The sequence below is a fragment of the Streptomyces sp. NPDC048417 genome (genome assembly GCF_040651615.1).
In the GTDB taxonomy this organism is placed as follows: domain Bacteria; phylum Actinomycetota; class Actinomycetes; order Streptomycetales; family Streptomycetaceae; genus Streptomyces.
The window spans coordinates 1-57,071 of the sequence record NZ_JBEZKI010000009.1; the positions used below are offsets into that span (position 1 = coordinate 1).

General features: G+C 67.6%; 44 protein-coding genes, 10 pseudogenes and 1 CRISPR repeat array (1 of these 55 running past the window's edge). Of the genes and pseudogenes, 25 read left to right on the forward strand and 29 right to left on the reverse strand.

Translation table 11 applies throughout. The features are described 5' to 3' along the window. Nucleotides 1–92: 92 nt before the first annotated feature. Entirely contained in the window at nucleotides 93–803 is a 711-nt protein-coding gene (locus AB0D59_RS15620) for a hypothetical protein (protein WP_362565093.1), read from the reverse strand. A gap of 320 nt (nucleotides 804–1,123) precedes the next feature. Here AB0D59_RS15620 and AB0D59_RS15625 point away from each other — a divergent pair, with 320 nt between their 5' ends. From AB0D59_RS15625 to AB0D59_RS15635, 3 genes are all read left to right on the forward strand, one after another. Continuing rightward, nucleotides 1,124–1,450 (forward strand): helix-turn-helix transcriptional regulator, encoded by a 327-nt coding sequence (locus tag AB0D59_RS15625; protein WP_362565095.1) that lies wholly within the window; start codon nucleotides 1,124–1,126, stop codon nucleotides 1,448–1,450. A gap of 1,107 nt (nucleotides 1,451–2,557) precedes the next feature. Further along, nucleotides 2,558–3,748, forward strand: a complete 1,191-nt coding sequence (locus AB0D59_RS15630) for a hypothetical protein (protein WP_362565097.1) — start codon at nucleotides 2,558–2,560, stop codon at nucleotides 3,746–3,748. A 40-nt stretch (nucleotides 3,749–3,788) separates the two neighbouring features. After that, nucleotides 3,789–4,334 (forward strand): AAA family ATPase, encoded by a 546-nt coding sequence (locus AB0D59_RS15635; RefSeq protein ID WP_362565099.1) that lies wholly within the window; start codon nucleotides 3,789–3,791, stop codon nucleotides 4,332–4,334. A 245-nt stretch (nucleotides 4,335–4,579) separates the two neighbouring features. Here AB0D59_RS15635 and AB0D59_RS15640 read toward each other — a convergent pair whose 3' ends face one another. Beyond that, a complete protein-coding gene (locus AB0D59_RS15640; protein WP_362565101.1) occupies nucleotides 4,580–5,476 on the reverse strand; it encodes an LD-carboxypeptidase in 897 nt (298 codons plus the stop codon). A gap of 505 nt (nucleotides 5,477–5,981) precedes the next feature. After that, nucleotides 5,982–6,917 carry a DUF5655 domain-containing protein gene (locus AB0D59_RS15645; RefSeq protein WP_362565103.1) on the reverse strand — a complete coding sequence of 312 codons (936 nt, stop codon included), beginning with the start codon at nucleotides 6,915–6,917 and terminating at the stop codon, nucleotides 5,982–5,984. Between the two features lie 197 nt (nucleotides 6,918–7,114). On the opposite strand from AB0D59_RS15645, the pseudogene AB0D59_RS15650 reads away from it, so the two are divergent. The 6 genes and pseudogenes from AB0D59_RS15650 to AB0D59_RS15675 all read left to right on the forward strand — a co-directional run. Next, nucleotides 7,115–7,300, forward strand: a pseudogene (locus tag AB0D59_RS15650) (IS5/IS1182 family transposase); the annotation flags it as partial. 900 nt (nucleotides 7,301–8,200) lie between these two features. Further along, nucleotides 8,201–10,977: a CRISPR direct-repeat array (repeat unit 29 nt; unit sequence GGGAACATCCCCGCGGGTGCGGGGAGCAG). A 234-nt stretch (nucleotides 10,978–11,211) separates the two neighbouring features. Continuing rightward, the gene (cas3, locus tag AB0D59_RS15655; protein WP_362565105.1) at nucleotides 11,212–14,139 is read left to right on the forward strand and encodes a CRISPR-associated helicase Cas3'; all 2,928 of its coding nucleotides are present in this window, start codon (nucleotides 11,212–11,214) and stop codon (nucleotides 14,137–14,139) included. Further along, nucleotides 14,120–14,716 (forward strand): annotated as a pseudogene (gene casA, locus AB0D59_RS15660) (type I-E CRISPR-associated protein Cse1/CasA); the annotation flags it as partial. The gene cas3 and the pseudogene casA, both read left to right, overlap by 20 nt. Continuing rightward, complete coding sequence (locus tag AB0D59_RS15665) at nucleotides 14,652–15,182, forward strand: RNA polymerase sigma factor (protein WP_362565528.1); 531 nt, start codon at nucleotides 14,652–14,654, stop codon at nucleotides 15,180–15,182. The pseudogene casA and the gene AB0D59_RS15665, both read left to right, overlap by 65 nt. After that, nucleotides 15,179–16,240: a CU044_5270 family protein gene (locus AB0D59_RS15670; RefSeq protein WP_362565530.1), complete on the forward strand. Its 1,062-nt coding sequence runs from the start codon at nucleotides 15,179–15,181 to the stop codon at nucleotides 16,238–16,240. Before AB0D59_RS15665 ends, AB0D59_RS15670 begins: the two co-directional genes overlap by 4 nt. Nucleotides 16,241–16,714: 474 nt before the next feature. After that, nucleotides 16,715–17,542 carry an alpha/beta hydrolase gene (locus AB0D59_RS15675; RefSeq protein WP_031026516.1) on the forward strand — a complete coding sequence of 276 codons (828 nt, stop codon included), beginning with the start codon at nucleotides 16,715–16,717 and terminating at the stop codon, nucleotides 17,540–17,542. 170 nt (nucleotides 17,543–17,712) lie between these two features. Here the strand turns inward: AB0D59_RS15675 and AB0D59_RS15680 are convergent, their stop codons facing one another. Beyond that, the gene (locus AB0D59_RS15680) at nucleotides 17,713–18,156 is read right to left on the reverse strand and encodes a VOC family protein (RefSeq protein WP_362565107.1); all 444 of its coding nucleotides are present in this window, start codon (nucleotides 18,154–18,156) and stop codon (nucleotides 17,713–17,715) included. Between the two features lie 603 nt (nucleotides 18,157–18,759). After that, nucleotides 18,760–19,347 (reverse strand): TetR/AcrR family transcriptional regulator, encoded by a 588-nt coding sequence (locus AB0D59_RS15685; RefSeq protein WP_362565109.1) that lies wholly within the window; start codon nucleotides 19,345–19,347, stop codon nucleotides 18,760–18,762. 120 nt (nucleotides 19,348–19,467) lie between these two features. Here AB0D59_RS15685 and AB0D59_RS15690 point away from each other — a divergent pair. Continuing rightward, nucleotides 19,468–19,813 (forward strand): annotated as a pseudogene (locus AB0D59_RS15690) (alpha/beta hydrolase); the annotation flags it as partial. Nucleotides 19,814–19,991: 178 nt separating this feature from the next. Here AB0D59_RS15690 and AB0D59_RS15695 read toward each other — a convergent pair. Then, nucleotides 19,992–20,492 (reverse strand): helix-turn-helix domain-containing protein, encoded by a 501-nt coding sequence (locus AB0D59_RS15695; RefSeq protein WP_362565111.1) that lies wholly within the window; start codon nucleotides 20,490–20,492, stop codon nucleotides 19,992–19,994. A 102-nt stretch (nucleotides 20,493–20,594) separates the two neighbouring features. Between AB0D59_RS15695 and AB0D59_RS15700 the strand changes: the two genes are divergently transcribed. The 3 genes and pseudogenes from AB0D59_RS15700 (at nucleotide 20,595) to AB0D59_RS15710 (ending at nucleotide 24,303) form a co-directional block, all read left to right on the forward strand. Next, nucleotides 20,595–21,692: a Glu/Leu/Phe/Val dehydrogenase dimerization domain-containing protein gene (locus tag AB0D59_RS15700; RefSeq protein ID WP_362565113.1), complete on the forward strand. Its 1,098-nt coding sequence runs from the start codon at nucleotides 20,595–20,597 to the stop codon at nucleotides 21,690–21,692. Nucleotides 21,693–22,324: 632 nt separating this feature from the next. After that, a pseudogene (locus tag AB0D59_RS15705) lies at nucleotides 22,325–22,657 on the forward strand (helix-turn-helix domain-containing protein); the annotation flags it as partial. A gap of 773 nt (nucleotides 22,658–23,430) precedes the next feature. Next, nucleotides 23,431–24,303 (forward strand): YceI family protein, encoded by an 873-nt coding sequence (locus AB0D59_RS15710; RefSeq protein ID WP_362565532.1) that lies wholly within the window; start codon nucleotides 23,431–23,433, stop codon nucleotides 24,301–24,303. 214 nt (nucleotides 24,304–24,517) lie between these two features. Here the strand turns inward: AB0D59_RS15710 and AB0D59_RS15715 are convergent. The 5 genes and pseudogenes from AB0D59_RS15715 to AB0D59_RS15735 all read right to left on the reverse strand — a co-directional run. Next, nucleotides 24,518–24,766: pseudogene (locus AB0D59_RS15715) on the reverse strand (transposase); the annotation flags it as partial. A gap of 222 nt (nucleotides 24,767–24,988) precedes the next feature. Beyond that, nucleotides 24,989–25,342, reverse strand: coding sequence for a DEAD/DEAH box helicase family protein (locus AB0D59_RS15720; protein ID WP_362565115.1), 354 nt, complete (start codon nucleotides 25,340–25,342; stop codon nucleotides 24,989–24,991). A 236-nt stretch (nucleotides 25,343–25,578) separates the two neighbouring features. Next, the gene (locus AB0D59_RS15725) at nucleotides 25,579–26,667 is read right to left on the reverse strand and encodes an alkene reductase (protein ID WP_362565117.1); all 1,089 of its coding nucleotides are present in this window, start codon (nucleotides 26,665–26,667) and stop codon (nucleotides 25,579–25,581) included. 63 nt (nucleotides 26,668–26,730) lie between these two features. Further along, nucleotides 26,731–27,336: pseudogene (locus AB0D59_RS15730) on the reverse strand (NAD(P)-binding domain-containing protein); the annotation flags it as partial. 17 nt (nucleotides 27,337–27,353) lie between these two features. Further along, on the reverse strand, nucleotides 27,354–28,364 hold the full coding sequence (locus AB0D59_RS15735) for a zinc-binding dehydrogenase (protein ID WP_362565119.1): 1,011 nt from the start codon (nucleotides 28,362–28,364) through the stop codon (nucleotides 27,354–27,356). 107 nt (nucleotides 28,365–28,471) lie between these two features. Here AB0D59_RS15735 and AB0D59_RS15740 point away from each other — a divergent pair, with 107 nt between their 5' ends. Then, a complete protein-coding gene (locus AB0D59_RS15740; RefSeq protein ID WP_362565121.1) occupies nucleotides 28,472–29,080 on the forward strand; it encodes a TetR/AcrR family transcriptional regulator in 609 nt (202 codons plus the stop codon). 139 nt (nucleotides 29,081–29,219) lie between these two features. Here AB0D59_RS15740 and AB0D59_RS15745 read toward each other — a convergent pair whose 3' ends face one another. The 5 genes and pseudogenes from AB0D59_RS15745 to AB0D59_RS15765 all read right to left on the reverse strand — a co-directional run bounded on the left by AB0D59_RS15745 (nucleotide 29,220) and on the right by AB0D59_RS15765 (nucleotide 30,802). Then, a complete protein-coding gene (locus AB0D59_RS15745; protein WP_362565123.1) occupies nucleotides 29,220–29,390 on the reverse strand; it encodes a hypothetical protein in 171 nt (56 codons plus the stop codon). A gap of 128 nt (nucleotides 29,391–29,518) precedes the next feature. Next, entirely contained in the window at nucleotides 29,519–29,860 is a 342-nt protein-coding gene (locus AB0D59_RS15750; protein WP_362565534.1) for a class I SAM-dependent methyltransferase, read from the reverse strand. Nucleotides 29,861–29,895: 35 nt separating this feature from the next. Then, nucleotides 29,896–30,105 (reverse strand): annotated as a pseudogene (locus AB0D59_RS15755) (IS256 family transposase); the annotation flags it as partial. A gap of 88 nt (nucleotides 30,106–30,193) precedes the next feature. Next, nucleotides 30,194–30,565: pseudogene (locus AB0D59_RS15760) on the reverse strand (transposase family protein); the annotation flags it as partial. A gap of 12 nt (nucleotides 30,566–30,577) precedes the next feature. Then, the gene (locus AB0D59_RS15765; RefSeq protein WP_362565124.1) at nucleotides 30,578–30,802 is read right to left on the reverse strand and encodes a hypothetical protein; all 225 of its coding nucleotides are present in this window, start codon (nucleotides 30,800–30,802) and stop codon (nucleotides 30,578–30,580) included. Nucleotides 30,803–31,323: 521 nt separating this feature from the next. Here AB0D59_RS15765 and AB0D59_RS15770 point away from each other — a divergent pair. Then, nucleotides 31,324–32,481, forward strand: coding sequence for an alpha/beta hydrolase (locus tag AB0D59_RS15770; RefSeq protein WP_362565126.1), 1,158 nt, complete (start codon nucleotides 31,324–31,326; stop codon nucleotides 32,479–32,481). Nucleotides 32,482–32,782: 301 nt separating this feature from the next. On the opposite strand, the gene AB0D59_RS15775 is transcribed toward AB0D59_RS15770, so the two are convergent. The 4 genes from AB0D59_RS15775 to AB0D59_RS15790 all read right to left on the reverse strand — a co-directional run bounded on the left by AB0D59_RS15775 (nucleotide 32,783) and on the right by AB0D59_RS15790 (nucleotide 37,590). Further along, nucleotides 32,783–34,174 carry an FAD-dependent oxidoreductase gene (locus tag AB0D59_RS15775; RefSeq protein ID WP_362565128.1) on the reverse strand — a complete coding sequence of 464 codons (1,392 nt, stop codon included), beginning with the start codon at nucleotides 34,172–34,174 and terminating at the stop codon, nucleotides 32,783–32,785. A gap of 216 nt (nucleotides 34,175–34,390) precedes the next feature. Continuing rightward, on the reverse strand, nucleotides 34,391–36,154 hold the full coding sequence (locus AB0D59_RS15780; protein ID WP_362565130.1) for an MOSC and FAD-binding oxidoreductase domain-containing protein: 1,764 nt from the start codon (nucleotides 36,152–36,154) through the stop codon (nucleotides 34,391–34,393). Nucleotides 36,155–36,276: 122 nt separating this feature from the next. Further along, nucleotides 36,277–36,567 carry a hypothetical protein gene (locus AB0D59_RS15785; protein WP_362565132.1) on the reverse strand — a complete coding sequence of 97 codons (291 nt, stop codon included), beginning with the start codon at nucleotides 36,565–36,567 and terminating at the stop codon, nucleotides 36,277–36,279. A 156-nt stretch (nucleotides 36,568–36,723) separates the two neighbouring features. Beyond that, nucleotides 36,724–37,590 carry an alpha/beta fold hydrolase gene (locus AB0D59_RS15790; RefSeq protein WP_362565134.1) on the reverse strand — a complete coding sequence of 289 codons (867 nt, stop codon included), beginning with the start codon at nucleotides 37,588–37,590 and terminating at the stop codon, nucleotides 36,724–36,726. 567 nt (nucleotides 37,591–38,157) lie between these two features. Between AB0D59_RS15790 and AB0D59_RS15795 the strand changes: the two genes are divergently transcribed. After that, the gene (locus AB0D59_RS15795; protein WP_362565136.1) at nucleotides 38,158–39,105 is read left to right on the forward strand and encodes a pyridoxamine 5'-phosphate oxidase family protein; all 948 of its coding nucleotides are present in this window, start codon (nucleotides 38,158–38,160) and stop codon (nucleotides 39,103–39,105) included. 369 nt (nucleotides 39,106–39,474) lie between these two features. Here the strand turns inward: AB0D59_RS15795 and AB0D59_RS15800 are convergent, their stop codons facing one another. The 4 genes from AB0D59_RS15800 to AB0D59_RS15815 form a co-directional block, all read right to left on the reverse strand. Continuing rightward, entirely contained in the window at nucleotides 39,475–39,672 is a 198-nt protein-coding gene (locus AB0D59_RS15800) for a helix-turn-helix domain-containing protein (RefSeq protein WP_362565138.1), read from the reverse strand. A gap of 99 nt (nucleotides 39,673–39,771) precedes the next feature. Beyond that, nucleotides 39,772–40,560 (reverse strand): aquaporin, encoded by a 789-nt coding sequence (locus tag AB0D59_RS15805; protein WP_362565139.1) that lies wholly within the window; start codon nucleotides 40,558–40,560, stop codon nucleotides 39,772–39,774. A gap of 204 nt (nucleotides 40,561–40,764) precedes the next feature. Then, nucleotides 40,765–41,238 (reverse strand): nuclear transport factor 2 family protein, encoded by a 474-nt coding sequence (locus AB0D59_RS15810; protein WP_362565141.1) that lies wholly within the window; start codon nucleotides 41,236–41,238, stop codon nucleotides 40,765–40,767. A gap of 77 nt (nucleotides 41,239–41,315) precedes the next feature. Then, nucleotides 41,316–41,474, reverse strand: coding sequence for a hypothetical protein (locus tag AB0D59_RS15815; protein WP_362565143.1), 159 nt, complete (start codon nucleotides 41,472–41,474; stop codon nucleotides 41,316–41,318). 512 nt (nucleotides 41,475–41,986) lie between these two features. On the opposite strand from AB0D59_RS15815, the gene AB0D59_RS15820 reads away from it, so the two are divergent. The 3 genes and pseudogenes from AB0D59_RS15820 to AB0D59_RS15830 form a co-directional block, all read left to right on the forward strand. Then, entirely contained in the window at nucleotides 41,987–42,757 is a 771-nt protein-coding gene (locus AB0D59_RS15820; RefSeq protein WP_362565536.1) for a GNAT family N-acetyltransferase, read from the forward strand. A gap of 396 nt (nucleotides 42,758–43,153) precedes the next feature. Further along, the gene (locus AB0D59_RS15825) at nucleotides 43,154–47,068 is read left to right on the forward strand and encodes a P-loop NTPase fold protein (protein WP_362565145.1); all 3,915 of its coding nucleotides are present in this window, start codon (nucleotides 43,154–43,156) and stop codon (nucleotides 47,066–47,068) included. 76 nt (nucleotides 47,069–47,144) lie between these two features. Then, nucleotides 47,145–47,422 (forward strand): annotated as a pseudogene (locus tag AB0D59_RS15830) (transposase); the annotation flags it as partial. A 163-nt stretch (nucleotides 47,423–47,585) separates the two neighbouring features. Here AB0D59_RS15830 and AB0D59_RS15835 read toward each other — a convergent pair. Next, the gene (locus tag AB0D59_RS15835; protein ID WP_362565147.1) at nucleotides 47,586–48,395 is read right to left on the reverse strand and encodes a DUF3152 domain-containing protein; all 810 of its coding nucleotides are present in this window, start codon (nucleotides 48,393–48,395) and stop codon (nucleotides 47,586–47,588) included. 295 nt (nucleotides 48,396–48,690) lie between these two features. Further along, the gene (locus AB0D59_RS15840) at nucleotides 48,691–49,038 is read right to left on the reverse strand and encodes a hypothetical protein (RefSeq protein WP_362565149.1); all 348 of its coding nucleotides are present in this window, start codon (nucleotides 49,036–49,038) and stop codon (nucleotides 48,691–48,693) included. 1,024 nt (nucleotides 49,039–50,062) lie between these two features. Between AB0D59_RS15840 and AB0D59_RS15845 the strand changes: the two genes are divergently transcribed. The 4 genes and pseudogenes from AB0D59_RS15845 to AB0D59_RS15860 all read left to right on the forward strand — a co-directional run bounded on the left by AB0D59_RS15845 (nucleotide 50,063) and on the right by AB0D59_RS15860 (nucleotide 51,718). Next, nucleotides 50,063–50,710, forward strand: coding sequence for a cysteine hydrolase (locus tag AB0D59_RS15845; RefSeq protein WP_362565151.1), 648 nt, complete (start codon nucleotides 50,063–50,065; stop codon nucleotides 50,708–50,710). A gap of 215 nt (nucleotides 50,711–50,925) precedes the next feature. Continuing rightward, the gene (locus tag AB0D59_RS15850; protein ID WP_362565152.1) at nucleotides 50,926–51,261 is read left to right on the forward strand and encodes a DUF1622 domain-containing protein; all 336 of its coding nucleotides are present in this window, start codon (nucleotides 50,926–50,928) and stop codon (nucleotides 51,259–51,261) included. 21 nt (nucleotides 51,262–51,282) lie between these two features. After that, nucleotides 51,283–51,420: pseudogene (locus AB0D59_RS15855) on the forward strand (SDR family oxidoreductase); the annotation flags it as partial. 130 nt (nucleotides 51,421–51,550) lie between these two features. Further along, a complete protein-coding gene (locus AB0D59_RS15860) occupies nucleotides 51,551–51,718 on the forward strand; it encodes a type I-E CRISPR-associated protein Cas6/Cse3/CasE (protein WP_362565154.1) in 168 nt (55 codons plus the stop codon). Between the two features lie 747 nt (nucleotides 51,719–52,465). On the opposite strand, the gene AB0D59_RS15865 is transcribed toward AB0D59_RS15860, so the two are convergent. Further along, entirely contained in the window at nucleotides 52,466–53,323 is an 858-nt protein-coding gene (locus tag AB0D59_RS15865; RefSeq protein ID WP_362565156.1) for a 3-hydroxybutyryl-CoA dehydrogenase, read from the reverse strand. 171 nt (nucleotides 53,324–53,494) lie between these two features. Between AB0D59_RS15865 and AB0D59_RS15870 the strand changes: the two genes are divergently transcribed. Beyond that, entirely contained in the window at nucleotides 53,495–54,721 is a 1,227-nt protein-coding gene (locus AB0D59_RS15870) for a family 10 glycosylhydrolase (RefSeq protein ID WP_362565158.1), read from the forward strand. 33 nt (nucleotides 54,722–54,754) lie between these two features. Here the strand turns inward: AB0D59_RS15870 and AB0D59_RS15875 are convergent, their stop codons facing one another. Both AB0D59_RS15875 and AB0D59_RS15880 read right to left on the reverse strand, forming a co-directional pair. Next, nucleotides 54,755–54,955, reverse strand: coding sequence for a DUF1918 domain-containing protein (locus AB0D59_RS15875; RefSeq protein ID WP_362565160.1), 201 nt, complete (start codon nucleotides 54,953–54,955; stop codon nucleotides 54,755–54,757). Nucleotides 54,956–54,968: 13 nt separating this feature from the next. Next, nucleotides 54,969–55,895, reverse strand: a complete 927-nt coding sequence (locus tag AB0D59_RS15880) for a DMT family transporter (RefSeq protein ID WP_362565162.1) — start codon at nucleotides 55,893–55,895, stop codon at nucleotides 54,969–54,971. Between AB0D59_RS15880 and AB0D59_RS15885 the strand changes: the two genes are divergently transcribed. Further along, nucleotides 55,894–57,071, forward strand: the 5' portion of a protein-coding gene (locus AB0D59_RS15885; RefSeq protein ID WP_362565164.1) for a PLP-dependent aminotransferase family protein. Its footprint extends 268 nt past the window's final position; only the first 1,178 of its 1,446 coding nucleotides appear in the window; the start codon lies at nucleotides 55,894–55,896; its stop codon lies beyond the right edge, outside the window. The two genes, AB0D59_RS15880 and AB0D59_RS15885, sit on opposite strands and share 2 nt — an antisense overlap.

Consider the following 57,071-nt stretch of genomic DNA (forward strand, 5'->3'; position numbering starts at 1 on the left):
AGCTCGTGCTCGTCCGCACCACGGCCTGCTGAATCATCCACCAGCCGAACCCCCAGGCCAGCACGCCCCAACATCAATCGCGGGGCAGCCCGTTACTGCTGATGGGCAGTTGGTTGCGCGAGAGTGAGTCCAGTCCACTGTTCCAGCGCCTCCGCGTGGCTGCCGACCGCCGTCGCCCGGGCAACCGCCGCAAGTTCCTCCGGCGTCGGCTCACCATTGCGGGAGAGCAAAGCCAGTGGCCAGGCAGGGGTTCCCGAATGCTCACCGTCGAACGGGTGCCAGTCCCAGGCCGCATCGAACCGCCAGACGCGCCCGTTCTGGTCGGCTACCTCATCGCCTGGTTCAAGGAAGGCGTACGGGCGGAAAAGCAGTTCGATGCGGATCGGTTCACCGCCGGCCGGATCGAGCGCGTAAGCCTGGTCCTCAAGCTCGGGGTCATACGTGTCACCCTGCCGCAGGAGGTCGAGATAGGCCTCGGGCCGCGGCAGCATGCCGGTGACCTGGGGCGGATCGAAGTGATAGACCGCCTGGACGTGCACCACGGTCGCGGGGATCCCTACGAGGCATGTGTCACCCGCCCTAACTACGGTCTCCGCCGGTTCCGTTCGGAAGATCTCCCACTCGCCGGCCTCAGGCGTTGGAAGCGCCCGCTGGCCGTTCCACCTGATGTTCTTGGCCTGCGGGTCCACCTCCAACCACGGCCACCGTACGGAAACGTAGTAGCGGGAGACTTCGGTGACCGTGGCCTCGGTGAACGGGCACTCCAGCATCAGCACATCACCGGCCCGGTAGTCGTCAATCATGGACGCATTCTGCATGCCCCGCTGGCACACGTATCAATGCGAGGCACAGGCAGCCGCGAGCGATCCCAGGTCAATAACGATCGGCCCGTGTTGAAAGGACTCCCGATGCCCTCATCCGCTGCGTCACGAACAACCACCACAACGCAAACACCCAGGTCAACAGCCCACCGAGCAAGCGAACTCAAGATAATCCAGGACCAGGTCGGTCACCAGCATGCGTCGACGACGGCGCTGTATACGGGGGTGTCGGACGAGTTCCGGACCAGGCTGCTGATGCGGGCCTTGGAAGCACACGGCGACGAGTTGGGGATGACACCGCAGTGATCAAGAAGATGGGCTACCAGTGGCACCTGCGCAAGCTGATGGCGGATGCGGGGATGTTCCAGACCTCGGAGCTGGGACCGCTGCTGGCCGAGCGGGGCATCCACCTCTCGCGCGAGCAGGTCTATCGGCTGGTCACACAGCCTCCGCAGCGGTTGTCCATGGACACCCTGGCCGCGCTCTGCGACATCCTCGCCTGCACGCCCAACGATTTGATCGAGGTCACCACGGTCGGCACGGAGGTCCGCAGGATCGCCGAATCCGGCGCGAGTGCCCCGCCACCGCCGGTCCGCCGTACCCGCATCCGTCGCCCGGAGGGACTGTGAGCCATGCCCGCCGCCTCGCTGGCGCAGACCCGGGCCCAGGTGGTCACCGCCCTAGTCGCGAGCGTGGCGGGGCTGGACGAAGAACGCGCGGCCGGCTTCTTGAAGCAGGCGAGGGCGCTGGAGGTCAGGCCCGTGAAGGAACTGGAGGGCTTCCTGCGCAGCCCAAAGGCCGCCACTGAGGCGGTGGGCGACTTCCCGCTGGCCTGGGTCCGCCTCGCGCACCTGCTACACGCTGCTGGCTATCCCGTCGTCCTCCCGCTCTGCGCAGGGTGCGGCACGCCGACGACCAACCTGCGGCCGGGCCAGAATGGCCGAGTCTGCCCGCGCTGCGCGCCCCGGCGGGAACCCAAGACCTGTGCGCGATGCGGCCGGACGGCACTGATCATGGCCCGCAGGGCAGAAGGAGGGATCTGCAACCGGTGCTATCGCCAGGACCCGGCCGTGCTCGCGTCGTGCGCCCAGTGCACGCGGCTGCGCCCGCCTGCCGGCCGCGACGACCAGGGCCGCCCCGTCTGCGCACAATGCTGGGGACGGCCACTGCGCACCTGCGCGGAGTGCGGCGCGCTGGCGCCCACCAAGGCGATCGGACCGGACGGACCGCTGTGCCAGCCGTGCTACCAGCGCACCCGTCAGCCCCGCCGGATCTGTTCCAGCTGTGGGGAGTTCACCCGGATCAGTCGCCGCGCCGGCAGCGCGAACGGCGGAGCCGGGGAGGTTTGTTACCGCTGCTATCGCCGCCCCACTACCGACGCCTCGTGCGTGGTCTGTGGGCGCCTGCGACCCTGCTACCGGCGGCGTGACGGCACGCTGACCTGCTGGGCTTGCAGAGCTCTGCCGCAGCGGACCTGTGCGCGCTGTCACCGTTCACGAGCCGTCGCCGCGAACTGGCCCATGGGTCCTGTCTGTTCGCCTTGCTACCGTCGCATCCGCGCCCGCCCCGAACTTTGCGCGCAGTGTGGCAACCGCCGCCCTCTCATCGGCACCGCCGGTCGCCCCAGCGGGGCCGGAATCTGCGGGCCCTGCGCCGGAGTCGGCCCCACTCTGCCCTGCACCACCTGTGGACACGAAGAAGGTTCCTATACCGCTGGCCGATGTCTTCGCTGCATCGTGCGTCATCGCGTCCGCGACCGCATCACCCGGTCCGACGGCACCCCGCACCCCCAACTCACGCCGCTCCTCGACGCCTTGAGCGAAACTGCGGAACCGGTCAGCACCCTGCACTGGCTGGCCGACAGCACCTCTGCCCAGCTGCTGATCCGCTTGGCCGCCGACCGACGGCCGATCAGTCACGACCTGCTGGACGAACTTCAACCCGGGCACGCCGAGCGATACCTGCGCCACCTGCTGATCGCCGCGGGCATCCTGCCGCCCCGCAACGACGACCTCGAACGCATCCCCGCCTGGCTCGACAGCCTGCTTGCCGACCGGCCCCCGCACCACGGCCGCATCGTACGCCCGTTCACCACCTGGGTACTGCTGCGACGAGCCCGCCGCCAAGCCGACGACCGCCTCCACACCACCCCGGCAGCCCAGCGCATCCGCCGCCGCGTCCGCCAGGCGTTGCACCTGCTGGACTGGCTCGACGCCCACCACCTCGAACTCGCCACGCTGGACCAGGACCGACTCGACACCTGGCTCAGCACCAACCGCTCGCACTACGAGGCCAAGCAGTTCCTCCACTGGGCTGCCCAGCGCGGCCTCACCGATCCCTTCACCATCGCCACCCCACCCACCGCGATGGCCGCCCCCGTCCTCGCCGAAGAAGACCGCTGGCACCAACTCCGCCGTTGCCTGACCGACACCGCGCTCCCACTCGAAGTACGCGTCGCCGGGGCCCTCGTCCTTCTTTACGGCATCCCCGGCGAACGTCTACGGCACCTGACCACCGACCAGATACACGGCACCTCAGATACGATGTTCCTCCAGCTCGGAAATGCACGGCTGTGGATTGCGCCCCGCCTGGCTGAACTCCTTCACCAACTCGCCAAGGCACCCCGGCAGCGCTCCCAACTCTCCCGCCGCCTGGCCAACCAGATTCCGTGGCTGTTCCCCGGCGCGCTGCCCGGTCATCCCCTCAGCCGCAAGGCATTCAACGACCAGCTGGTGCGCCACGGCATCCAGGCAAGGCTGGCTCGGACAGCAGCCCTCATCGCACTCGCTGCCGAACTGCCCCCGCCTGTGCTGGCCAAGCTGCTTGATCTCCACATCCACACCGCACTCAAGTGGGCCCACCACGCTCAGCGTGACTGGAGCGCCTACCTCACCGCCCGCATCACCGACCTGGATGGGGGCGGATGAACCCCCGTATCAGCCACCGGAAAAGACGCAAGGACTTGCCATGAAGCGGTTTATCCTCACCGGCGCACCCGGCGCAGGGAAGACATCCATCCTCCGGCAGCTGCAACAGCGAGGGTTCGACGTCGTCGATGAGGCAGCGACTGCGATCATCACGCGCGAGCAGGCTGAGGGCGATGCCGAGCCTTGGACCCAGGCGGCCTTCGTCGAGAAAGTGGCCGTCCTGCAGCGCCAGCGACAAATGCAGTCCGCATCCGGCGACGTGGCCCTCCAGATCTACGACAGGTCTCCGATCTGCACTCACGCCCTCAGCACCTACCTCGGACGCCCCGTCTCAGAGGAGCTGTCCGCCGAGATCGACAGGATCACCCGGGAGCGGGTTTACGAGCAGCAGGTCTTCTTCATCCGCAACATCGGGTACTGCGAGCCCACCGCTGCCCGACGGATCAGCTTTCGGGAGTCGCTGGCCTTCGAGCGGATCCACGAACGGAGCTATCGGCAGTTCGGCTACGAACTCGTCGACGTCCCGGCCGGTGCAGTGGCCCACCGGGCGGAGATGATCGCAGACACCATCTCGCAGCTCGCGTGATGCTCCCGGTCCCCGCGGACCATGTCCACAATCCCCAGAAAATCGGCTCCCGAGGCGGCCGGCCACCGACGTTCGACAAGACCGACCACAAGCAGAAAGACGCGGTCGCATGCGGCATCAACCGGAATTCCAGCGTCACCGGGCCGTGGCCACGAGATGCGATCTCGCCGTCCGCTACGAGGCGACCGTGGTGTTCGCAGTCCTCAACGATTGGCTGTGACCAGCGTTTTCGCAACAGACAGACCTCAGACGACCGCAGGCAGAACGGTCAGCGTTCCCGTGGCTGTGTCGATCGTCGCCTTGGTGCCCAGGGGGATCGTCGGGGGGTGGTTGCCGTGTCCGGCGGGGAGCCCGCCCAGGACTGGAACGCCGAGTGCGGCCAGTCGGTCGCGCAGGACGTCGCGGATGCCCCATCCGCCCAGCGTTGGATCGCCGGCATCGCGCTCGAAGCCGATGAACTGGCCGAGGGCGACGCCGCGGAGTCCGTGGAGCGCCCCGGAGCGGGTGAGCTGGGTCAGTGCGCGGTCGACCTCGCCCAGTCCGGTTCCTCTCTGATGTTCGAGGAAGAGGATCGCCCCCTGCAGGCTGGGCAGGCCGGCTCCGGTCTCCGTGCGGATCGCGTCGAGGTTGCCGCCCATCAGGACACCCGTCGCCGTGCCCTCCACGGTGACATCCGCGGTGGCCTCGGACGGGTCGCGGTGGAGGGTGACAGGGTCGGTGGTCATCAGCGCGCGGCGCAGGGCCTCGGCGGAGGCGGGCCCGGTGTAGGCGTCGTTGCATTTGGCGAAGGGGCCGTGGAGTGTGGCCAGGCGGCATCGTGACCACAGGGCGAGGTGGAGGTGGGTGATGTCGCTGAAGCCGACGACCGGTTTGGGGTCACGTCTGAGGGCGTCGGTGTCGAGGTCGTCGACGATGCGGTAGGTGCCTTTGCCGCCCATCGCGGCGATCACGGCGCGGACGCCCGGATCGCGGAACGCCGCGTTCAGGTCGAAGGCGCGGTCCTCGTCGCGGCCGGCCATGTAGCCCCACTGGTCGAAGACGTGTTCGCCCAGCTCGGCCTGAAGGCCCCAGGAGGTGAGCAGTTCGACGCCCCGGGCGACTTCTTCGCGACTCGGCGGACAGGCAGGAGCAACGACCCGCACCCGATCTCCGGGCCGTAAGCGCGGCGACCTCAACGACTGCGGATTCTGGTAGTCATCCATCCGACGATTCTGCGTGGGCTTGGCCCACAACCGTGTAACCGTTCCACCAAGGGATGACCGCGTCCACGCTGGCGGGCGGCCCGGCTCGATGCCTTGCCGCAACAACGGCCCCAGACGGGCCCATTGGCCGTTCGCCAGATCGCCGCGTCCCGCAGGGCGTGATCAGCCACGGCCAAGATTCACTTTCGGAACGGAGCTAGCCAACCGGGGGAGCCGCCCGTCAGGGCGAAGACGGCACAGACCTCAAGGGAATACTCCCCGCCCCGAAAAACTGCACTGCACCAGTTGAACAGCGGCTCCAGGCGGAGCTGACCCAGGACGACTTCGTCCTGGCCGGACCGGAGGAGTGATCATGAGAGCAGAGAGCCCAGGGCCAATGGACGACAGACGCCAAAGGCGGCTGGCGCATCGAGTAACCGATGCGCCAGCCGCCCTTTCGTTTGCGTCAGCCCGCCTCGAACGCTCGCCGGATCAGCGGTGCCGCTTTCTCCAAGTCAGGCGCCGAGGCGAGGCGTACCTCCAGGTCACCGGTCCCAAGATGCCCGATGCCGCGCATGTCCCGGGTGAAGCCTTCCTCCAACGTGACGGTCTCCGGGTCGAGTCTGAGGTAGACCAGGATCGACTCGTGCTTCGGGCGGAAGATCACCGACGCCACGTTCACCAGCCGCCGGTAGGCGATGTAGTGCCGAAGGGACGCCACCTCGACCTCGCCCCACGTCGTGAGAGCGTCGTCCAGCTCCGCGTACAAGTCCCGCAGGCAGTCCGGGACGAGGCTGGGCCCCGCCGACGCGGGAACCACCGGAGTGGCCGGCATGCTGTCGGCTGCTGCGTCCCGCTCCCGGTTCCGCCGAGGCGAAGCGGCGCTCGGCGAACCGGGCGAGGAGTCCACGAGCAGCAGGCTCAGCAGGTCGCCCTCGAAAACGCGATAGCGCACCAAGTCGATTCGCTCGGGGAGCCGCTGCACGGCCACGCGATCGTGATGGGAGAAGCTGGCCGCGATGCAGACCATCCGCGGACGACGCCAATCGATGGACTCAGCGGCCTCCGGGCCCAACACCTTCCGGACGAGCGCCTCGACCTCGTGGTGAGCCGACTCCAACCAGGACAGGTAGGAGACAGCCTGCGACAGCACCCCGTTGTCGGAGCCCTTCTTGTACTCGACCACCACGGGGGTGTTGTTCTCGTCGATCCCGAGCGTGTCGATTCGCCCCCGGTGCCACGGTCCCGTCGGGTACTCCGACGCCAGGAAGCGGATGCCGAGCATCGCCTCCATCCCTGCCTCGATCCGACGCTGCAGCTCCACCTCCAGCGCCACCGTCGAACCCCGCAGCTCGATGTCCTGGCCATTGGCATCCAGCCGGAACAGCTTCAGGTCGGTCACCAGTGTCCCCCTCCCACGATCACTACGGCAGGAGCAATCGAAAGCGACGTACGGGTATTCCGGGTCCCGGGCGGGAACGTAGGGAGAGTAAGGGGTAACGCCTCTACAGTCCCGGTTCAGCGGTGATCAGCCTCGGCCGTCGCACGCCTTGCAGCCGCCGCTGCCCTTGCGGCTGGAGCGCGTGAACATGTCCCCGCCTGGAACTTCATGTACTTGACTGCCCATCAGCGGTCGATCTGTCGGGCTCGAACCTTCGGGTTCTGTCTGGCCTGCTGGCCGCTCAGCACCGCGAGCGCGGGACACGGTGGCGCCGTCTTTCGGTCGGTCGGCAGACTCTGCTCGTGCTGGCGCATCATCCGCAGCGCGGGTACACCTACGCGGAGAGCGGACTCAATTATCTGCGTACTCGCTGAGTTGGGGCTCGGCTATTACCTGTGCAGATTGTTGCTCGCGTACGATCGGGGCGCGGGTAGTGCGCACGACCGGCGCAAAGACCCCGACCCCAGGCTGCTATCCCGAGGCCAGGGCCCTCACCCGCGCAGTAGATAGTGAGCCCGGGCGTCCAATTCGCGTCCGGGCTCACAAATAAGCCCTGGCGCTACACCCGGCGTCACGCTACCCCTAATCACGGGGAGTACTGCTGCACGATGAGGTTGACGAGGCTCGCCAATACGGGTGACCAGTCGAGCAGGAGTTGACCAATGAGCCGCCGCAGTCCTAAGGGCCGCTCTGAGGCTTCCTGATTACTGTCACTCGCAGCGGCAGTCCCTTCCTCCATCTGCACCTCCAAGGTGTGCGAAGTCGACCCAGTTACCTGGGCCTTCAGCCGGACGGACCGGTGAAGCGAGAGCGAACCCCTTGGCGGAACGCCCTAAGCATAGATCCCCGTGGCGAAGCGTCAGGCCCAATCGTCGAGCTTCGGGATGAACGAGGCGGGACAACGTGATCCTGATCCGCTGCCATGGCAGCCGATGCCAGGCAGGGCGGCAGAGCCAGCGCCGTTAGTCATGGGTGTGCGGTCCGCCTGATCCATCCCCGCGGAGGCGGGGAGCAACTGAACCGAAGGGTTAGCTCCATGCTCAGGGCGGGATCATCCCCAAATGTGTGAGGAGCACCGCAGTGGACCAGACGGAACCGATGGTCGGACGGCTGGGGTCGGTCCGTCGTCCGTAGGACGACGGTGATCGCGCCAGAAGCTGACCACGGAGGCCATCTTTGCATGCAAAGATCCATTACGGTCGATTCCTCATAGGCGTCTCCAGCCCGAGCACGTCAAGCAGTTCGGGACTATCCCCGCGGGTGCGGGGAGCAAAAGAAGCTCGGCCAGGACAGCGCCGACATCCTGGGAACATCCCCGCGGGTGCAGGGAGCAGGTGAAGCCGCCGACCGTCGCCGACGTGGGCGTGGGAACATTCCCGCGAGTGCGGGGAGTAGCCGGCCGTCGTCCACTTGCCGGACGCGCCGCCGGGAACATCCCCGCGGGTGCGGGGAGCAGGCTCACCACGAACTCAGCGGCAAGCACGAGGATGGAACATCCCCGCGCGTGCGGGGAGCAGAGGTACGGCGCCGCAGGCGCGGCCAGCATGTGGGGAACATCCCCGCGGGTGCGGGGAGCAGAGGACGTCCTGTACGTACTTGTAGACCGGCGGGGGAACATCCCAGCGGGTGCGGGGAGCAGGTCCGGCTGTTCGTTGTACATGATCACCTCACGGGAACATCCCCGCGGGTGCGGGGAGCAGGACAGGTCGACGTACTGGACGCCGTCCAGTTCGGGAACATCCCCGCGGGTGCGGGGAGCAGGCCGCTGGCACCTACCAGTCGGTCTCCGTGGAGGGAACATCCCCGCGGGTGCGGGGAGCAGACCGGCTACAGCGCCAAAACCTGGTGCCAGCTGGGAACATCCCCGCGGGTGCGGGGAGCAGAGCATCGGTATCGACCCGACGGCACCGACGACGGGAACATCCCCGCGGGTGCGGGGAGCAGGGCCGAGACCCTCGCGCGTGAGGCGGCGCGCCGGGAACATCCCCGCGGGTGCGGGGAGCAGATGGTCCATCCGGCATCGCGCCAGGTGCCAGCGGGAACATCCCCGCGGGTGCGGGGAGCAGAGCTTCGTGACGTTCCAGTACGGCGGTCCGTCGGGAACATCCCCGCGGCTGCGGGGAGCAGGGCGCGTTCGACGGAGCCGATCGATACGGACAGGGAACATCCCCGCGGGTGCGGGGAGCAGAGCAGGGCACAGGCCGCACTCAGCCACGCGACGGGAACATCCCCGCGGGTGCGGGGAGCAGATCAAATCCGCCAGCGAGTTCAACGCCTTCGTGGGAACATCCCCGCGGGTGCGGGGAGCAGACAAGGTGCCCGATCTCCTGGAACCTCGGCTCGGGAACATCCCCGCGGGTGCGGGGAGCAGGAGGTAGAGCACCGGTGCGTGCAGACCGAGGAGGGAACATCCCCGCGGGTGCGGGGAGCAGACCGAGTGGTCCGACGGCGAGTGCAACGCCCTGGGAACATCCCCGCGGGTGCGGGGAGCAGGCGCCGGCCGTCGTGTCGATGTAGTAATCCCCGGGAACATCCCCGCGGGTGCGGGGAGCAGTTGATGGCCCACCCCGAGGCGCCCGCCGAGTAGGGAACATCCCCGCGGGTGCGGGGAGCAGGGCTGACGTCATGAACGTTCAGATGACCTTCAAGGGAACATCCCCGCGGGTGCGGGGAGCAGGAAGGCGCCGCAGTCGGCGCGCATCGGCCAGTGGGAACATCCCCGCGGGTGCGGGGAGCAGGCGTCTGGCATCCGAGCGGCATGGTCGCCGACGGGAACATCCCCGCGGGTGCGGGGAGCAGGCCAGACGGTGGAAGCCCATTGCCCTCCTTGCGGGAACATCCCCGCGGGTGCGGGGAGCAGGGGCATGAGCGGCCCCCCTTTCACCAGATGTTGGGAACATCCCCGCGGGTGCGGGGAGCAGCAGCTGTTCTGGACGATCACCCCCACCGGCTGGGGAACATCCCCGCGGGTGCGGGGAGCAGGGCCTCCTCGCCGCGCAGTACGTGGACGGCTCGGGAACATCCCCGCGGGTGCGGGGAGCAGATCGTCGGGTTGGTGCGGTCGGTGCTGCCTCTGGGAACATCCCCGCGGGTGCGGGGAGCAGGGCGACGCCATGACAGAGATCATGGAGCGGTGGGGAACATCCCCGCGGGTGCGGGGAGCAGCGATCGTTCACGGTCGACAGCACGGCGAGTTGAGGAACATCCCCGCGGGTGCGGGGAGCAGGTCCGCTTGCCGGTAGAGCCGGACCACGATGTGGGAACACCCCCGCGGGTGCGGGGAGCAGGAGTTGGGACTCTGGCGCCTCCGCCTGGACACCGGAACATCCCCGCGGGTGCGGGGAGCAGCCAAGATGCTCCTGCGGCACAGGCCAACTGCGGGGAACATCCCCGCGGGTGCGGGGAGCAGCTCACCGAACGGCAGGCCGCCGCCGTGCGCAAGGGAACATCCCCGCGGGTGCGGGGAGCAGATCAGGGTCGGTGCCGCGACCCAGATCACGTCGGGAACATCCCCGCGGGTGCGGGGAGCAGACCATCGGCATCCGCCAGACCATCCCGGGCTCCGGAACATCCCCGCGGGTGCGGGGAGCAGTTGGCGACGGCCAGGGCGACTGCGTGCGTGCGGGGAACATCCCCGCGGGTGCGGGGAGCAGGCAACCCTGACTATCCGTTCAACGCCGTCGTCGGGAACATCCCCGCGGGTGCGGGGAGCAGTTGAAGATCTCGTAGGCGGTGTCCTGGTCGACGGGAACATCCCCGCGGGTGCGGGGAGCAGCCGGACGCGCTCCCGGGCGAGGCGGATGAACTGGGGAACATCCCCGCGGGTGCGGGGAGCAGTCGTGGACGTGGTCGGGGTCGCGGCTCTCGCAGGGAACATCCCCGCGGGTGCGGGGAGCAGCGGCCGTCAGGCCAGGTCAAGTTGGGTTCAGTGGGAACATCCCCGCGGGTGCGGGGAGCAGGACGTCAGCGCCCAGTACATCGCTGCCGTGATGGGGAACATCCCCGCGGGTGCGGGGAGCAGACTGTCTGACCTGCCGGTCTAGGGCTGGGAGGGCGCGGTTTCACGTACTTTCATCGATCTCGACAAAAGGGTGCATTTCGCGCCCTCCCCCTTCGGGGGTGGGTGCTTGTGGCGAATAGATCACCTTATGGCTTGCGTGTGCCTGTTGGGGGCTGGAAAGCTGCATCGGCTGCAGATCAAGTTTGTTTCCGTGATTTGGCCTGCTGGGTGTTGGTTTGCGTGTAGGCATCTTGCATGAGCAGTGGGGGTGTTTTCGGTTGTGGGCTGTTGCCGCGGCTTCAGGTGCCGGCGCGGTCGGTATGGGCGAAGCATGATCGTGATGGTGACGGATGGTTGCCCTTGTGGCGGCATATGGAGGACAGTGCCGCCGTCGCCGGCCTTCTGTGGGACGAGTGGTTGCCTTTCGGTGTGCGGCGGTTGATCGCTGAGGCGTTGCCCGATGGTGAGGGGGACGGGCGCAGGCTTGTTGTGTGGCTTGCAGGTGTGCATGACATTGGCAAGGCGACGCCGGCGTTCGCCTGTCAGGTCGATCAACTCGCCGATGTCATGCGGGAGAAGGGTCTGGAGATGCGGTCCCGTCAGGCGATGGGGCCGGATCGGCGGCTGGCGCCGCACGGGCTGGCCGGTCAGGTGTTGCTGGGTGAGTGGCTGGAGGAGCGTCACGGGTGGGCGGCCAAGCAGACAGGGCAGTTCACCGTGGCGGTGGGCGGGCATCATGGGGTGCCGCCGGAGAACGGTCAGATCAAGGCCCTCTACGACCATGAGGAGTTGCTGCGTACTCCTGGCCGTAGCAGTGGGGTGTGGCGGCAGGCGCAGAGGGAGCTGCTCGATGCGTGCGCGGAGTGCTTTGGCGTGGGGGAGCGGCTGCAGGCGTGGCGGGAGGTGAGACTGCCGCAGCCCGTACAGGTGTTGCTGACCGCGCTGGTCATCATCTCCGACTGGATCGCCAGCAATCCCGACCTCTTCCCGTACTTTCCGGATGCTGCGTCTTCTGGCAGTGAGGAGCGGCTGGCGGCGGCGTGGCGGGGGCTGGATCTCCCGGCGCCGTGGCGGGCGTCAGAGCCTGTCGGGGATGCGCAGGAGTTGTTCGTGTCTCGGTTCGGGCTTCCGCAGGGAGCGAAGGTCCGTCCGGTTCAGGAGGCGGCGCTGGCGTTGGCCCGGGAGATGGAGGCGCCCGGGCTGATGGTCATCGAAGCTCCGATGGGGGAGGGGAAGACGGAGGCGGCGCTTGCTGTGGCCGAGGTCTTCGCGGCGCGTTCGGGTGCGGGCGGTGTGTTCTTCGCGTTGCCGACGATGGCGACGGGCAACGCGATGTTCCCGCGGCTGTTGGAGTGGTTGAATCGGCTGCCGGACGACGGCAGCCGCCGTCACTCCGTCCACCTCGCACATTCGAAGGCGGCTCTCAACGAGGACTTCGCCGGGTTGCTGGCCCGTGGCGGGCAGGTGGCGGCGGTCGACGTGGATGCCGCCGTGCCTGCGTCCCGGCGGCTGGGGGAACCGGCGCGGTCCGCGGGCGCCGAGCTGGTGGCTCACACCTGGCTGCGGGGCCGTAAGAGGGCGATGCTGGCGTCGTTCGTGGCCGGTACCGTTGACCAGCTGCTGTTCGCCGGGCTGAAGAGCCGGCATCTGGCGCTGCGACATCTGGCGGTAGCGGGCAAGGCCATTGTGATCGACGAGGCGCACGCCTACGACACCTACATGAGCGTCTACCTGGACCGGGTGCTGGCCTGGCTGGGCGCCTACCGGGTTCCCGTGGTCGTGCTCTCTGCGACCCTGCCTGCTGCGCGTCGGCGTCAGCTGGTCGAGGCGTACTCCGGGATAGCCGGCACACAGGTCGACAGCGCTTCGGCAGACGGGGTGTATCCGCTGCTCACCGCTGTCGCGCCGGCCGGTATGCCCGTGGTACGCCATCCGGCTGCTTCGGCCCGGTGCACGGATGTCCGGGTGGAGCGGCTTGCGGACGGCCTGGATGTTCTGGCCAACCGGCTGGAGACGGAGCTGGTCGGCGGCGGATGTGTACTCGTCGTTCGCAATACGGTCAAGCGGGTGCTGGAGACAGCCCGGGTGCTGCGGGAGAGGTTCGGCGACGAGGCCGTCAGCGTGGCGCACTCGTGTTTCGTGGACATCGACCGGGCGGCCAAGGACCGTGACCTGCTGAGGCGGTTCGGTCCGCCTGGTAGGGCGACGGGGCGGCCTGAAGGCCGACATATCGTGGTGGCCAGCCAGGTGGCCGAGCAGTCCCTGGACGTGGACTTCGATCTCCTTATCAGCGACCTGTGCCCGGTGGACCTGCTGCTGCAGCGGATGGGCCGACTGCACCGTCACCAGCGTGGGGACGGCCAGAGCGAGCGGCCCGCGCGGTTGCGTGCGGCACGGTGCCTGCTGACCGGCGCCGACTGGGAGGCGGACGTTCCCGTCCCAGTGCGCGGATCGGTCGCGGTATACGGGGCGTATGCGCTGCTGCGGTCGGCCGCAGTGCTGCTGCCCCATCTCGACGGCGCGCCGCAGCGCCCCGTGCGGCTGCCCGCTGACATCAGCCCGCTCGTCCAGGGCGCGTACGGCGCGGCTCCGGCCGGTCCGGAGCATTGGGTGCCGGCGCTGGAGGAAGCAAGGACGCGGTTCGAGCGGCACCGGGCCGACCAGGCCGAGCGGGCGGCCGTGTTCCGCCTCGGTGAAGTCGGCCGTCCCGGCAGGGCGTTGTTCGGCTGGGTGGCGGCCGGGGTGGGCGATGCCGACGACACCCGCACTGGGCGGGCCCAGGTCCGCGACAGCCGGGAGAGCCTGGAAGTCGTCGTCATGCAGCGGCGTGCCGACGGCACCCTCGCCACCCTCCCGTGGCTGGAAGCAGACAAGCAGGGCCGCCGGCGCGGGGGACTTGAGCTGCCGCAGGACCAGGTGCCCACGTCGTTCGCTGCCCGGGCGGCGGCGAGTTGCGGGCTGCGGCTGCCCATCCAGTTCTCCTACGCCGAAACCCTCGACAAGGCCATCGCGGAACTGGAGCAGCTGTACCTGCCCGCCTGGCAGAGCAAGGACAGCCCGTGGCTGGCCGGCCAGCTGATTCTCGCGCTCGATGAGGATTGTCAGACCCTGCTGGCAGGCTATGCGCTCCACTACAGCCCTTCCGACGGCTTGGAGGTGACCCGTGACGGAACCGACCGGTGACAGCGCGGCCCATGCCCCTTCATTCGACCTGACCACCGAGCCGTGGATCGGGGTCCTGCAATGTGACGGCTCGCAGGAGGAGCTGTCGCTGCGTCAGATCTTCGCCCAGGCCGCCAAGGCGCGGCGCCTCGCGGGAGACCTGCCCACCCAGGAATTCGCGCTGCTGCGGCTGCTGCTGGCCGTCGCCCACGACGCCCTGGACGGCCCCCGCGACGTCGAGTCCTGGGCCGAACTGTGGGCGGACCCGCAGTGCTTCGCGCCGGTCGGTGCCTATCTGGAAACGCACCGCGAGCGCTTCGCCCTTTTCCACCCGGCCGCCCCGTTCTTCCAGACCGCTGGGCTGCGGACGGCGAAGGACGAGGTCTTCTCTCTCAACCGGATCGTGGCCGACGTGCCCAACGGGGAGCCCTTCTTCACCGCCCGGATGCCCACCGTCGAACGGCTCACCTTCCCCGAGGCGGCCCGCTGGGTCGTCCACGCCCACGCCTACGACACGTCCGGGATCAAGTCCGGTGCGGTGGGCGACGACCGGGTCAAGGGCGGCAAGGTGTATCCGCTGGGAACGGGGTGGGCGGGAGCGGCTGGAGCAGGGCGACGAGAGCCTCCGCCCCTGGGTCTACGGCATCGCCACCAACGTCCTGCGCAACCGCGGACGCGCAGCGCGCAAACACCAGCAGACCCTGACCCGCTTCCCCACACCCGAGACCGTCCCGGATATTGCCGACGAAGTCGCCGATCGCATCGACGACAGCGAAAGGCTCGCGGCCGCCAGAGCGGCGGTGGCCAGGCTGCGCCGCGGGGACCGCGATGTGTTCATGCTGTGCGTCTGGTCCGACCTCAGCTACGCCGCGGCGGCCCAGGCCCTGGGCATCCCGGTCGGCACTGTCCGCTCCCGCCTGTCACGCGCACGGGGGCGTCTGCTCAAACTGACCGAGCAGGAACTGAAGCGCGTGAAAAAAAGAGTGGAACCCCCTGCACTCGTCCGACAGATACAGGGCGACCGCACACCCGCGGTCCGGTCGATACAGGAGAAAGCCCGATGAACGCTCCGAAGCATGGTGACGAGGCCGAGCGCCAGGAGCTGTCGCACCTGCTGCCGCGCCCCGGCACACCAGGTCTCTCTCCCGCCCGGTCTCAACGTCTTGAGGAATATCTGATGCAGGAAGTCACCCAGACCGGCGCGCAGACGCAGCCGTCTCCCGCCGCGAAGCGCGGTATGCCGCGCTGGAGCCTGATAGCCGCGCCGGCCGCGGCCCTGGCTGTCGCCGCAGCCGTCGCCGTCAGCGTCACCGGCTCCGGCGCGACCCCCGCCGACGACAGTGTGGCCATGGCCTCGGTCATCACCGTGCAGCCTGCCTCCGCCCACGGCGCCACCGCCTTCCTCAGCCAGGTCGCGGACGCGGCCAGCAAGCAGAAGACCCCGACCGTCGGCGCCCACCAGTTCATCTACGTCAAGAGCAAGGTCGGCTTCACCCACCAGGTCAAGCAGCGCACCATCGGCGGCGCCGCCAAGCTCGACGCCGTCCACCAGCGCGAAGTGTGGCTGGCCGCCGACCCCTCCAAGGACGGCCTCATCCACGAGGGCGGCCAGAACATCACCATCCACAACAGCGGCAAGGGTGTGGTCAACCCCGGCGAAGCGTCGCAGCCCGCCAGGCCGGGCACCGTCCCGCAGATCGCGTCGCTGTCGACGAACCCCGACGCGCTGCTGACGCAGATCTACTCCGCCACCCGCGGCGAGGCCCCCGGCAAGGACGCGGCCGCGTTCAACTGGATCGGCGAGACCGTCTCCGAGTCGATCGTGCCCGGTGACGTGGCTTCCTCCATCTGGCGGGCCGCCGCGAAGATCCCCGGCGTCGTCCTCGTCAAGGACGCCACTGACGCGGCCGGCCGCCATGGCGAAGCCATCGCCCACGTCTCCAACGGCGAACGCACCGAGTACATCTTCGACCGCAACACCCACCTGTTCCTCGGCGAGCGCAGCTACCTCATCAAGGACACCTCGATGGGCAAGGCAGGCATGCTCACCGGCACCAGCGCGGTCCTCTCCCGCGCCGTCGTGAACAAGATGGGCGACCTGCCTGCAGGCGCCGGCGCCTGACCCGCACACCACCCAACCGCCGGGCTGCTGACCATCACTCAGCGGTCGGGCGGACCCATCTCCCCACCAGCATGGCACCCACACGGCCTGGCCTGAGCGGAGGCAACATCGTCTGACAGGGCGGCAAGGGTCGTCCGTCGACAGATGCTCGACCTCACCTTCAGCCGGATCAACATGCCTTCGGCCACGGGTGGTTCACCGTCGTGGTCGAGCCATGAGGAGCGGTGGGCGAGCCGGGCCCGGTGGTCATGCCCAAATTAGCGGTCTGATGGTTGGGCTTAAGCACCACCGTACGAGACGGGCCACTTCCCCGCCTGTCAGACATCGGTCCACCCACTCGCACCAGAGCGGTGACTGAAGACGCGCTGAATCGGCGCCCCGCAGTTATGTTGACCACATGCGGTGCCGCTTCCGCCACATCCCAGAGGGCGTGACGTGAGGGGCCCGCGAGCGGATTTCGAGAGGAGCGCAACCATGCCCTTCGCCACCGCCGAGGACGGCACGCAGATCTTCTACAAGGACTGGGGCTCGGGCCAACCCGTCGTCTTCTCCCATGGCTGGCCGCTCACCGCGGACGCCTGGGACCCCCAGATGAAGCTCATGGTGGACAACGGCTTCCGCGCCATCGCCCACGACCGACGCGGCGGCGGACGCTCCGGTCAGCCCTGGGACGGCAACAACCTCGACACCTACGCCGATGACCTGGCCGCGGTCATCGAAGCCGAAGACCTGCACGACGTCATCCTGGTCGGGCACTCCACCGGCGGCGGCGAGGTCACCCGCTACATCGGCCGGCATGGCACGGCACGGGTCGCCAAGCTGGTCCTGCTCGGCGCGATCCCTCCGCTGATGCTGAAGACGGAAGCCAACCCTGAGGGCCTGCCGATCGAGGTGTTCGACGAGATCCGCCAGGGTGTGCTCACGGATCGCTCGCAGTACTACAAGGACCTCAGTGCCCCGTTCTACGGTGCGAACCGTGAGGGCTCGACCGTCTCCCAGGGAACGCGTGACGAGTTCTGGCTGTGGAGCATGACCGTCGGGATCAAGGGCGCCTACGACTGCATCAAGGCGTTCTCCGAGACGGACACGACCGAGGACCTGAAGAAGGTCGATGTGCCGACACTGATCGTGCATGGCGACGACGACCAGATCGTGCCCATCGTCTCAGCGGGCGCCAAATCATCCAAGATCGTCAAGGGTGCGCAGTACAAGGTCTACGAGGGCGCGCCTCATGGCCTTGCGATGGTGCCCAAGTACGCCGAGATCTTCAACAGAGACCTGCTTGAGTTCGCGCGTAGTTAGCGCCGCCCCCCGGTCCTGGGTCAACGGCGGCGCTGCCGTTAACCCAGGACACTGCCGGCCAGTGGCGCTGTGAATTGGCCGCCCGGGAGGGACGGTTCAAAGATGTCCCGGGCAACCATGTCCGGAGCGCCTGAAACTGGCTCGGCAGCCTGGGCGATCGGTTCGCCGTGTCAGCCGATCGGGCTTGCGCCCTGCTGGAAGACGTTGATGAGGTTTCCGTCGTTGTCGCGGATCGCGGTCGAGATGCTGCCGTCGCCGAGGTCCATCTGCTCCCAGACGGTCGTCACGCCCAGGTCACGGAAGGTGCGGGTCACGCCGACGAGGTCTTCGACGCGGAAGACCAGGGCCTTGTTGCCGATCGGGCGGATGTGGGCGGGGGGCTCTGCCGTCAGTTCGGGGATCCGCACACCGTCCGCGGGCTGAAGGAGCTCGAGCCGGAACCCGGGGCCCTCCAGGAAGGCGACGTCCGCTCCGATGGCGTCGAAGCGGGACTTCGCCAGCAGGGTGAGGCCGAACACCCGGTTCCACCAGTGGATCGACGCGTCGAGGTCGCTGACGGAAATCGTCACGTTGTGGAGGCTGTAGGGGAAGGGCGGCTGGGCAGCGGTGGTCATGGTGATCACTTTTCGTTGGGCGGGTGCAGGCGTTTGCGGTGGGGCACGCGAGACCCCTCGCGCATTCCGCCCGGCTTCTCTGTGCCGTGCAGCGGAACAGGCTGTGCCCGTCTGCCGCCGACCCGACGTCTACTTGCAATAGCGAATCCGCGGGTCGTAGGCCAAACGTAGACCTTATGGACCATACAGTCAAGAACTTGTGTCCTCTTCAGGCGCATTGCGAAGTCCGTGGATCAATGCACCAGTTGGCGAATCGCCGTCGGCGTGCGGAAATGAGGCGCGAGCGAGGTCCCGCGCGGACTTGGGTAGCCTGGAGACTTTGCCGTCAGGGCCCGTGCGCAATGGGCCGGCGCCGTCGGCTGCCGGAGCGTCGTCCGGCCCGCGTTGCCGCGCAGTCGATGGCGCAGCCGCCCGGCCGGAGTGCCTGCTCAAGGGCGTGGCGAAAGGGGCACGCCGTCAACCGCGCTGGGGCGGGCGCCCGGGCCACTCGTGGGGGTGCTCGGAGGGCAGGTAATGCGCGTGCTCGCAGCCGACTCAAGCGGGTCCACCCGGGTCCCTGCCGGTCGGCACGTCACCTGTGAAGGGTGCTGGCCCGCAGGATGGTCAGTGTCGGGAGAGTTGCTTGAGGGCGGCCTGGCTTATCTGCAGCAGAGCTGAGCCGTCCATGCCGGTCTTCGCGAGAAACTCGATGCCCTGCATGACGGCAAGGAGCAGCCGCCCGACCTCCTGGGCGTCCGCCCCCGGTTCGGCCGTCCCCTCGTCCTGGGCTTCCTTCACGCAGGCGATCAGAAGATCCTCGACCGCTTGGTAGCTGCTCCGGGCCCGGGAGACGACGTCCGGATCATTGCTGTGCAGCTCGGACGTGCTGTTGGCCAGAAGACAGCCGCGCCGCTGCGGGTCCTCCGTGAATCCCTTGGCCACGCCCTCAACGAGCAGGGTCAGGCGTTCGAAGGCCGTACCGGGCCCGGTCAGGACCGCCCGGACGCCGTTGAGCTGTTCGTCGCGGTAGCCGTCCAGCACGTGCAGGAACAGCTGCCGCTTGTCGCCGAAGGCCCCGTACAGACTCCCCTTGCCCAGTCCCGTGGCGCCCGTCAGGTCCTGCAGTGACGTCGCCGCGTACCCCTGATTCCAGAACAACTCGCGCGCAGACTCCAGAACCTGGTTCTCGTCGAAATTCCGCGGTCGTCCCATGTTCAACAGCATACGTCCTTCTTGACCTATCGGTCCAGATCGTGAGCGCCCGGCTGCATGCGGCACACGGGGGGACAGGCTGGGTGGTGGCGGGGTGTGTGGCGCACGACTCCCCCCGGCGCCCCGGCGACCTGGCTGCACGATCAGACTCTGCTGGACCGGCCCGGCAACGATGAGGTGCAACTGGCGCTCTTCCGCGACTACCCGACCAACATCGACGGCTACCCTCAACTCCAGGAATACTTCTGCACCAGCCAGGTCCCGCTCCTGGCGGTCTGGCAGGTCCCGCTCCTGGCGGTCTGGGGTGCGGGAGACGAGATCTTCGGACCGGACGGGGTCCAGGCTTTCACCCGCGATCTGCCAGACTCGGAAGTTCACACTGCCGACTGGGCACTTCGCCCCGGAGACGCACCTCGACGCCATCAGCGGCTACATCCGCGGGTTCCTCGGCCGCGTCCTGGACTGAGATGCAGCCGGTCTTGACCGCACCCCATGCGTGAAGCCGTCGGAGTGCCCCGCGGCGCGCGAAGGTCGTCTGCGCGGCGGTCCAGAAGCTGAGCTGATCCGGCTACGAATGGAACTGATCAACGTCGCCAGGGCGCTGCCGGGACGAGTTGCGTACAGGGGGCGGTCCGTCGGAGGGATCAGTCTGCCGCCTCACTCTGCGACAGTCCGGGGGCTGGAACGACCTCGAGTTCGCTGGGGGCGAGTGTGTGGCCGTCGGAGCAGGAGAGTTCCACGTGTACGGGAGCATCGCAGTCTCGGTGCCGCAGGCGGACTGGACCGCCTTCCGTTCCCGGGGTGGCGTGGCGGTCGCCCCACTCCATCAGCGCGAAGTAGGCGATCAGGAGCTCCTGGCCGGGTTCGGTCAGTTCGTAGCGGTCGCGTGTTCGCTGTCCGGGCGCCTGGTAAGGGATCCGCCGCAGGAGTCCGACCTCGACGAGTTCTCGTAGGCGTTTGGCCGTTGCGGGTGCGCTCAACGGGGTGTGGCGGACGAAGTCGTTGAAGTAGGTCGTGCCGTAGAAGGCCTCGCGCAGCACGAACAGATTCGAGGGCGTCCCGAGTACTTCCAGGGCCCGTGCCGCTGAGCAGCGGTGTTCGCTCCAGCTGTCCCGGTCGGTCAGCGGGCCAGTGAGTGCCGACATCACACCATCCCGTCTAGCGAAGCAGCAGACTTATGTTAGCTTAAGCCAGATCTGACTTAGCTATCGTTAAGTCAGCCCGTATCTGAGCTGGAGGGACTGGGCATGCCGTCACGCACTCTGGAGACCACGCTCGATCATGAGTGGTTCCTGGTTCGGCAGGGGCGCCGCTCCGGCCTGCCAGTGATCATCGCCATTCACTCCACCCGCCTCGGCCCTGCCGTCGGTGGCATGCGGATCGCTCGATACGACTCCCCGGCCGACGCGCTGGTGGACTGTCTCCGACTGAGCCGCGGGATGACCTACAAGGCCGCCGCGGTCCGCAATGGCACGGGCGGAGGAAAGACTGTCGTCCCGCTCCTGCCCGGGGGCCCTCAGCGCCTGGACGGCCAACTGCGGGAAGCCCTGCTGCTCGATGTCGCCGAACTGGTCCACGATCTGAACGGCGCCTACTACGTGGCCCCCGATGTCGGCACCAGCTCCGCCGACATCCAGCTCATGCGCCGTCGCACCCCCTACGTGGGCGGCTATTCCGCCACAGCCGATGGCCTCGGGGCCACTACCTTCGGGACTGCCGCCGGCGTCGAGCATGCGATGAACGCAACCGCCGCGCATCTGTGGGGAACACCGCATCTGCGGGGGCGTGACGTGGTGGTGATCGGATTCGGCGGCGTCGGGCATGAGCTCGCCAAGCGCCTGCTCGCACAAGGCGCTCACGTGCGGGCGACCGACGTCGACGCCGGGCGACGCTCGGCCGTCGAAGCGTCCGGAGCGCAGTGGGTAGAACTGGACGGCGCGTACACCCTTCAGACCGACATTCTGGCGCCCTGTGCCCTGGGCGGCGCTTTCACCTCCGAGCTCGTCGGCTCACTGCGTTGCCGGGCGATCGTCGGCTCGGCCAACAACCAGCTGGCCCACGACGCAGTGGCACAGGACCTGGCCAAGGCGCGGATCACCTGGGTGCCGGACTTCGTGGCAAACGCCGGCGGGGTCATGTATGCGTCCGGCCTGGAGCTTCACCAACTGACCCTGGCTCAGTCCCTGCAGCGGCTCTCCTCCATCGAGGAAGCCACCGCACGGATACTGGAGGACAGTGCGAATGAGGCAGCAACACCCCTGGCCGTCGCCTACCGTCTCGCCGAAGACGTCCTGACCGCCGCAGGAGCCCACCGACTGAACGGAAACACCCCCAGTACCACTTGATGCGATACCGAGGAACCCCGGCACGAAAGCTCCCCTCTCACCCGATAGCTCTGGTTGCGCTGCTCATTTCTCTAGCGATATCGGCATGCGGGATTCCCTCCACCAGTGTGGTTCAGGTGGGCGAGCCTGCGACCGGGATAGATGTGCGGAAGATTCGTGTCTACTTCTGGTCCGGCGGGAACCTGACATCACTGCCACGACTTGTCGATACCACAGGAAACGTACAGACCGCGGTCGAGTTGTTGTTCGCTGGGCCGACCGAGGACGAAGCGGCCCGGGTCACCACAGAGCTTCCTCGACTGGCGGTCGATCCTCTGGCCTTGTCGAGCCACGGCTCCGTGACGATCGCCCTGCCTGAACTATCCGTTCCCTTGAGTCACGCAGCCATGGACCAACTGGTATGCACCGCTGCGCGCGCCGAAAAAGATACTCTTACACCTCGGACTCGCGAGCCCACGATGAACCACGGCCCAGGAGAAGTAAAGAAGCGGATGAGAGTCCATGTCAGCGGCTCAGGTTGGAGTTTGACGCAGACAGCATGTCCGATGCGCTAGCGCAAAAGATCCTTCTCCGTGCCCGATCGCTGGCTTGGCCACCTGATTTTCTATCCACGAATGGAATGTAGTACTCACATGTCAGAGCTGGGAGCACACGACGCAGGCCCGTGCCAGCAGGTCGACGACAGTATGGCCCGGGTCTTCCAGCTGTTCGGAAAGCGCTGGACGGGCCTGATCGTGGCCGTGCTGCTGCCGCATCCCGTCCACTTCGCCGACCTGCGCCGGGCGATCCCCGGCATCAGCGAACGGATGCTCTCCGACCGCCTCACGGAACTCGGCGCCGCGGGACTCGTCGCGCGCGACGTCGACGAAGGTCCCCCGCTGCGGGTCTCGTACAGTCTGACGGAGGCCGGCGCCGCGCTGGAGCCCGCGCTGAAGGAACTGGGCAGCTGGGCGGAGAAGCATCTCCGAGCTCAGAAAGTGAGCCGGGCTGGGCAATATGCTTCGGGGAGCCGAAGAGCCTTTCGCTCGAAATCCCGAAATGGTGAGCCAGACAAGGATCACCTCCTCGCTCGGCTCACGGACACCGCCGACGCTTCCAGCTTCGTCAACGGCGCCGACTGTTTCGCCGACGGCGGCCAGGCTCAGGTCTGACACCCACGTAGCGGACATCTGCATACCCAGGCTCCCCGAACAACTGTCACCTGCGGGGCTCGCCACCCAAGGGGGTGACAGCCTGCGCCCAGTTCGCCGCGAGCCGCAGGCGGGGGTTCCATGAAATGCCATTCCGCTCAGTCATCGGGAAGTATGTAGAGGGATTGTCAAGAGTTTCGGATGGCGTCACTCACTCCGACCCTCAAACTGAAAGGGCAAAACGGATTTAGTGTATTTACCGCCGTCCAGATTCGCCGGCGTTAGCAACCGCTGCCGCGGAGGACCTCGTCCGGAGAGCAGCTAACATGCACCCCCGCACCGGGAGGTGGGTCGCTGCGCGGAGCATTGGTCGGTTACTTCTATTCGGGCTGCGGTTCACCAGGTGTGAGTGTCACGAACGTCAGGTTGCGTACAGGTTGCATGCATGAGCACCTCTCTCTTTCGACCCGTTTGCATCGAATGGCGCCAAGTGATCGAATAATGTCTCAAACAGCGGCCCGTTCGACGACCAGTCGAACCGTAACGGCCGCGAAGCTTCATTGCACAGGGGTACACACACCATGATCCATCGTTTTCTTGGTCGCCCGATGGCCGCGAACGCGCAAAACTCTATATCTGGACTTTCCGTGCCGTCCGGTGCAGGTCTTCTCGCGTGCCGCGTTCTCGATTCTGCGACCCAGCCGGTCAGGCACGCCGAATTCACTGTGAGCGACAGAAACGGTCATAAGGTTGTGGGCGGGGAGACTGACCCCTTCGGCATGATCTTGGCGATGGTTCCCGTTGGGGAATACCGGCTCGCTGTCTCGACAGAAAGTTTCAGCCCGTACCGGGGAAACGAGTCTGTCGTAGAGGAGGGAAAGTGCACCGGGGTGAAAGATATTCTGCTCCAGGCAGCACCTTTGATCCCTTTGCCAACCCCCGGCGAATGGGAAATCGAACGAGCTCATACCCGAATTTCCTTCGCAGCCCGGCACATCGGACTGGGCCGCATCTTTGGCCATTTCAACAACTTCTCCGGGGCGATTCGGGTCGGGGAGTCGATGGAAGAGACGGCAATGCATGTCGTTATCGACGCCGCCTCGATCGACACCAATGTAAAGATGCGTGACGAGCATCTGCGGTCCGCGGATTTCCTGGACGTGGACCAGTATCCGACCATGGAGTTCTACAGCGACCGTTTCGTTCATCGCGGCGGAAACAACTGGGCGATCACCGGCGGACTCACGCTGCACGGAGTCACGCGCACGGTAACCCTCGACGCTACATACGGCGGTCTGCGCGTCGGTATGGAAGGTGAGACCCGTGCGGCAATCCGGGCCACCACCGAGCTACACCGCGAGGACTACACCATCAACTGGCAGTCGATGCTGGCCCGCGGCATCGCAGTCGTTGGCTCCAACATCAATATTGAACTCAACGTCCAGATCGTCCCCAGGGGCACCGAGCTGGAATTCAAGTGACACCTCTTGCATGTAGTCGGCCCGCTGTTCGCCGATCGACCCGGCCGGAATGTATGCGGACGTTCTGCGCGGCGTATAAACGGTGCGCGGGACCGCATTGGCCGGTTCGAGCTGATGCTAATAGGACTCCGTTAGGTCTTTCTTGATCTTGTTGTTGTGCGGGCTTTGGTGGGGAGGGGTTGCTGGCAGCTGGTACAGATTCCGGTCCAGCACCTCAGGGTGTCTTGGAGGGCGTCGAGGATCTGGTAGAGGGTGATGCTGGTTGCGATGCTTTTGGGGCCAGGCGCTGTTCGGTGAGGAAGGCGTGCGCGGCGGTCACGAGGGTGATGTGGTGGTGCCAGCCCGGCCAGGAACGGCCTTCGAAGTGGTCAAGGCCCAGACCGTGCTTGAGCTCTCGGTAGTCGTGTTCGATGCGCCAGCGGACCTCGGCCAGGCGGACCAGATCGGCGGTCGAAGTGTCGGGCGGGAGATCCTGGGCGAGCGGATACTCGAAGATCTTCTTGCCGTAGACCGGCTCGGAGTCCATGGGATTCGCCGACGCATCCAGATCCGGCTCGGCGATTCGGCGGCGGCGCGGGCGGCGTACGTCCGCGGACTCCGCCAGCCAGATCGAACGGTGGCACCGAGCGGCCGGTGCGCTGCGCCGCCTCGATCTTGTCCAGGGAGTCGTAGGTACAGAACTCCGTCACCGCGTCCAGGACCCCAGGGGCGACCGCCGACAGCGCCGCGGCCAGGCCGGCGGCGTCGCCGGTGGAGCCAACCTTCGCCTCGGCCAGGCTCTGGTGGGCCCGGGTGTCCATCGAACACACCGCCACCATCCCTCGGCCCGGCCGTCCTTCCGCCAAGCCAGCGCGGTCTGCGCAATCAAATCCAGCGTCGGCACCACCACCAAGGTCAGCTGTGATCCGGGCGTGCCCGCCAGACGGATACCGACCAGCGTCTTGCCCGTCCCGCACGCCGACACATACAAGCCCCGCGGGCCTGGACGATGCAGATGCCGTACCGCGCGGTCGTGCCCGTTCTGCTGGTCGGGGCGCATGGTGACCTGCCTGGCGGCGGGCTCCGGCTGGCGGGGCTGGCGGGGCTCATACGAGCCATTCTCCCCGGGTGCCGCGAGGCGAAAGTGCCGGGAAGGGGTGGATCTGCCCAATGCGAACGGGCCCAGTTCCGTGGCTCGGGACTGGGCCCGCTGCTGCAGGTACCCGACCTGTGGTGTTGTCCCATTTGCTATGGTTCGCGACCAGTAGCGTTCAGGGAGTCGGTCGGCTTCCTTGCTCAGCTGGCGGAGAAGGCGGGGTAGTCGGTGTAGCCCTCGGCGTGACCGGCGTAGTAGGTGTCCCGGTCGCCGCCGGCCAGCGGGTGGCCCTGCGCGAAGCGCTCGACCAGGTCGGGGTTGGCGATGAAGGGCTCGGCGAAGGAGACCGCGTTGACGATCCCGTGGTCGAGGATCTCGTTGCCGAGGGCCTGGGTGAAGCCGAGGTTGGCGACGATGTTGCCCTGGTAGTGGGCGCGGTAGCGGGAGAAGAGGGCGGTGCGCTCCTCGATGGTGCCGGGGGTGCCCAGGAGGTGGAGGTAGGCCAGGTTGCTGTCACTGAGCTTCTTGAGCAGCTGGTCGTAGTCGGCGAGTGTCTCCTCGTCCGCGGTGAACGTGGTTCCGTTGGCCCAGCCCGGGGACATCTTCACGCTGATGCGGTCGCTGCCCCACACGTCGCTGACGGCGTCGAGGATGTCGAGGAGGAACTGGGCCCGCTTCTCGCTGCTGCCTCCGTAGGCGTCGGTGCGCTGGTTGAGACGCGGGTTGAGGAACTGCGGGATCAAGTGGGACTGCTGGGCGTGGATTTCCACGCCGTCGAAGCCGGCGCGGCGGGCGTTCTCGGCCGCATGGCGGTAGTCGGCGATGGTGGCGGCGATCTCAGCAGCGGTGTAGGCGCGCGGGGTGACGGTGTCCTTCGGGCCGGAGGGGGTGAAGGACTTCTCGCCAGGGTTGATGGCCGAAGGTCCGGCGGGCAGGCGGCCGCCGAGGTGGTCGGGGTGGGAGGCCGCGCCGAGGTGGCCGAACTGGGAGACGATCCGCCCGCCGACCTCGTGGACGGCTTCGGTGACCTTCACCCAGCCGGCGGTCTGCGTGTCGGTGTAGATGCCGGGCGCGTGGATGAAGCCGATCGCGTCGGGGTTGACCCAGGTTCCCTCGGTGACGATCAGGCCGGCGCCGGCGCGCTGCGCGTAGTAGGTCGCGTGCAGGTCGGTGGGGGCCAGCTCGGCGTTCTGAGCCCGGGCGCGGGTCATGGGGGCCATGACGACGCTGTTGGGGAGCTCCAGCGCGCCGAGGCGGACGGGCTGCAGGAGGGGCTGGGTGGTGTTCATGAGCAACTTCCTTGTGCTGAGGGGTGGATGAGGAGGAGAGCGAGGAATGGGCGAGGGCCCGGCTCAGTCCTGTTTGAGGGCGTGGAGGCCGGAGAGTGGGCCGCCGAGCTGCATGAGGCGTCCGCCCTGGCGCAAGGAGCCGAGGTCGACGGGGGCGAAGCCGAAGGCGGCGGTGAGGTCCTTGACGGTGGTCTTGGCGTCGGCGTCGTCGCCTGCGAGGAACAGCACCTGGCGTCCGGCCTGGTGGCGCGGGTCGGCGGCGATGTACTGGCCGTAGAGGGTGTTGAACGCCTTGACGACGCGGGCTCCGGGCAGCAGTGAGGCGACGTGTTCGCTGCCGGTCAGCTCGCCCAGGTCGGCGATCTTCGTGTGCGGGGGCGGGGAGGCGAACTGGTTGGTGGCGTCGATGACGATGCGCCCGTCGAAGGGTGGCAGGCCGGCTACCGCGTCCGGGATCTGGGGCCAGCCGACTGCGAGCACGACGAGTTCCGCCGCGGCGGCTTCCTGCGGGGTGCCGGCGTGGGCGAGCGGTCCGAGTTCGTCGGCGAGGCCGGCCAGGGAGGCGGGGCCGCGGCTGTTGCTCAGTACGACCTGGTGGCCGTGGGCCACGGCGTGGCGGGCGATGGCCTGGGCGACGGTTCCGGCGCCGAGGGTTCCGATCTTCATGGCGGTGCCCTTCGTGGGGTTTAGGGTGCGGGGCTGGTGAGCAGGACGGTTCCGCTCTTGCCGGGGCGGCGGACATGGTCGATGGCCTTCGCGAAGTCGGCGAGGTCGTAGCTGGCGGCGACCTCGAAGAGTTCCGGGGCGGTCGCGGCCAGACGGGCGGCGAAGGCGACGTCCTCGGCCCGTTCCTCAGGGGTGCGGGCGGCCATCCAGTGGAAGACGGACGTGCCCTGCACGGTCAGGGCCCGCGGGGTCAGCGCGAGCGACTCCAGCGGCGTGCTGCCGGAACCGAGCCCTCCGTAGGTGATCAGCGTGCCGCCGTCGGTGAGCAGCCCGGCCAGTTCACCGGTCAGGGATCCGCCCACTGCGTCCAGTATGACCTGGGCACCCCGGCCGCCGGTCGCGTCCTGGACCTGAGTGCGCCAGTCCGCGTCGGCCGTCGAGATGGTCGGCAGTCCGGGGAAGCGCTGGCGCAAGGTCTGCGCCCCCGTGGCGCTGCGTACCAGGTTGACCAGCGGGATGCCGTGCTTGAGTGCTGCGGCGCTGACCAGCTTTCCCACCGACGAACCGGCGGCCGTCTGCACCACCGGACCGGCCTGGCCGTGCTGGGCGTCCTCGACCGCCCGCAGCAAGGAGAGCAGGGTGAGTGGGTTGACCAGCATCAAAGCCGCGGTCTCGTCGCTGAGTTCCTCGGGCACCGGCACCACAAGATCGGCCGGCGTCGTGACGAGTTCGCTCCACGCGCCCGGCACCGGGAAGAACGCCACCCGCTGACCGGGCCGCAGATCCTGCACGCCCTCGCCGACGGTCTCGATGACGCCCATTCCCTCCACGCCGGGAATCCGTGGCGTGGCGAACCGCTGCCGCGGCCCACCCGCAAGGCCCTCCACTCCCGCCAGGTCGCCGTGGTGGATCGGCCGGGACAGCACCCGCACCCGCACCTGCCCGGCCGCGGGCGCAGCAGGGGCCGGCTGCTCGCTCAGGCGTAGTACCTGCCCGGCTTCTCCGTGCTGGTCGTAGGCGATGGCGCGCATGACTCTCCCTTTCCACGATCTATTGATGATGAGCATCATTGGAACTCCTGCTATGATGAGAGGCGTCATCAAAAAGGTCAAATCGAGAGCGACGCGAGAGGACGGCCATGCCGCGGATCACCAAGGAGGACAAGGCCCGCAACCGGCAGAACATCCTCGAAGCGGCGGGCCGCATGTTCCGCTCTCAGGGCATCGACGCGGTCGGTATCGCCGAGCTGATGAAGGAAGCCGGACTCACCCACGGCGGCTTCTACAACCACTTCGCCTCCAAGAACGACCTGGCCGTGGAGGTGTGCGGTGCCTCCTTCGCCGCCTCGCTCGGGGGCCTGGCCCGGACGATCGAGGACGGTCCGGGCCAGGCCGGCTCTCCGCTGGAGCGAGTCGTGGCCGGCTACCTGTCCACCGCGCACCGTGACGCCCAGGACGGCGGCTGTCCCTCCGCCTCCTTGGTCACCGACGCCGGACGGCACAGCGAAGCCGTGCAGAGCGCGTACGCCGAAGGCGTCGAGGGGTATCTCACCGGCTTCGCCGCCGAGTTCCTGCGTGAAGCCGAGGAGAAGGGGCACGAGCTCGACCCGGGCGAGGCCCGCCACAGGGCCATCCGCCTGCTCAGCGAAATGGTCGGCGCGCTGATGCTCGCCCGCGCCGTACGCCACGTCGAGCCCGAGCTCTCCGACGAGATCCTGCAGACCGGCCGCAGCCACGCCCTCGACTGACGCGGCTCAGGGCTGCTGCGGGACGTGGAGCTGAGGCGTTCGCGAGAGACGGCCCGGCCCCGACGAGTGCAGGAATGGACACGCTCCCTACAAGGCTGATCGGTGAGTAATTGTCAATACCCGTGGATCTGAGCTGCGTTCATGCTGATGTGGGCTTGCGGGCGAGGATCTGGATCCCCGTTGACTCGTGCCCGTTCATGGTGGGCACCGTGATGGTCCGGGTGTCGACGTTCTGGAAATCGGTGAGCAGGGTGGAGAACCTTTCGCGGGGGTGGTGGCGGCAGACCGCACCGTCGCCGGTTTCGAACACGCCATAGCTGCCGTAGTGATCAGCATGGCGGCCGTAACGGCTGCGGTTGCGTTCGTCGTCCTGCAGCAGAAGATCGCTGATGTAGAGGAACCCGCCGGGCTTGAGGATGCATCAATCGGTGCTGGGCTTCATCGCCGGGAATGCAGGTCAGCACGGCGAAGAGCAGAACGGCGTCGAAGCCTGCGTCCGGACAGGGCGAGGCCGGTGGTGCGTCCAGGGCGGCAAAGCGCATGGTGGGGGTGCAGGCGGCGTGCCCGACTGATCATTGCCGGTGAGGCGTCGACGCCCGTGAGGTGGTCGAAGCCGTGCTGTTCGAGCTCCTTCATGATGCGGCCGTAGCCGCATCCGTAGTCGAGGATCGCGGCGTGCCTGCTGATCCCGTCGAGCCAGGGCAGGTGGAGCGGGTGGGTGAATGTCTTGGTGGCCGCGGCGGCGTCCCAGTAGGGAACCTGGCTGTCGAGGTCGGACATGGCAGATGCCTCTCTGGGCGCTTGGCTGAAGCCGGTCATGCTGCCAGGGCGGCGGGGCGTTCGACGAGTTGGCCGCGTTCGAAGCGGGATCCGGCACGGACGAGGGCGACGAGGTGGGGTGCGTTCACCGCCTGCCACCGCTGCTGGGCGGACTCGACGAGCTTGAAGACCATGGCGAGGGCGGCGGTGCGGGAGCCGGCGCCGCGGGTGACCTTGGTCCGCAGCCGGACGGTCGAGAACGTCGACGCCTTCAGCCGCGGCATAGGCAAAGACATCCGCCAGCGTGCGAAGCCGCACGTCGGGACGGCCTGGCACGGCGAAGCCACGGGCAGCCAGGAGCGGGCGGATTTCGTGGACGGCCCGGGTGATCGTGCAGCGGTCCACGTCGTAGAGCACGGCCAGCGCCGCGTGTGGGAGTTGGAAGCGCAGGATGACCAAAGCAGCGATGACACGGTCGGTGAACACCAACTGGTGACGGGGTCCTGCGCCAGCCGCACGCATGCGGTCGTGGCCCCGGCGGTCATGCAGTCGCCCCTCTTCCGATGCCGTCCATGCGTCGGCCAACTCGCCGATCAACTCGCCGAGTCGACGGCGCTGGAGACCAGTGAAGATACGGTGGGACAAGGCCGCGCGGGCTAGGTGTTGCATCACAACAACACCAACTCGCGCGGCCTTCTCCACGTCCCCGACCGCTGGACCCGGCATTGCCGGTGCTCGTCAGCCTTGCCGCCGGCGCCGCCGCAGAACACCAACGGTGCCGCTAAGGGCCACAAACAGAGAGCCGCCCACCAGCCAAGGCAGGTTCGAGGTGACAGATGCCGCGGGGTGGTTCTCGAAGACCATCCGTGACATCGCTTCCCCGAGCAGCCCGCCGGTCAGCGTGAGCCCCCAGAACATCAGAAGGATCGTCCAACCGTTCCGGGCACGAATCCAGTCATTCACGCGGTCATCGTGCGCCCAGCGTCCCATCGGTCACAAGCCAGCCCGCTGAAAGGCAATGACCGCCGACACCAAGATCACGACGCCCCACCCACAATCGAGCACAACCTCGTAAGGGGAAGCTTCTAGCCGCGCCTTGCCCCTGCGGCCGTGCCAGTCCATGGCCCGGTCTCACACGGTGTGGGCGGTTGCATCACCTCAAGCTGGCCGCTCTGCAGGGACGTCAGACCGTCCGGCGCAGCCGTTCAAGGTGCGGGAGGACGGCGAGTCGGGTGAACGCGGTGGCCAGTCGGGGCGCCAGGGCCAGGTGCGGCGATTCTCAGGCGCGGATGGCATCGTCGGCTGTAGGCGTGCCCGTGCCTGCTTTCTGGCATCGACAGTCTGTGGCAGCCGATGTCCGGCCGCCACCCGATCCACGCAAAGTGGCGATGACGCCACTCGTTAGGATTAGCTCTGGTGGTCTGGGGTCAGATTCCTCCACACGATGGTCCGGGGGCCTTCGATCAGGAATGAGAACCACCACCATGACCTCCGTTCCCGATGTCTCCATACGGCGCAGGGCCCGCTACGGCATAGCTGCGGCGCTCGTCGCAGCCAGCGTCCTGAGCGCCTGCGCCGACCGGACGGGCCGCACAGTGAACCCCCGGGAAGACCCTGCTGCCGCGGTGGCCGACAGGGTCGCGCCGAAGTACGCCCCGTGCGGCAAGCCGCCGGTGAAGTTGGAGAAGCAGGACCAGGACTTCCTCAACCAGTTGGCGGCCGCCGACGGCCCACCGCTGTACACCCTGTCCTACAAGGCCGCTCGCCAGGTGCTCGACAAGCTGCAATCGGGGCCCGTGGCCAAGCTGCCCGCCAACATCACCGAGCGGACAGTCCCGGGCGGCCCCACCGGGCCGGTGTCCATCCGTGTCGTCCGGCCGGCCGGCGTCAAGGGCCCGCTGCCCGGCATTGTCTACATCCACGGCGGCGGCTGGGTCCTCGGCAATGCGATGACCCACGACCGCCTGGTACGCCAGATCGCCAACGGGGCGCGGGCCGCCGTGGTGTTCGTCAACTACACGCCCTCCCCCGAAGCCCAATTCCCGGTCCCGATCGAGCAGGCCTACACAGTCGCCCAGTGGGTCGCCCGCAACGGCCGCACGATCGATATCGACCCCACCCGGCTTGCCATCGCCGGTGACTCCGTCGGCGGCGACATGACCGCCGCCGTCACCCTGATGGCCAAGCAACGCGGCGGACCGCACTTTGTCCGGCAGGTCCTGCTCTACCCGGTCACCGACGCCCGCTTCGACACCGCCTCCTACAATCGGCTCGCGGAGGGCTGTTGGCTCACCCTCCCGGCCATGAAGTGGTTCTGGGATGCCTACGCCCCCGACCCCGCCGTCCGCGCCCAGCCACTCGCCTCACCGCTGAACGCCAGTGTCGATCAACTGCGTGGCCTCCCCGAAGCACTGATGATCACCGACTCGGACGCCTTGCTCGACGCGGCCAATGCCTACGCCGCGAAACTGCAAACCGCCGGAGTTCCCGTCACCCTCTCGCACTACGGGTCCATCACCCACGACTTCATGATGCTCGACGCCCTGGCCGGCACCCAGGCCGCCAAGGACGCCGTCGCGGAGACCACCGGCGCCCTCCGCGAAGCCCTCTACGCCCCACGCCAGCCCGGGCGGGGCAAGTGACACCGCGGCGCCCGCCGCTGTAGTGACCTGCACCACCGGTGATTGGGTGGCGCTTACCCGCTCCAGGACTGAGAAGGCGGCCGCGGTCGCTCCGGACACGTCGCGTAGACGCCCCCAGCGCCGCGGTCACAGGTCCAGGACCAGGTCCGCCAGCGGCTGCAAGGAGCAGATGGGGTGTGGACTCGCGCGGAAGGCTTGCTACTGACAACGGTCGGCTGACCGACGGCACCGCCCTGATCTGCTGCTCGCGTCTTCCTGCGGACGTCGACGCGGACCTGCGATCGCTAGGGCGGTCACCTCGTTAGTCCTGGAGTACGGCGAAGAGAAGATTCAGTCCTTCGGTCATGGTGGGGTGCGTGATAATCATGTCGCGGAGGGCGGTGTAGGGGAGATCGGCGAGCATGGCGGTCTGCACTGTGGTGAGGGTCTCGCCACTCTCCGGGCCTAGGAGGGCCACGCCCAGGATGCGGTCGGTGCGGGCGTCGACCACGGCCTTCCAGAGGCCGTCCGTATCCCGCATCGTACGCGCCCGCGGGATGGCGGCCACCGGCAGTCGGGCGACGCGCACTTGGTGTCCGGCGGCACGGGCCTGGGACTCCGTGAGCCCGATGCGGGCTAGTTCCGGGGTGAGGAAAGTGGTGTGGGGAACAAGCCGGTCCTTTGTGGAGCGGGAACCGCCGGCAAGGTTGGCCTTAAGGATCCGGTAGTCGTCCAGGGAGATGTGTGTGTACTGCGGGCTGCCGGCGACGTCTCCAGCGGCCCATGTGTGTGGGGCGGAGGTGGCCAGGCGGTCGTCGACGGCGACGAAGCCGGCTGCTGTGGTCCGGACCCCGGCGGCAGGGAGGTCAAGTCCGGCAGTGACGGGTCGGCGGCCGACTGCGACAAGCACCTCGTCGCCGCTCAGCACCGTGCCGTCGGACAGTGCCACAATGACCCGTCCGTCCGCGCCCCGTCGGACGGAGGTGGTGGAACGGTGGGTGAGTACGTCAACGCCACCGGCGGCCAGCAGGCTGGTGACCGCCTGCGCAATGTCTTCGTCCTCCCTCGCCAGCAGCCGCGGGCCCCGGGCCACAAGGGTCACCCGGCTGCCGAAGGCCGCGAACATGTCCGCGAACTCCAGACCGACCGTGCCGCCGCCGATCACGATCAGGTGCTCCGGCAGCCGCTCCAGGTGCAGCAGGGTCTCACTGGTGAGTACACGCGCGTCCGCCAGGCCTGGGATGTCGGGCAGGAGTGGGGTCGTCCCGGTGTTGACGACCGCTTCGGCGCCGCGCAGCCTCCGGGTGCCGCCGCTGTTCAGGGTCACCGCTACCGTGCGTTCCGCAGTGAAGCGGGCCTCTCCGAGGATGAAGTCCATGCCGGAGTCGACGAACTGCTTGTGATTGATGGTGACCATGCCTTCCACCACGCCGGTCTTATGCGTGCGCAGCAGTTCGGCGCTGGCCTCGGGGGTTTCAGTCACAAACCCCAGCTGTCGCGCCCGGGCGAAGGTGCGCATGGCGCGGGCGCTGGCTACCAGAGCTTTGGTGGGGATGCAGGCGACGTTGATGCAGGTGCCGCCGATCATGCCCCGCTCTACCATGGCGACCCGTTTGCCGCTCCTGGCCCAATCCATGGCGAGCGTCTTGCCGGCCTTTCCGCCGCCTACGACGAGCAGGTCGAACTCCTCAACCGGGTCGACCATGTCGACCATCTCCGTCCTGTGTGGCATGCCCTCTGCCGCGGTCCGTCGAAGGAAAGGAGGGGCACGTGTCGTCGTGGGTAGATCACTCCTGGTTCCTGGGGCGTCCTCGGTGGGGACTGACATGCCGGACGGCGGACTACCTGCGCCCGCAGGTTTCGCCGAAGGGCCTGGAGGTGGAGGCTTCGCAGTGACGATGCCGGTCTGTGCACCGGCATCCTGGTCGACTTACAGATCCAAAACGACGCCTTCGGTGGGCTTGGAGCAGCAGATGAGGATGTTGCCTTCGGCTGGTGGTTCGACCGGATCAGGTGAGTAGTCGACGGTGCCGGACATCAGGGCGAGTTCGCAGGTGTGGCAGACGCCGGTGCGGCACGACCACTGGACGGGGACGTCGCACGCTTCGGCGAGTTCGAGCAGGGAGTCCTGACTGTCGTTCCAGGGGACAGTGAGGCCGCTACGGGCGAAGGAGACGGGAGGACCGGTGCCGACGGGGCCTGCGGGCTGGTGGGGCGCGGGTGCGGTCGAGGAACCTTTCACTCCCGGGGTGAGGGAGGGCCCGGCGCCGAAGATCTCGGTGTGCACTCGCGACGTTTCCAGCCCGGCGTCGACGAGCGCGGCGGTGACACTGTTCATGAAACCCACGGGCCCGCAAAGGTAGGCGTCGGCGTCGGTCGGCAGGCCTAGACCCAAGATGCGGTCGGCCGAGAGCCGGCCGGCCTCTGTGTAGTCGACGCCCTTGCGGTCGGCGTCGCTCGGTTTGCTGTAAAAGATGCTTGACCGGGCGTTCGCAAGGCCTTCGATCAGGTCGTGGCTCTCCTGAGCAAAGGGATGCTCGGTGCTGTCACGGGCTGCGTGCAGCCACCACACCTGGCGCGGGGAGCGGTCACGCGCAAGCGCGTGGAGCATGGCCAGCACGGGAGTCGCCCCCACTCCCGCGGACAGCAGCACCACCGGGTTGTCGCCTTTGGACAGGCAGAACGTTCCGCGGGGCGCGGCCGCGTCCAGGGTGTCGCCGACGCGTATGTGGGCGCGTAGCTCGTTGCTGGCAGCGCCGTGCGGTTCGACTTTGACGCTGATGCGGTAGGTGCCGGTGCCGGACTCGCCGGACAGGGAGTAGGTGCGGATCAGCGGCGGCACGTCTCCCTCGATCGGGACCTTCACGGTGAGGAACTGACCGGGCAAAGCAGTGGGCAGTGCTGAACCGTCGGCTGCGGCCAGGGACAGTGAGAACACACTCCGGCTCTCGGGCTCGATGCGCGTGACGGTCAGCGGGCGGAAGCCGGGCCAGCTGGGCGGCGGGGCAGTGGCGGCCTTGTTCAGCCCGGCGCTGCCCGAGGAGCCGTCGGCCGCCTCGCTGTCGGCCTGGTCCAGGAGAGTCTGCATGGAGCCCTGCCAGCCGGGACTGAGGGCCGGGATCCGCAGGGCCCGTTCGACCTGCTGGCGTGTGTGTCCAGGTAGGTAGAGCACTCGGTCGATCTCCTCGACGGTCATCGCCTCGGGGCCTGTGGATACCTTGACGATCTCCTGCCCGGCCTCGACCTGGCCCTCCTCGATCACCCGCAGGTAGAAGCCGGGGCGGTGGTGGGCCACGAGCAGCGCCGCCATCTGCGGCTCTCCCATACGCAGGCCCACGCGGTAGCAGGTCACCCGGGGCTGGGTGACTTCGAAGAGCGCGCCGCCGATGCGGTAGCGGTCGCCGATGCAGACCTCGTCGTCCGGCAGGCCGTCGACGGTGAAGTTCTCCCCGAACTGGCCGGGCGCCAGGTCGTCGCGGCCCAGCTCCTTCGCCCAGAACAGGTAGGAATCGGTCTGGTAGACCAGTACCGCCCGCTGTTCGCCGCCATGCCCGCCCAGATCACCCTGGCCGTCGCCATCGATGTTGAGGCGCCGCACCATCTGCGGCCCGGCGACGGTTTGCTTGTACACGCCGGTGTGCACCGTCCTGCCGTGCCAGGGCACGTCGCGGGGCATCCCGACGTTCACTGCCATCAACGTGGCCACCAGCCACCTCTCTTACCGCTACTTCCCATGTCAGGAACTGGTAGAGCCTTGACAGGGAAGCGACTTGCATCGGTTCCGGGCCTCTTGGCCGCCGTCTCAGTCGCTTGCAGTCACGGCCCTGGCGACCAGGTCGGTGTCCTCGTACAGGTGCAGCCGGACCAAGTACCCAACTCGACGGTGAAGTGGAAGGCGACGAGCATTCCGACGTGGCGGCCGTTCGCTTTCACGGCAAGGCTGAACCGGCCCAAGGCCGCCGCGTCGGCGCCGTCGACGAGGATCTTGTCGATGCTCGTCTCGCTCTTTTCCGGGACGAACACCGGCCACAGAGTCTTGAAGGGGAACCTGTTCGTGTCGCGTGCGCCGACCGGCCCGCGGCAGCATGCTTTGGTCTCCAGGCACAAACCAGTCGATCTCCTCGGCGAAGACGTCGGCGACGCACTCACCGAGCAGCCGGAAAAACCTCCCGCCGGTCTCTCGGACGCTGGCCTCCTGGGCTGTTTCATGAGTCATGACTCCTCCTTTTTCGCCCAGGTGCAGCCCAGGATTCCGTCCGCGCCTCAGGTGAGGACGCGACCGAGGAACCCGTGGATGTAGCCGCTGATGGCATCCAGGTGTGTCTCCAGGGCGAAGTGCCCGGCCGGCAGCAGGTGGACTTCCGCGTCGGGCAGGTCACGGGAGAACGCCCGCGCGCCGTCCGGCCCGAAGATCTCGTCCCTCTCGCCCCAGACCGCGAGCACCGGCACCTGGCTGGTGCGGAAGTATTCCTGCAGCTGCGGGTAGCCGTCGATGTTGGTCGGGTAGTCACGAAACAGTGCCAGCTGCACCTCGTCGTTGCCTGGCCGGTCCAGCAGGGCCTGGTCGTGAAGCCAGTTGTCCGGGCTGACCAGGCTCTTGTCGGTGGCACCGTTCTCGTACTGCCAGCGGGTCGTCTCCGAGGCGAACTTGGCCCGCGCGCCCGGTTCGGTGTCGGGTCCGGGAGCGGTGGCGTAGGCGAACAGGTCGTCCCAGAAGGGCTTGGCGAACCCCTCCATGTAGGCGTTGCCGCTCTGCGAGATGATCGTGGTGACTTCATAGGAGGGACTGAGGGCCAGCCGCCACCCGATGGGTGCCCCGTAGTCGTGCACGTAGATGGAGAAGCGCTTGATGCCCAGCTCGTCGAGCAGCCCCCCAGTAATATTGGCCAGGTTGTCGAAGGTGTAGTCGAATTCTCCGACCTTGGGCATGGACGACTGGCCGTAGCCGATGTGATCGGTAGCGATCACGTGATACCGGTCGGCCAGTGCCGGGATGAGATGACGGAACATGTGTGAGCTGCTGGGAAATCCATGCAGCAGCAGGACGACCGGTGCTTCAGTGGGACCAGCCTCGCGGTAGAAGACCTCTTGGCCGTTAACAGTTGCTGTTTTGTGGTGCGTGGGGAGCATGACGACCGACCTCCTGGGATCTTCGAGCGCGGAATATGCGTCAAATCCGCCCGCAGGCAACCCCTTTCGCTGCGATGATCGGGAGGGGTGGTCACCTGCTCAGGCTCGGGAGTGTTTTCCCCTCGGCGGCGTGGCGCCTCGAGACAGATGGCGTTGGGCACAACGTGTTCACGCTAGACCCGCCCCCCGGGGACAGCAACACAGAGACGGATAAATGCGACCTTTTAGATTTCCTTTGCAGATGGCGAAACGGGAATCGCGGATGCATTAAGGCACGAGGAGGTTGCGGAGGGTCACCGTCCCGCCTCTGCGGAGCGCAACTTGTCTGTACAGCGCCAAATACTCGGGTGGGCCCGAATTCCAAATATGCGTCTTCACTTATCACTGCGCCGCCTCGCGATGGCTGCGGGGCTACGCTGGAATGAACCGTCCGCTCCCACCCATCCATCGGATCGTCGGCCGTGCGGGTAGCCAGCTCTAGCGTGGTCATACGCGGCATGAAAAATTCTTCTTCCGACCGTATGCCGCCGCTGCCTGAAGGCGCTGGCAGCAGTTAGGAAGGCCACCATGAGCAATAGCAGCTCCCATCTGGCCTCCTACCATAAGGGTGAGTTGGCCGCTCAGGACCGCGCAGGATTCCGTGAGCACGCCGATCACCTGCGCCCGATCATCAGTGACAGACTTCCCCGTGGCGCCCGCGACTTCCTTGCCGATCTGCGGTTCCTGATTGTCGGAGCAACTGCACCGGACGGTCAAATGTGGGCGTCCATGGTGTACGGACAGCCGGGATTCCTGCAGGCGCTTGGCCCTCGCGAGGTGCTCATCGGAGCGCGCCTTTTGGACGTCGACCCGCTGGCGGCGGTCTTGGCGGCACCTGCACTTGCGGGCACTCTTGCCATCGACTTGAAAAACCGTCGACGCCTGAGGATCAACGGTCGGACCGTGCCCGCGGCAGGGGGACTCAGACTTTCAGTGGACCAGGCATACGGCAATTGCCCCAAATACATCCAGAGCCGCGAACCGCAGGAGGCAGCACCTGCGCCCAGGAAGCCCCAGGTGTCGGAGAGCAGCGAACTGCTCCCGGAGCAGCGCCGGATGATTGACACCGCGGACACGTTCTTCATTGCCTCCGCTTCCACGGCGGGTGACGCCGATGCCTCCCATCGCGGCGGCAACCCCGGCTTCGTCAGCAGCCTGTCCCCGCAACGGGTCCAATGGCCCGATTACGAAGGGAACACGATGCTGATGACCCTGGGAAATCTCACCGTCAACCCGGCCGCGGGCCTGTTGTTCATCGACTGGAAGGTCGGCAGGACCTTGCACCTGACAGGTACGGCGGTGATCGACTGGAGTGCGGACACCGCCGCTGAATTCCCCGGCGCGGAGAGAACGGTGGAGTTCCAGGTGGCCAAGGTCGTCCAGATCGACCACCCGGACGGCGCCCTGGTCTGGTCCGCGCCGCAGTATTCACGGTTCAACCCGCCGGTGGCGCCGGCAACCCCAGGGGGACCTTAGCCGGGCCACAGAGTCACCCGCCACGGGGCCCGGTAAGCAGCCCAACACGGAAGTGAGCAGACGCCACCCACCCATCGCCCGACGGCGCGTCAGGTGGCCGGAAACTTAGGGCTAGGGTGTCCAGATCACTGGTCACAGGGGGCTACTTGCCCTGGGCTGAAAGGGCGAGGAGTGTCGGCGGCACAGGGACCGGGCCGCCGCGCCCAAGGGTTTCTGAATCGGCGGGACCCTCCAGGAGGTCACCCCCGTGCTCACCGCGCTCGGGTACAAGGTCCTGGCCGGCGCCGTCACCGTGACCACGGCACAGCAACTCGCCGCGATCGCCGGGCACGACCCCACCCTCCCGTAATCCCCACCAAGATCGACGAGTTATTGATCGGCAGGCCCCTGTCCCCGTTCCCGCCACTGCCGGAGCCAACGCTCCACCGAACGCTCGCTCACCCTCGGCGCGGCGGCGATCTCTCCGTCCTTCTTCCCGCCCTCGAAGCGGACGACTGCCTTCAGTCGGATCCGCTCCCGCATGACCCTCTCGGTGTCGGTCAGGCCGCCGCCCTGCGCGTATCTCACCGTCCAGCCGTACACAGAACGACCCCGGCCCGTCAGGCAAACGGCCCCGACATCACCCGATCAAGTTCAGTAGTGAACTGCGACTGGAGTATTAGCTTTTCATTCAGTCCGGCGAAATTCGTTATAGAGGCAGTTTTTGAGGTGGCACACGTAAGCCCTATCATGTATAAGCTTCCCACATGGAATGGCACGCCGCCTCATCTGATGCATTATCGCCGCACCGAGAGAACCGCACACAGGGGCCAGCAGATACACCCACAGATCCCCCCACGTGTTACTGATGGCGGCGGGAGCGAGGCTCCGTGCAGGGTTCAATCCAGCTCCCGAGACAGGTGCCGCGAGGAAAACCAATATGACCCCCAATGCACCAGCCGCCGCTGCGGCAAAGGGCATCAAGCGAGGCCTCTCAAGAAGAACCAATATTAGAGAAATGAGCAGAAAAGTCGCCGCCGTTTCGACTGCCAAGGCTGCCCACGTTCCCATGGGTCCAGGAACCGTAACCATCAAACGTGAATTCTTGACTCGATGTCCCCAGATAAACGACACAATCACTGCCCCGGCAGCCGCTCCAGCAACCTGGGCCACTATGTAGGCTATGGCACTCTTCGCGCTTATTTTTCCTAGTCGCAAGAAGGCCACGGTGACAGCTGGGTTGATGTGTCCCCCACTGATGCGACCCAACGGAGAGTAGATAATGAGAGTTCCACAGAGGGAGAAGATTACAGCTGTGAGGAGTCTCCGCAAATCCCCGCTCGGAATGAGTGACATCATGGGAGAATCCTGCGAAAAATCCATAACTATTGCGTTTAGGCCAAAAAGCAGCAGGAGAGCGGTCCCGGCAAACTCAGAGAAAACCTCACGCCATCCGACCACAGTACCTCCCCTCATGCGCTCCACGCTCAATCGCACGAAACTCGGCGCCCGCTTGTTGTTGCGAGGATGCAGAATTTAATGAAACGGTCCCACTCGGACTGAGTGCAGCCGACGCCTTAAGGGCCGGCCGGTTGCTCGGCGGCGCTAAAAATCTGCAGCACCGCCGAACAACCCGGCTCCCAGGTGTGGTCGTATCAGCTTCGCTTGGTCCTACGGATGTCAGAGGTCGAGTTCACTCAGACCCGGGTGGTCGTCGGGGCGGCGGCCCAGCGGCCAGTGGAACTTGCGCTCCGGCTCCTTGATCGGAAGGTCGTTGATACAGGCGTAGCGCCGGCGCATCAGGCCGTTGTCGTCGAACTCCCAGTTCTCGTTGCCGTACGAGCGGTACCAGTTGCCCGAGTCGTCGTGGCACTCGTAGGCGAAGCGCACCGCGATCCGGTTGCCGTCGAAGGCCCACAGCTCCTTGATCAGCCGGTAGTCCAGCTCCCGCTTCCACTTGCGCGTGAGGAAGGCGACGATCTCCTCGCGGCCGTTGGCGAACTCGGCGCGATTCCGCCAGCGCGAGTCCACGGTGTAGGCGAGAGCGACCTTCTCCGGGTCGCGGGAGTTCCAGCCGTCCTCGGCCAGACGTACCTTCTCGATGGCCGTCTCCCGGGTGAACGGAGGAAATGGGGGGCGCGATTCGTCGGTCATGTCGACTCCTGAGTTCGTGTCGTTGTCTCATAGAGGGGCGCGGATACCCGGGAGGGGGAAAGCCCGTCGCGCGCTGTTCACCACTGATAGGGCAGAAACTTACCGTTGAGCACGATTTCCACCCGGTCGCCCTCGGGGTCCGGCACGCGCTTGATGACCATGCGGAAGTTGATGGCGCTCATGATCCCGTCGCGGAACTCCTCGTGGATGGGTTCCTTGAGGGTCGGCCCGTCCACCTGGAGCGCCTCGTACAGGCGGTAGATCGTCGGATCAGTGGGGACCGCGGCGCCCAGCGTGCCGAGGGCGAGTGGGCTGCAACTGGGGCGCTTTCACGACGTTCTGGCCCAAGCCCATGGCGGACGCGGCGGCTTCGGCCTCGGCGGCCGCCATCGGGTTCTGCCCCAGGGGGGCCGCCGTGGATCAGATGACCGGACGGCCGACCGCCTCTGCCAGCTGCGCCCAGGTCACACCGTGCCCGATCAGGGCGCTGCGGACCGTGTCCGCCGCTTCCTGCTTCGTCATTATCGTGATCCTCCCGGTATCGCTCCGCTGTGGTGAACGAGTTTTGGCGGGTCGGGGCCTGCCCCCGCGCCGACGCGGCGTTCCAGCTGGCACAGAGCCCTCGCCTGCGGCGTTGGCCCGGCGAGTGCCCCTGCCGCGGCATCAGGACCATCCCTACACTTGAACCGTACGGCGATCCCGTCGCCCACGCAGTCCCACAGTCCCCAATGCGGACCAGTCCTGCTCGCTGTCACCTGTATCGGTCAGGCACTCAGGACGCCCCGCGCGGGCCCTCCAGGTCCATCCGGCGGAGCGACGCCAGCACGTCGGCTCGCAGCTCCTCGACGCCGCCGTTGCCGCCGCCCGGGCCGATGCCCGACGCTGCGTCATCGCGCAGGCCGAGGCCGGATCGCCAGGCGACCACTTCCTGCCGGCGCGCGGTTTCAGGAAGGTCCTCACCCTGAGGTTCTCCCGCTTGCCACTGGCCGACGCGGACACCAGCACCCTCGCCCGCATCATCGAGCGTCCGCATCCCGGCTACCGGCTGATGTCATGGCACGGAACCGTGCCCGACGGCCTCGCCGAGACGTTCGCCGCCTCACGCCGCGCCATGGACGACATGCCCATGGACGACACCGACTACGGCACCGTGACCTGGGACGTGGACCGGGTCCGGGCCGCGGCGAAGGCCGTCGAACAGCGTGGCGACCAGCTGCACACCGTCGTGGCCGTCGACGCCTCCGACGGCTCGATCGCCGGGTTCACCGAGCTGGTCGTCCCTGGCGACGGCAGAGGTGATGGCCAGCACTACGGCACCGGCGTGTTGCCCGAGCACCGTGGACACAGCCTCGGCCGATGGATGAAGGCCGAGTCGATCCGACACGCCCATGGGCGCTATCCAGACCTCGGCGGCCTCCTCACTGACACCGCCGACAGCAACACGCACATGAGACAGATCAACGACAGTCTCGGCTACACGCCCACGCACACGACACACCAGTACCAACTCGACCTTTAGCGGCAGACGGACGGGCCGGACTTGGACATCACATCGTCCGGCCCGTCCATGCTTTCGATACACGGCCTAGACGAGATACGGTCCTCGCGCTCACCGCCAGGGACTCGACCTCCGGCGACATCGTCGCCCGCCTCACGGAGGCGTACGGGCTGACCACCCCCACGATCACGCGTACGAAGACCTCCGGCAGGCCGCACCGCCGGAAACCGCTGCACCGCTCTCGGGCGGGCCCAGCTACGTCCGCTTGGCCAGACTGAGCAGACCACAAGTTCGTTCTGCGTCCCCGCCTCTGCGTCGAGTACGGGCCTGCACTGATGTCAGTGCAGGCCCGTACGATCTGGACACGTGCGAGCTGCGGAACGGAAGTGACAAGTGGCGCCTCAGCGACCGTGGGCGATGGAGGACATCGCCATTGGCAAGAGTGACCAGGATCTGTTCGATCACCATTCCGTCGCTCAGCAGTTGGCGCGCACGGTGAAGGAAACGACCGGGTCCTTGGCCGTGGGCCTGATCGGACCGTTCGGCAGTGGTAAGTCGTCCGTGGTTGGGCTGCTGACGACCGAGCTGGCAGTCAACTCCGATTGGGCGGTGCTGCACGTGAGTGCAGAACACCACAGCGGCGTCGCCCGGGCACGCGCGTTGATGTACGCGTTGCTCGATGCCGCGCATCGAAAGCAGTTGATCGACAACGAGACCTACGTCGGCGAGCGGTCCTGCCTTGAAGGAAGTCGGCAGCGCACCCTCCCACGGGCGAATCATCAGGCCGATGCTCCAGGGAAGCCTGCCTGGCATCGGTATCTGCGCGCGGCCGGCGCCGGCCTGGGCTGGGTGCTCGCGATGCTCGTGCTCCTGTGGCTGTTGGGCGTCGGCGCGGTCACGGTGGTACACCTCCTGGGATCGGGGCACCGCGTCTCGGCCTGGACCTGGTTCGCGCCGCGGGGGGCCGCTTCGCTAACGGGTGTTCTGGTCAGTGCCGCCGCCATCGCGGCCGTCCTTGCAGCGGGCCGGGAGGGGGCGCTGCAGTCGTTGAAGGCCTACGAGATCACCGTGAGCAGTCCGCGGCCCGAGTCTACCGACGAGCTCGAACAGGCCTTCGCGAGACTTCTGCGTCGCATCAACCGACGGCTGGTGATCGCCGTGGACGACATCGACCGGCTGGCCGCTTCGGACGTACTTGACGCTCTCGCCACAGTACGCAGCTTCCTGCTGACCGGAACCCAGCATCGACACCAGCCGGTGTTTGTCCTCTCGTGCGACGAGGACATCGTGCGTGAGGCAATCGTCGGAGTCCGTCCCGGTCTGGCGCATCGTCCCACTACGCCCGAGACTCCCCGCACCGCCACCGATGCGTCCGCCGCGGCAGAGCCGGGACAGGCCCTGCCGCGGACCGACGATGGGGTGCGCACGGCGACCGAGGAAGCCGCGCAGGAGTATCTGAACAAGCTGTTCACCATTCGTATGGTGCTCCCCGCGCACTATGACGCGGACTTGCGGGACTACGCGGAAGAGCTGCTCATGGGCGATGTTCCGCACCACCCCGTCGTGGCGGAGCTCGGCGGGCCGACGCAGACCCGGACGCTGCTGGAGGTTCTCATCCACCGCCGGGTCCGCGATCCGCGCCACGTCATCCGTCTGCTCAATTCCTTTCTCAGTGACTACCAGCTCGCCCGACGTCGCGAGCGACCGGTCGGGAACCGGCCGGCACGCATCGCACCTGGTGAAGTCACAGGACATCCCATCGAGCTAGCTCGCCTGACCGTGCTGCGCCATGATTTCCGGGACCTGTACGACGCCATTCACGCCGAGCACCGTCTACTTCGCCTCCTCGACGAAGCCCTCCTCGGCGATGAGCAGGCCCTTGCAGACCCCCTCGTCGCCAAGTTCCGGACCCGGAACCCGGCTTCTCGCCTCGACCTGGACCGGAATCCCGGCCTGGCTTTCCTCAACACCACGGCCGCCCGGGCCCGCACTCAGCGCCCGGTCCAGATCGGCCCCCTGATCACTTTGGGTTCTTCCCGGGCCAGCCGCCTACTCGGCAGTCAGATGGCCGTGGAGATCGAAACCGATCTTGTGCAGCGGAACGCGGCTGGTCTCGCGGCGCGTCTGACCGAAGGTGAACACCGGGTACGGGTGGTGGAAGCTGCCACTGCGTCGCTGGAGGCCGCCCGTCCGGGACAGGATCTCGACAACTCCGTCGCAGCCGTCCTTGAGGCCCTCGGTTCCGTCTCAGGTCTTCTACCCACCGACGTGTCCGAGGAAGAGCAGCACGCCGTGCACGCGCTGACGGACTGCGTCATGCGTCAATACGAGCGCCGCACCCTGCCAGTAGCCAGTCACCTGCTCGTTCCCTTGCTCGACCTGAGCGTCCCCGCGCATCTCCCGCGTCTGCGGCAAGCTCTGCTACCCGTTCCGGAAGACCGGGAGGAGGCGCGGGTCTGGGCTGTCACCCTCATCGCCCTGCCCCCGGGCGCCACCTCCGACCTCCTGGCGCCGTCTCTCAACTCCTACTTCAACGCACTCGCCGGTGAAGGCGCTGCCATTGACCTGTCCTTCTGGGAAAACCAGAGCCAACAGCCGAACTCCAGCTCCTTGCCGCCTGCGGCTCTCGCCGCTCTGCTGATCATGGCCGCGCGGCACGAAGACGCCGACGCCGTGCGCCACGTCGGCACATTGGCCACCGACCATGATGACAACCACGCCTGGGACCACTCAGTGCTGCTGGCCCTGTTGGAGTGTCTGTCCTCCAGCACCGAAGTACGCCGTGAGGCAGTCGGAATTCTCTCTCTCGCTCCGGATCCCTCCGCCGACTGGGGAGACGGTGTCGAAGACGGCGAGACCACTCTCCTGGCCACGCAGATCATTCAGGCCGTCGCCCAAGCTCTGCAGGATGATGAGGACGAAGACAGCATGCTCGCCATGATGGAGCTGCTGGCTCGGTGGCTGCCCGCGGCTCAACAGCTCCCCGACGCATCCCTCGCTCAGCAGGCCATCGCCGACGCGACCGCAGTGGCATCCTCGGTCCGCGCGGACCTCGCAGTCGCAGCCGGTGCGATCTTGAAACGACTGGACGAGGAAAAGGCTGCCTCCTGTGCCACCACCATGGCCACAGAGCTGACGGCGCACCGAGATCCAGCCGACGTCATTGGCATCGGCCTGCGGAATGTTTTGGTCGACTATCTCCGACTCAGCCAGGGTTCCGACGCCGAAGCCACCCGCATCGCGGTCACCACCTGCACAACGGCTCTCACCGGAGATCTGGAAGCTGCCACGCAGACCGGACGGTTCGCACGCTCCACCCTGCCCATGCTGTTGACCACTGAGCCTGGCCTCGGCATGACGACGCCGCTGATTCAGCGCCTGGCCGGTTCCCTCGCCGCCAATAACCCCGGACTCGCGCAGGAACTACTGCCCAGCCTCCACGTCCTTCTGCGGAATCCGGCGGCGAAAGAGACTCAGCTCACCGCAGTCATCCAGCAGGCGCAGCAGCTCATGAACTCCGGCACCCCAGCCATCGCGCTGGACTTCGCCGCCCACTACATCACCGCGCCCGCCGTCGATGTCAACTGGCTGCACTGGTTCGCATCACACTGGGCAAGCCTCTCCGAACCCACCCGCAGTCTCGCCGTAGCCGCAGCCGAACGCCCCGAACTGCAAAGCGTTCCCGCGCTGCGCGACAACCTGGTCCAGCACCTGCTGGAAACCGCAGACGCCGAACCCTGGCAGTACGCAAGCACTCTGTGGCAGCAGATCACCACGGACCAACAAAGCAGCCTGCTGGCCTGCGCCGACTCACGGTGCCCGGCACTCGCTCACTGCGCCGTCCACGCAGACGCAGAACTCCTCTGCGCCGCGCTCGTCAAGGCCGGCGATCGGATCAGCGATGTGCTCACCTTGATCCACGAGACCTCGGAATTCTCCAAAACGATCATGCTGTACCTCAACAACCGTATGGAACAGGCAGATTGGACACCTGCTCTCGCCGCCACAGCAATCACGGCATGCGACGACCCGGCTGCCCTCTGGAAGCACACGCTGCCTTTCATGACCGAGGATCAAAGCAGTGCCACCCGCGCAGCCGCGTTCATCGCCACGCTCATCGAGCATCACCCTGATTCGGTACCGGATGACATCGTGGCCAGCCTCACTCCCGTGCTACGTGAGGCAGACACCCAACTCGCCTCGGCCATCGGCCACGCCTTGCGTCCGTTGCCCAAAACGGCACAGAAACTTCGTAGAGCTATGAACGGCTTCAGCAACACCCCCGCACAACGGGCCCGGAATGCCGCGTTCAAGGAGGCCAGCGGCATCTGATCAGTCACCCAGTAGTGCCTGGTCAGGTTCACTCGCCGGTGGCGTGCCCGTTGATCGCTTGTCCCGTTGACCTGTTGTGATGGGTGGGGAGTTGGCCGCGGTCCGGTGCGGTCTGGAGGACTTCGCGGCGGAGATGTTCAAGCCGTTCGCGCGAGCGGATCAACGCCGGTGGTGAGCGGTCTAGCTGCGCGGACTGCAGATGGAGGGGCGGCGCAAGTCGGTGGAATCGATGGCCGCCCGCCTGGGCGAGGACGGCAACCGGCAGGCCCTGGCGAACTTCATCACCACCAGCCCGTGGGACTCGGCACATCTCCGCGCCCGCCTCGCCTGACGATGCAGCACGTGATCAAACCGGGGTACCGGAGTCCGCCCTGGAGGCCCGCGACTCCGTGCCATCGACCTGCGCAGCCGGCCAAAGTCCGCCCCGGACCAGCACGCCTGGCACCGCCGTCCGCATCCACAGACCGCGAGCCGGCGCTCACCCTCCCGCGGGGGAGCCTGCGCTACAGCGCTGGAATCAGGGCGCCGCAGATGCGCGGGGCCCCGTTATGGCGCGGCCGTGGCCGTCGTACGGCCAGCCGTTGATCACGCAGCCGTGCAGACCCTTGATCTGTTGCATCATCACGGGCGCCGGAAGGCCGGCGCCGGGGCAGGACTCGTGCTGGTGGCCGAGGCGGTGGCCGACTTCGTGGTTGATCGCCAGGGCGTGGTAGGAACCGGGCCGCCCCCGGTAGTAGGGAGTCAGCAGGAGCCACCGCTTGATGTTGATCACGACGTCGGGTCCGCCGCTGCAGTTCACCCAGCCGCTGGTGTCCAGCCCGTAGCGGCCGCAGATCACGTCGGTGGTGTGCGGCGACGCCAGATGGACGGTGAAGTCCACCGGGCCGGCGGACACCCTCTGGAAAGCCCATTGGCCGCTGGCCGCCCAACCGCGGGCGGTGTCGTCCAGGACGGCGTCGACCTGCTCGGCGAAGTGCCGCGGGTCCTGGCCGATGCCGTCCTCCACGTCGACGGCGTAGCGCATCGGCCTGCCCCGGCCGACGAGGCGAGTGCCGCCGCCGGCCCGGGTGAAGGTTCCGGCACCGGCCTGCGGGAAGGTGGTGGAAGCCGGGGTGGAAACGGGTCCGGAGGACGGCGTGGCAGGTGCGGAACGGGACGGCGACGAGGCGGCCGTGTGCGTCGTCGGGGCCAGGTCGGCCGTTGGTGACGCGGGGCTCCCGATCGGAGGGCCGGGAGCCTGGTGAGAGAGCCCCAGGGCTCCGGCGAGGGCGAGACCGACCAGCACGGCCGCCGTGACGACGCGGGTGACGCGCACCGAGCGGGGCACTCGGCTCGTGCGTCCCCGCTGCGAGGCGGTGCTCCGGCGGACCGCGGCGCGCGGCCGCCGGTGCCGTGGGGGTTCCTGATGGGATTGCTGATGCATCGTCACGTCTCTCGGATGAGATCCCGCAGAAGGCCGTACCGGGTATCGGCGGGCGGGGCCCAGCGCCAGGCAGGCCGCGGGCGGGAAGGGTGAAGGGCCGTCCTCGGGCGGTGGCGCAGGTAGCGGCCGGGCGATGATGCCCGCAGGCGTGCCTGCAACGCCGCACAACGCGGACAGCAACGGTCACGCGGTGGCGAACTCACGCGGATCGGCTCCGCGTAGCCCGCCCGGGCGCGAACGCGTACGGGGCCGTCGGCCCCCATGGCCGGAGGCCGACAGTGGTACATACAGTGCGCTCGGCTGCGCGGCGTGCTGGGGGCCCGGCAGAGTCGACGACGGCCCGCGCCAGGACGGCGGCGCCGGGAGTGAGGGTTCCGGCCTTGCCGGCAGTCGTGTTCTTGACCAGGTAGCTGCGCTCACCGAGGTACGCGCGGGTGTTCTTGCCGGAGATCAGTTCAGTACGCTCGCCGTCGATAGCCGGCGCCAAGGCCTCGCCGTGGCCGCCCGTGTCGTCGACGGAGTCGACGACGTCCTGGACCACGACCACGCCGGAGATACGGGCGGTGGCGCGGATTACGGCAGCGGTGAGCTCGGGCGGGACGATCGCCTCGGTCAGATGGTCGCCGATCCACGTCCTCGGCGGCCGTCCGGTCGCCCGTCACATGTGCCGCGTACCGGTGGGGCGCCTGCGCGCAGTCGTCAAGAATCCGACCGAACGCGTCCGGGTCCCCGGCTTGTAGCCGGGCTCGCAAATGTTTCACACCGGTACCTGTCCGAATACCGTGACACGGTTCCCGTGACGGCGGTCACAGCAGTGCAAGCGGACCAGGCCGTCATGCACCGGCGGACCGGCCTTCTTGGTGCTGCGTTTCTTCCCGGACACGCGCCACCAGCGGTTGTCCCGGCGGTTCCGCCACGCGGTCCGGACGGCCGTGACCGACCCGGCACCGCGGGCCTCGACGGCCAGGAAGCGGTGGCCGAACTCCGGATCCTCACCATGGGCGTCGGACAACGTGTTCGCGCGATGGGCCTCCTCGATCGCGGCATCCGTCACCGGCCGGTCGAGCCGGCGGTAGTAGGGATGCCTGGCAAGCCTGAGGAAGGACCCGGCACGTGACCGTGACGGGAACCCCGTCCCCGGCCGGCTCCTTCACGAGCGGGTAGATCCTCCTTATGTGCATGACGAACGGTTGGGCCGTGCGGCGATCAGTACCACGATCGAGCGATCACGAACCGAGAGAGAAGGGACTTAACGCCCTCTCAGGAGGGTGCGCATCGACCTCTGCCAGCGTGGCCCCAGAGCGGGCGACACTCAGAGCCCGTTCCACCGGGCCGATGCAGAACGCCGCGTGATGGGGCAAAGTGGAGGGGAAGGCCGAATGACCGGGACGGCACCCCTCAGGTCACACACCCCGAAGGTGAGCACGGCACTTGAGTGATGTCGCCTGGGGTCGGCAAAATCCGCACCGGAAGAGACCTCGCGTCACCGGACCGGAATGCCCTTCGGAAGGGCATCCGCTGTACCGAATATTTGTCATACCAGTGGTGTGTCATCGCGTGAGGAGCGTCAGGTGGAAATCAAGAAGATCGACACGGCGGTTGTGTTCATTGACCCACAGAACGACGTGCTGAGCGAAGACGGAGCGAACTGGGACGTGGTGGGAGCGAGCGTCACAGAGAACAGGACCGTCGAGAATATGGAGAGAATCTTCGAGTCGGCGAAGGCAGGCGGATATGAGGTCTTCATCTCGCCTCACTACTTCTACCCGACTGACAACGGATGGCGAATGAACGGGCCGCTCGAGACAAGCGAGCTCAAGACCCACACCTTCGCACGGACGGGACAGCTCGATCTGACCGGGTTCCGAAACTCCGGGGCAGACTGGCTGGACCGATTCAAGCCCTATATCGAAGACGGCAAAACGGTGGTCGCCAGCCCGCACAGGGTATTCGGTCCGGAAACCAACGACTTGGTACTGCAACTGCGCAAGCGGGGAATGCAAAGGATCATTCTTGGCGGGATGCTGGCGAACATGTGCGTCGAGTCCCATATGCGTCACCTCATTGAGGAGGGATTTGAGGTCGCTGTGGTCAGGGATGCAACAGCTGGACCCCGACACCCGGTCTGGGGCGACGGGTATCAGGCGGCGATCATCAACTACCGTTTTTTCGCACATGCGTTGCTGTCGACCGACGAAGTACTCGATGGAATGCGCTGAGGAGCTCGCGGCCTGGAAATAGCGATCGCGTCCGTCCGATAGTTACGCTTTCAGTAGGCGCCGTTGACGGTGCCGGTTTACTGCGCGGGGGAGTGCTGTGGAAACAACGGTAGCCCGACTGTAACCGGTGCTCGGAACGAAGTGCAGATAGTAACAGAGGTTGCGGAGCGGATTGGGGTCGGCGCGAGAGGGATACTGTGGAGTTCCAACCCATCGTGGAGCTGGTCGGTCGGGGCGTTGACGCCGCAGGCGTAGCCATTATAGTCGTGGGGACGCTCTTGGCGACCGTTATCGCGGGTATCCGACTCAATCGCCGACAGGCGGGTGTGTACCGCGGCTATCGCCGTCGCGTCGGGCGGTCGATCCTGCTGGGGCTGGAGTTTCTCGTAGCCGGCGATATCATCCGTACAGTCGCCGTCGCACCGACGTATAAAAGCGTCGGAGTGCTAGCCGTGATCGTAGGCATCCGCACCTTCCTCAGCTTTTCTCTCGAGCTCGAGATCACCGGGCGGTGGCCATGGCAAAAGCCAGTGGCCGAAGCCAAAGACTGACCCCGCGAGCACAAGCAGCGTCAGGCGGCCGCCACCCCCATGGGGCGCCTGGCACACCCCGCCGACGTCGCCCAAGCGGTCGCCTTCTACGCCGGCGAGGACAACGTCTTCATGACCGGCACCACGGCCGCGGTCAACGGCGGAATGGCCATGTACTGACGCCCGCTGTCGGCACACGGGGCTATACCGGGTACCGTCCCGTCTCCAACCGTCCGGAGAACCCGCGGTCGCCCCCAACGGGGTCACCCGCATCGGCGCTGACGCGGACACCGAGCGGCTCGCTCTGCGCATGCTCCCGCGAGTCTCCAGCCCGGCACCTCACAAAGGCCTGCACATTGCTCGCGCGGAGATCAAGGGCACCCTCACGGTGACCGACCCGAAGGCGTTCGTCACGGCCCTCACCCAGGGCATCGGCCACGCGCGTGCCTATAGTTGCGGACTAATCCTTGTGCGCTGAAGGTTCACCGTGCTCTTTGCACAGGCGGGGATGGTCCCTGCTTAGTCGACGCGGTGGAGGTGTACCAGGATTGCTCCCCGCGCCCGCGGGGATGTTCCCGACCAGATCGTCCCGTACGTCGCCGTGATGAACTGCTTCCCGCGCCTGTGGGGATGTTCCCGAGTTGACCGCGCGCACCATCGACCAGGCCGTCTGCTCCCTGCACCCGCAGGGATGTTTCCAACTCCCCGCGCTCATCGACCTGCTCCGCGCACCCGCGGGGATGTTCCCGGGCCCGACCTGATGGTCGAGCGGATCCGGCTCTACTCCCCGCGCCCGCGGGGATGGTCCCGACACTACGCAACACGAACGCTCATGGTCTCGTAATGCGCAGGTCCCGGCTTCGAACCCAGTTGCCCGCGACACCAGTGCGGGTGCTCGCAAGCGCTGGACGGGCCGCTCTGGACCAGGGACTTTTCAGGGACTTTCAGCTCTGTCCCGGGGACTTTCCAGGGATTTTCTGCTGCGTAAACGGGAAAGGCTCTGACAGCTTCGAAAGACACGAAGCCCCAGGTCGGGGCCTGTTTGGTCTCAGTCAATGCCGCCCACCAGGCCGTGTCCCCGTGTAGTCCACATGGGCTGGGCGAGGACACGCGGATGAGGACCTGGCGAGCACCGCGAGAGCCACCCGACGGTAGTGCCGCCGTGGGCGCTGTTGCGGGTGAACTCGCCCTTGAACTGCGCCACTTGGCGGCGTCGCCGCACTCGCTAGTACGAGTAGAAACCCGAACCGGTCTTCCGGCCCAGCCGGCCCGCCTCGACCATGCGCTGGAGCAGCGGGGGAGCGGCGTACAGCGGCTCCTTGTACTCGGCGTACATGCTGTTGGCGATGGAGACGATGGTGTCCAGGCCGATCAGGTCGGACAGCTTCAGCGGGCCCATCGGGTGGGCGCAGCCCATCTCCATGCCGTTGTCGATGTCCTCGCGGCTCGCGATGCCGGACTCGAACATCCGGATGGACGAGAGCAGATACGGCACCAGCAGCGCGTTGACCACGAAGCCGGAGCGGTCCTGCGCGCGGATCGCGTGCTTGCCGAGCACCTTCTCGGCGAAGACCTGGGCGCGGCTGATGGTGCCCTCGGAGGTGGTGAGCGCCGGGATCAGCTCGATCAGCTTCTGCACCGGGGCCGGGTTGAAGAAGTGGATGCCGATCACGTGGTCGGGACGGGAGGTCGCCACCGCCAGCTTCACCAGCGGGATCGAGGAGGTGTTGGAGGCCAGGATCGCGTCGGGGCGGGTCACCACCTGGTCGAGCACCTGGAAGATCTCCGTCTTCACCTGCTCGTTCTCGACGACGGCCTCGACCACCAGGTCACGGTCGGCGAACTCGCCGAGGTCCGTGGTGAAGCTCAGCCGCGCCAGCGTGGCGTCCCGCTCCTCCTCGCTGATCTTGCCGCGCTCGGCGGCCTTGGCCAGGGAGTTGAACAGCCGGGTACGGCCGAACTCCAGGGCCTCGCCGGTGGTCTCGGCGACCTTCACGTCCAGACCGGAGCGGGCGCACACCTCGGCGATGCCCGCTCCCATCTGGCCGCAGCCCACGACTCCGACCTTCTCGATGTCGGTCACATCGTCCCCTTCGCTGATCTACGGGCGGCCGGCAGGACCTCCGGATCCGGTGCCTGCTCCGTTCGTGCACGTTACCCGTAAGTATCGATGATCGATCGTCCGGGTGCGGGCATCCTGTGGCGCGGAGGCGATCCGTGACCGTACGGATCCGGAGAGTTAGAGGGTGTCACGATGGCACAAGTGTCTCGCAGGGCGTTTGCGGTGGCGGCGCTGTCGACGCTGGCGCTCACGGCACCGGGGGCGACGGCCGCGGCCCGGCCCCGGCGCGCGGCCACCGAGATGCGGGGCATGTGGCTGGCGACCGTCTCCAACCGTGACTGGCCCTCGCGCACCGGGCTGTCGGCCTCCGCCCAGCGCAAGGAGCTGACCGCCCTCCTCGACAAGGCGGTCGACTACCGGCTCAACACGGTGATGTTCCAGGTGCGGCCCACCGCCGACGCGTTCTGGCCCTCGCCCCACGAGCCCTGGTCCCAGTACCTCACCGGCACCCAGGGCAAGAACCCCGGCTGGGACCCGCTCGGTACGGCCGTCGAGGAGGCGCGCGCCCGCGGCCTGCACCTGCACGCCTGGTTCAACCCCTACCGGATCGCCAACCACACCGACCCGGGCAAGCTGGTCGCCTCGCACCCCGCCCGCAAGCACCCGGACTGGGTGGTGCCGTACGGCGGCAAGCTCTACTACAACCCGGGCATCCCGGCCGTGCGCGCCTTCGTGGAGCAGGCGATCCTGGACGCGGTCGCCAAGTACCCCGTGGACGCCGTCCACTTCGACGACTACTTCTACCCCTACCCGGTGGCCGGCCAGACCTTCGACGACGACGACGCCTACGACACCCACGGCGGCGACTTCTCCTCCCGGGCGGCCTGGCGCCGGGACAACATCGACAAACTGGTGACCGAGACCGCCGCCGGGATCAGGAAGCTCCGGCCCGGCACCCGGTTCGGGATCAGCCCGTTCGCGGTGTGGCGCAACGCCACCACCGACAGCCGGGGCTCGGACACCAAGGCGGGCGTCGAGACCTACGACGACCTGTACGCGGACACCCGGAAGTGGGTGCAGAAGAACTGGATCGACTACATCGTCCCGCAGGTGTACTGGCAGATCGGCAACGCGGCCGCCGACTACACCAAGGTCGTCGACTGGTGGGCGGGCGTGGCCAAGGGTTCCGGCACCCGGCTCTACATCGGCGAGGCGCTGTACCGGGCCGGAGCCGCCGGCGCGCCCTCGGCCTGGCAGGACCCGGCCGAGCTCTCCCGGCATCTCACCCAGGCGGCCAAGTACGCGCAGGTCGGCGGGCATGTGTACTTCGCGGCCCAGGACGTGGCCGCCGATCCGATCGGGGCGCTGTCACGGGTGGTCGCCGACCACTACCGGCAGCCGGCGCTCCCGCCGAGCTGACCGGCGCGCGGCCGGCGACCCCGCCGCCGCGGCCTACGGTCGCTGTTGGGTCTCCTGATGCCTGACCTGGCAGTCGGGACCGGGAGACATGATGGCCTCGTGGCCGTCCTCGAAACGGACCCGGTAGGGCGGGTTGCCCTCGGGGCCGAGTACCTGGACGACTTCCGAGACCTGGTCGTGCTGTCCGACCACCCTGCCGTGCTGGACAAGCTGGTCGCCCTCGGATGCGCGCATCTCCAGGGCCTCCTCACGATCGCGATCGTTGGGTGACGGCGATGCACACGAGCACGGCGGCGGCCGTGAGTGGAGCGGCCGCGGTGAGGTGCTCGCCCAGCAGCAGCACCGACCACACCAGTGTGAGCAGCGGCTGGGCCAACTGCAACTGGCTGGCCTTCGGAATGCCGACGGCCGCCATGCCCCGGTACCAGACCACCAGGCCGAGGAACTGCGAGCCGACCGCCACCCACAGCACACCGGCCACACCGTGCACGTTCCAGACGACCGGCTCGTACGACAGCGCGACCACCGCGGCCGGCACGGTCAGCGGCAGACAGCACACCAGCGCCCAGCCGATGACCTGCCAGCCCGGCATGATCCGGGCCAGCCGGCCGCCCTCGGTGTAGCCGGCCGCGCACACCACGAGCGCCGCGAAGAGGTAGCCGTCGGCGGTCGTGAGCGCCCCGCCGCTCTGGGCGACGGTGAACGCCAGCACGGCCGCCGCGCCCGCGAGGGCCGCGGCCCAGAAGGTGCGGGAGGGGCGCACGCCCGTGCGCAGGGCCGAGAAGAGGGCGGTGGTCAGCGGGAGCAGGCCCACCACGACCGCCGCGTGCGAGGTGGTGGAGGTCTCCAGGGCGAGCGTGGTCAGCATCGGGAAGCCGAGCACCACGCCGGCCGCGACGACCGCCAGCCCCGCCCAGTGCCGGCGCTCGGGCAGTCGTACCCGGAGGAACAGCAGGCAGCCGCCCGCCAGGGCCGCCGCGAGGACGCTGCGCACCGCCACCAGCGCCCAGGGCCCGAAGCCCTCCAGGCCCCAGGCGGTGGCCGGGAAGGTGAGGGAGAAGGCGACGACACCGAGTGCGGCCTGCAGGGTGCCGGCCCGGTGGGAGGCGGGGGCGGCCGGGGAAGTGCCGACCGCTATCGAACTCGGCGTGGTAGCGCTACTCTGTGCTCTCATGCAAGAGCGTAGCAGCGTGCTTGAACTGGCGGAACAGCTGCGACGGGACCTCGACCGCTACTCGCCAGGAGGAAAGCTCCCGTCCAGCCGGGCGCTCGTCGAGCGGTTCCGGGTGAGCCCGGTGACCGTCTCACGGGCGCTGGCCCAGCTGGTCGCGGAGGGGCTGGTCGTCACCCGGCCCGGCGCCGGCGCCTTCAAGGCCAGGCCGCGCATCACGGCCGAACCCACCGGGGACACCTCCTGGCAGGAGGTGGCGCTCAGCATCGACGGCGCCCTCGACGTGGTCCCGCGCACGGTCGACGCGTCCGGGGTCACCGTCTGCCTCGCCGCCCCGCCGCCCGGCGTGCTGGAACTCAGCGGCGGCTACCTCCACGCCTCCCTGGAACCCGAGCGCGCGATGGCGGCGGCCCTGGCGCGGGCCGGCCGGCGGCCCGGCGCCTGGGGGCGGCCGCCCCTCGACGGGCTGCCCGAACTGCGCGAATGGTTCGCGCGGGACATCGGCGGCGCGGTCACCGCCGCCGAGGTACTGATCGCGAACGGCGGCCAGTCCGGCCTCGCCACCGCCCTGCGCGCACTCGCCCCGCCCGGCGCCCCGGTCCTCGTCGAGTCCCCCACCTACCCCGGCATGCTCGCCATCGCCCGCGCCGCGGGACTGCGGCCGGTCCCGGTCCCGGTCGATCCCGACGGGGTGCGGCCCGCCCTCCTCGCCGACGCGTTCCGCGCCACCGGCGCCCGGGTCTTCGTCTGCCAGCCCCTCTTCCAGAACCCGACCGGTGCCGCCCTCGCCCCCGACCGCCGCGCCGAGGTGGTGCGCATCGCCCGAGAGGCCGGCGCGTTCGTGATCGAGGACGACTACGTACGACGGCTGGTCCACGCCGACGCGGGCCCGCTGCCCCGCCCGCTCGCCGCCGACGACCCCGACGGAGTCGTGGTCCACGTCGGCTCGCTGACCAAGGCCACCTCGCCGAGCTTCCGGGTGGCCGCACTCGCCGCCCGCGGCCCGGTCCTCGAACGCCTGCGCGCCATCCAGATCGTCGACACCTTCTTCGTGCCCCGCCCCCTCCAGGAGGCCGCCCTCGAACTCGTCGGTTCCCCGGCCTGGCCCCGCCATCTGCGCGCCCTGTCGGCCGAGTTGAAGACCCGCCGGGACACCCTCGCCGGCGCCCTCGCCCACCA

Excerpts from the sequence above, each read along its gene's own strand:
- AB0D59_RS15635 (WP_362565099.1), top strand. The coding sequence starts at position 3,789 with ATGAAGCGGTTTATCCTCACCGGCGCACCCGGCGCAGGGAAGACATCC.
- AB0D59_RS15670 (WP_362565530.1), top strand. The coding sequence starts at position 15,179 with ATGAACGCTCCGAAGCATGGTGACGAGGCCGAGCGCCAGGAGCTGTCG.
- AB0D59_RS15770 (WP_362565126.1), top strand. The coding sequence starts at position 31,324 with ATGACCTCCGTTCCCGATGTCTCCATACGGCGCAGGGCCCGCTACGGC.
- AB0D59_RS15795 (WP_362565136.1), top strand. The coding sequence starts at position 38,158 with ATGAGCAATAGCAGCTCCCATCTGGCCTCCTACCATAAGGGTGAGTTG.
- AB0D59_RS15725 (WP_362565117.1), bottom strand. The coding sequence starts at position 26,667 with ATGAACACCACCCAGCCCCTCCTGCAGCCCGTCCGCCTCGGCGCGCTG.
- AB0D59_RS15880 (WP_362565162.1), bottom strand. The coding sequence starts at position 55,895 with ATGAGAGCACAGAGTAGCGCTACCACGCCGAGTTCGATAGCGGTCGGC.
- AB0D59_RS15780 (WP_362565130.1), bottom strand. The coding sequence starts at position 36,154 with ATGGCAGTGAACGTCGGGATGCCCCGCGACGTGCCCTGGCACGGCAGG.
- AB0D59_RS15720 (WP_362565115.1), bottom strand. The coding sequence starts at position 25,342 with ATGCGCCCCGACCAGCAGAACGGGCACGACCGCGCGGTACGGCATCTG.
- AB0D59_RS15685 (WP_362565109.1), bottom strand. The coding sequence starts at position 19,347 with ATGGGACGACCGCGGAATTTCGACGAGAACCAGGTTCTGGAGTCTGCG.
- AB0D59_RS15790 (WP_362565134.1), bottom strand. The coding sequence starts at position 37,590 with ATGCTCCCCACGCACCACAAAACAGCAACTGTTAACGGCCAAGAGGTC.
- AB0D59_RS15735 (WP_362565119.1), bottom strand. The coding sequence starts at position 28,364 with ATGCGCGCCATCGCCTACGACCAGCACGGAGAAGCCGGGCAGGTACTA.
- AB0D59_RS15695 (WP_362565111.1), bottom strand. The coding sequence starts at position 20,492 with ATGTCGGCACTCACTGGCCCGCTGACCGACCGGGACAGCTGGAGCGAA.
- AB0D59_RS15870 (WP_362565158.1), top strand. The coding sequence starts at position 53,495 with ATGGCACAAGTGTCTCGCAGGGCGTTTGCGGTGGCGGCGCTGTCGACG.
- AB0D59_RS15860 (WP_362565154.1), top strand. The coding sequence starts at position 51,551 with ATGCTCCCGCGAGTCTCCAGCCCGGCACCTCACAAAGGCCTGCACATT.
- AB0D59_RS15740 (WP_362565121.1), top strand. The coding sequence starts at position 28,472 with ATGCCGCGGATCACCAAGGAGGACAAGGCCCGCAACCGGCAGAACATC.
- AB0D59_RS15750 (WP_362565534.1), bottom strand. The coding sequence starts at position 29,860 with ATGTCCGACCTCGACAGCCAGGTTCCCTACTGGGACGCCGCCGCGGCC.
- AB0D59_RS15825 (WP_362565145.1), top strand. The coding sequence starts at position 43,154 with ATGGAGGACATCGCCATTGGCAAGAGTGACCAGGATCTGTTCGATCAC.
- AB0D59_RS15675 (WP_031026516.1), top strand. The coding sequence starts at position 16,715 with ATGCCCTTCGCCACCGCCGAGGACGGCACGCAGATCTTCTACAAGGAC.
- AB0D59_RS15805 (WP_362565139.1), bottom strand. The coding sequence starts at position 40,560 with ATGAGGGGAGGTACTGTGGTCGGATGGCGTGAGGTTTTCTCTGAGTTT.
- AB0D59_RS15810 (WP_362565141.1), bottom strand. The coding sequence starts at position 41,238 with ATGACCGACGAATCGCGCCCCCCATTTCCTCCGTTCACCCGGGAGACG.
- AB0D59_RS15700 (WP_362565113.1), top strand. The coding sequence starts at position 20,595 with ATGCCGTCACGCACTCTGGAGACCACGCTCGATCATGAGTGGTTCCTG.
- AB0D59_RS15680 (WP_362565107.1), bottom strand. The coding sequence starts at position 18,156 with ATGACCACCGCTGCCCAGCCGCCCTTCCCCTACAGCCTCCACAACGTG.
- AB0D59_RS15710 (WP_362565532.1), top strand. The coding sequence starts at position 23,431 with ATGGCCGCGAACGCGCAAAACTCTATATCTGGACTTTCCGTGCCGTCC.
- cas3 (WP_362565105.1), top strand. The coding sequence starts at position 11,212 with ATGAGCAGTGGGGGTGTTTTCGGTTGTGGGCTGTTGCCGCGGCTTCAG.
- AB0D59_RS15875 (WP_362565160.1), bottom strand. The coding sequence starts at position 54,955 with ATGCGCGCATCCGAGGGCGACCAGCTTGTCCAGCACGGCAGGGTGGTC.
- AB0D59_RS15620 (WP_362565093.1), bottom strand. The coding sequence starts at position 803 with ATGATTGACGACTACCGGGCCGGTGATGTGCTGATGCTGGAGTGCCCG.
- AB0D59_RS15775 (WP_362565128.1), bottom strand. The coding sequence starts at position 34,174 with ATGGTCGACATGGTCGACCCGGTTGAGGAGTTCGACCTGCTCGTCGTA.